Annotated in this window: 51 protein-coding genes and 1 tRNA gene; 23 read left to right on the top strand and 29 right to left on the bottom strand. The window is 63.2% G+C overall.

Features of this window, described 5'->3' with window-relative positions:
• From infB to SOQ14_RS01980, 4 genes are all read left to right on the top strand, one after another.
• On the top strand, window positions 1–2,369 hold a 2,369-nt coding region (gene infB / locus SOQ14_RS01995; RefSeq protein ID WP_322896355.1), incomplete at its 5' end, for a translation initiation factor IF-2.
• Window positions 2,366–2,809, top strand: coding sequence for a PaaI family thioesterase (locus SOQ14_RS01990; protein WP_322896353.1), 444 nt, complete (start codon window positions 2,366–2,368; stop codon window positions 2,807–2,809). The genes infB and SOQ14_RS01990, both read left to right, overlap by 4 nt.
• Complete coding sequence (gene rbfA / locus SOQ14_RS01985) at window positions 2,809–3,216, top strand: 30S ribosome-binding factor RbfA (protein WP_322896351.1); 408 nt, start codon at window positions 2,809–2,811, stop codon at window positions 3,214–3,216. The genes SOQ14_RS01990 and rbfA overlap by 1 nt, the downstream gene beginning before the upstream one ends.
• A 79-nt stretch (window positions 3,217–3,295) precedes the next feature.
• Complete coding sequence (locus tag SOQ14_RS01980; RefSeq protein ID WP_322896349.1) at window positions 3,296–3,883, top strand: aspartyl protease family protein; 588 nt, start codon at window positions 3,296–3,298, stop codon at window positions 3,881–3,883.
• On the opposite strand, the gene SOQ14_RS01975 is transcribed toward SOQ14_RS01980, so the two are convergent.
• On the bottom strand, window positions 3,880–4,473 hold the full coding sequence (locus tag SOQ14_RS01975; protein ID WP_322896347.1) for a YceI family protein: 594 nt from the start codon (window positions 4,471–4,473) through the stop codon (window positions 3,880–3,882). The two genes, SOQ14_RS01980 and SOQ14_RS01975, sit on opposite strands and share 4 nt — an antisense overlap.
• Before the next feature lie 82 nt (window positions 4,474–4,555).
• Here SOQ14_RS01975 and SOQ14_RS01970 point away from each other — a divergent pair, with 82 nt between their 5' ends.
• The 6 genes from SOQ14_RS01970 to SOQ14_RS01945 all read left to right on the top strand — a co-directional run bounded on the left by SOQ14_RS01970 (window position 4,556) and on the right by SOQ14_RS01945 (window position 10,435).
• The gene (locus SOQ14_RS01970) at window positions 4,556–5,131 is read left to right on the top strand and encodes a thymidine kinase (protein WP_322896345.1); all 576 of its coding nucleotides are present in this window, start codon (window positions 4,556–4,558) and stop codon (window positions 5,129–5,131) included.
• A 76-nt stretch (window positions 5,132–5,207) separates the two neighbouring features.
• The gene (locus SOQ14_RS01965) at window positions 5,208–5,933 is read left to right on the top strand and encodes a site-2 protease family protein (protein ID WP_322896343.1); all 726 of its coding nucleotides are present in this window, start codon (window positions 5,208–5,210) and stop codon (window positions 5,931–5,933) included.
• Window positions 5,934–5,941: 8 nt separating this feature from the next.
• Window positions 5,942–6,934, top strand: coding sequence for a tRNA pseudouridine(55) synthase TruB (gene truB / locus SOQ14_RS01960; protein ID WP_322896341.1), 993 nt, complete (start codon window positions 5,942–5,944; stop codon window positions 6,932–6,934).
• A 12-nt stretch (window positions 6,935–6,946) separates the two neighbouring features.
• On the top strand, window positions 6,947–7,216 hold the full coding sequence (rpsO, locus tag SOQ14_RS01955; protein WP_067403000.1) for a 30S ribosomal protein S15: 270 nt from the start codon (window positions 6,947–6,949) through the stop codon (window positions 7,214–7,216).
• Window positions 7,217–7,393: 177 nt separating this feature from the next.
• Window positions 7,394–9,682: a polyribonucleotide nucleotidyltransferase gene (pnp, locus tag SOQ14_RS01950; RefSeq protein WP_322896338.1), complete on the top strand. Its 2,289-nt coding sequence runs from the start codon at window positions 7,394–7,396 to the stop codon at window positions 9,680–9,682.
• 72 nt (window positions 9,683–9,754) lie between these two features.
• The gene (locus tag SOQ14_RS01945) at window positions 9,755–10,435 is read left to right on the top strand and encodes a polyamine aminopropyltransferase (protein WP_322896336.1); all 681 of its coding nucleotides are present in this window, start codon (window positions 9,755–9,757) and stop codon (window positions 10,433–10,435) included.
• Between the two features lies 1 nt (window position 10,436).
• On the opposite strand, the gene SOQ14_RS01940 is transcribed toward SOQ14_RS01945, so the two are convergent.
• Together SOQ14_RS01940 and SOQ14_RS01935 are read right to left on the bottom strand one after the other, a co-directional pair.
• Complete coding sequence (locus SOQ14_RS01940; protein WP_322896334.1) at window positions 10,437–11,423, bottom strand: DUF481 domain-containing protein; 987 nt, start codon at window positions 11,421–11,423, stop codon at window positions 10,437–10,439.
• Window positions 11,424–11,456: 33 nt separating this feature from the next.
• On the bottom strand, window positions 11,457–12,161 hold the full coding sequence (locus SOQ14_RS01935) for a GcrA family cell cycle regulator (protein WP_322896332.1): 705 nt from the start codon (window positions 12,159–12,161) through the stop codon (window positions 11,457–11,459).
• Between the two features lie 104 nt (window positions 12,162–12,265).
• On the opposite strand from SOQ14_RS01935, the gene SOQ14_RS01930 reads away from it, so the two are divergent.
• Window positions 12,266–13,168 (top strand): ABC transporter permease, encoded by a 903-nt coding sequence (locus SOQ14_RS01930; RefSeq protein ID WP_322896330.1) that lies wholly within the window; start codon window positions 12,266–12,268, stop codon window positions 13,166–13,168.
• 145 nt (window positions 13,169–13,313) lie between these two features.
• On the opposite strand, the gene hspQ is transcribed toward SOQ14_RS01930, so the two are convergent.
• Window positions 13,314–13,694 (bottom strand): heat shock protein HspQ, encoded by a 381-nt coding sequence (gene hspQ, locus SOQ14_RS01925; RefSeq protein WP_322896328.1) that lies wholly within the window; start codon window positions 13,692–13,694, stop codon window positions 13,314–13,316.
• A 179-nt stretch (window positions 13,695–13,873) separates the two neighbouring features.
• Here hspQ and SOQ14_RS01920 point away from each other — a divergent pair.
• A tRNA-Ser gene (locus tag SOQ14_RS01920) sits at window positions 13,874–13,963 on the top strand.
• 547 nt (window positions 13,964–14,510) lie between these two features.
• On the opposite strand, the gene SOQ14_RS01915 is transcribed toward SOQ14_RS01920, so the two are convergent.
• Window positions 14,511–14,918 (bottom strand): hypothetical protein, encoded by a 408-nt coding sequence (locus SOQ14_RS01915; protein WP_322896326.1) that lies wholly within the window; start codon window positions 14,916–14,918, stop codon window positions 14,511–14,513.
• A gap of 48 nt (window positions 14,919–14,966) precedes the next feature.
• On the opposite strand from SOQ14_RS01915, the gene SOQ14_RS14445 reads away from it, so the two are divergent.
• On the top strand, window positions 14,967–15,176 hold the full coding sequence (locus SOQ14_RS14445; RefSeq protein WP_416232714.1) for a hypothetical protein: 210 nt from the start codon (window positions 14,967–14,969) through the stop codon (window positions 15,174–15,176).
• Complete coding sequence (locus tag SOQ14_RS01910; protein ID WP_322896324.1) at window positions 15,106–15,693, top strand: hypothetical protein; 588 nt, start codon at window positions 15,106–15,108, stop codon at window positions 15,691–15,693. Before SOQ14_RS14445 ends, SOQ14_RS01910 begins: the two co-directional genes overlap by 71 nt.
• A gap of 23 nt (window positions 15,694–15,716) precedes the next feature.
• On the opposite strand, the gene SOQ14_RS01905 is transcribed toward SOQ14_RS01910, so the two are convergent.
• Window positions 15,717–16,823 (bottom strand): conjugal transfer protein TraA, encoded by a 1,107-nt coding sequence (locus SOQ14_RS01905; protein WP_322896322.1) that lies wholly within the window; start codon window positions 16,821–16,823, stop codon window positions 15,717–15,719.
• A 132-nt stretch (window positions 16,824–16,955) separates the two neighbouring features.
• Entirely contained in the window at window positions 16,956–18,140 is a 1,185-nt protein-coding gene (locus SOQ14_RS01900) for a citrate synthase (RefSeq protein WP_322896320.1), read from the bottom strand.
• 29 nt (window positions 18,141–18,169) lie between these two features.
• Between SOQ14_RS01900 and SOQ14_RS01895 the strand changes: the two genes are divergently transcribed.
• Window positions 18,170–19,546 carry a CoA transferase gene (locus SOQ14_RS01895; RefSeq protein ID WP_322896318.1) on the top strand — a complete coding sequence of 459 codons (1,377 nt, stop codon included), beginning with the start codon at window positions 18,170–18,172 and terminating at the stop codon, window positions 19,544–19,546.
• 87 nt (window positions 19,547–19,633) lie between these two features.
• Here the strand turns inward: SOQ14_RS01895 and SOQ14_RS01890 are convergent, their stop codons facing one another.
• The 10 genes from SOQ14_RS01890 to SOQ14_RS01845 form a co-directional block, all read right to left on the bottom strand.
• A complete protein-coding gene (locus SOQ14_RS01890) occupies window positions 19,634–20,065 on the bottom strand; it encodes a VOC family protein (RefSeq protein WP_322896316.1) in 432 nt (143 codons plus the stop codon).
• 191 nt (window positions 20,066–20,256) lie between these two features.
• Window positions 20,257–21,342 carry a DUF5694 domain-containing protein gene (locus SOQ14_RS01885; protein WP_322896314.1) on the bottom strand — a complete coding sequence of 362 codons (1,086 nt, stop codon included), beginning with the start codon at window positions 21,340–21,342 and terminating at the stop codon, window positions 20,257–20,259.
• A 91-nt stretch (window positions 21,343–21,433) separates the two neighbouring features.
• The gene (locus SOQ14_RS01880) at window positions 21,434–22,696 is read right to left on the bottom strand and encodes a S41 family peptidase (protein WP_322896312.1); all 1,263 of its coding nucleotides are present in this window, start codon (window positions 22,694–22,696) and stop codon (window positions 21,434–21,436) included.
• 3 nt (window positions 22,697–22,699) lie between these two features.
• Window positions 22,700–23,455, bottom strand: coding sequence for a DUF4336 domain-containing protein (locus SOQ14_RS01875; RefSeq protein ID WP_322896309.1), 756 nt, complete (start codon window positions 23,453–23,455; stop codon window positions 22,700–22,702).
• A gap of 3 nt (window positions 23,456–23,458) precedes the next feature.
• Entirely contained in the window at window positions 23,459–24,697 is a 1,239-nt protein-coding gene (locus SOQ14_RS01870; protein WP_322896307.1) for an MFS transporter, read from the bottom strand.
• Between the two features lie 190 nt (window positions 24,698–24,887).
• Window positions 24,888–25,898: an alpha/beta hydrolase gene (locus tag SOQ14_RS01865; protein ID WP_322896305.1), complete on the bottom strand. Its 1,011-nt coding sequence runs from the start codon at window positions 25,896–25,898 to the stop codon at window positions 24,888–24,890.
• 83 nt (window positions 25,899–25,981) lie between these two features.
• Complete coding sequence (locus SOQ14_RS01860; protein WP_322896302.1) at window positions 25,982–26,881, bottom strand: alpha/beta hydrolase-fold protein; 900 nt, start codon at window positions 26,879–26,881, stop codon at window positions 25,982–25,984.
• Window positions 26,872–28,008, bottom strand: coding sequence for a hypothetical protein (locus tag SOQ14_RS01855; RefSeq protein WP_322896300.1), 1,137 nt, complete (start codon window positions 28,006–28,008; stop codon window positions 26,872–26,874). The genes SOQ14_RS01860 and SOQ14_RS01855 overlap by 10 nt, the downstream gene beginning before the upstream one ends.
• Window positions 28,005–28,316 (bottom strand): PadR family transcriptional regulator, encoded by a 312-nt coding sequence (locus tag SOQ14_RS01850; RefSeq protein WP_322896298.1) that lies wholly within the window; start codon window positions 28,314–28,316, stop codon window positions 28,005–28,007. Before SOQ14_RS01850 ends, SOQ14_RS01855 begins: the two co-directional genes overlap by 4 nt.
• Before the next feature lie 86 nt (window positions 28,317–28,402).
• Window positions 28,403–29,128 (bottom strand): helix-turn-helix transcriptional regulator, encoded by a 726-nt coding sequence (locus tag SOQ14_RS01845; protein ID WP_322896296.1) that lies wholly within the window; start codon window positions 29,126–29,128, stop codon window positions 28,403–28,405.
• Window positions 29,129–29,235: 107 nt separating this feature from the next.
• Here SOQ14_RS01845 and SOQ14_RS01840 point away from each other — a divergent pair, with 107 nt between their 5' ends.
• The 3 genes from SOQ14_RS01840 to SOQ14_RS01830 all read left to right on the top strand — a co-directional run bounded on the left by SOQ14_RS01840 (window position 29,236) and on the right by SOQ14_RS01830 (window position 30,614).
• Complete coding sequence (locus SOQ14_RS01840; protein ID WP_322896294.1) at window positions 29,236–29,688, top strand: VOC family protein; 453 nt, start codon at window positions 29,236–29,238, stop codon at window positions 29,686–29,688.
• 533 nt (window positions 29,689–30,221) lie between these two features.
• Window positions 30,222–30,356, top strand: a complete 135-nt coding sequence (locus SOQ14_RS01835; RefSeq protein ID WP_322896359.1) for a DUF2779 domain-containing protein — start codon at window positions 30,222–30,224, stop codon at window positions 30,354–30,356.
• A 39-nt stretch (window positions 30,357–30,395) separates the two neighbouring features.
• Complete coding sequence (locus SOQ14_RS01830; RefSeq protein ID WP_322896292.1) at window positions 30,396–30,614, top strand: hypothetical protein; 219 nt, start codon at window positions 30,396–30,398, stop codon at window positions 30,612–30,614.
• A 156-nt stretch (window positions 30,615–30,770) separates the two neighbouring features.
• On the opposite strand, the gene SOQ14_RS01825 is transcribed toward SOQ14_RS01830, so the two are convergent.
• From SOQ14_RS01825 to SOQ14_RS01815, 3 genes are all read right to left on the bottom strand, one after another.
• A complete protein-coding gene (locus SOQ14_RS01825) occupies window positions 30,771–31,205 on the bottom strand; it encodes a hypothetical protein (RefSeq protein ID WP_322896290.1) in 435 nt (144 codons plus the stop codon).
• On the bottom strand, window positions 31,202–33,166 hold the full coding sequence (locus SOQ14_RS01820) for a serine hydrolase domain-containing protein (protein WP_322896288.1): 1,965 nt from the start codon (window positions 33,164–33,166) through the stop codon (window positions 31,202–31,204). The genes SOQ14_RS01825 and SOQ14_RS01820 overlap by 4 nt, the downstream gene beginning before the upstream one ends.
• Before the next feature lie 83 nt (window positions 33,167–33,249).
• Window positions 33,250–34,440: an acyltransferase family protein gene (locus tag SOQ14_RS01815; protein WP_322896287.1), complete on the bottom strand. Its 1,191-nt coding sequence runs from the start codon at window positions 34,438–34,440 to the stop codon at window positions 33,250–33,252.
• A 115-nt stretch (window positions 34,441–34,555) separates the two neighbouring features.
• Here SOQ14_RS01815 and SOQ14_RS01810 point away from each other — a divergent pair, with 115 nt between their 5' ends.
• The 3 genes from SOQ14_RS01810 to SOQ14_RS01800 all read left to right on the top strand — a co-directional run bounded on the left by SOQ14_RS01810 (window position 34,556) and on the right by SOQ14_RS01800 (window position 36,741).
• Window positions 34,556–35,389 carry a LytTR family DNA-binding domain-containing protein gene (locus SOQ14_RS01810; RefSeq protein ID WP_322896284.1) on the top strand — a complete coding sequence of 278 codons (834 nt, stop codon included), beginning with the start codon at window positions 34,556–34,558 and terminating at the stop codon, window positions 35,387–35,389.
• Window positions 35,390–35,420: 31 nt separating this feature from the next.
• On the top strand, window positions 35,421–35,912 hold the full coding sequence (locus tag SOQ14_RS01805) for a GNAT family N-acetyltransferase (RefSeq protein ID WP_322896282.1): 492 nt from the start codon (window positions 35,421–35,423) through the stop codon (window positions 35,910–35,912).
• Window positions 35,913–36,174: 262 nt separating this feature from the next.
• Window positions 36,175–36,741 (top strand): GNAT family N-acetyltransferase, encoded by a 567-nt coding sequence (locus SOQ14_RS01800; protein WP_322896280.1) that lies wholly within the window; start codon window positions 36,175–36,177, stop codon window positions 36,739–36,741.
• A 395-nt stretch (window positions 36,742–37,136) separates the two neighbouring features.
• Here SOQ14_RS01800 and SOQ14_RS01795 read toward each other — a convergent pair whose 3' ends face one another.
• A complete protein-coding gene (locus tag SOQ14_RS01795; RefSeq protein WP_322896278.1) occupies window positions 37,137–39,524 on the bottom strand; it encodes a penicillin acylase family protein in 2,388 nt (795 codons plus the stop codon).
• Between the two features lie 437 nt (window positions 39,525–39,961).
• Here SOQ14_RS01795 and SOQ14_RS01790 point away from each other — a divergent pair, with 437 nt between their 5' ends.
• Window positions 39,962–40,966, top strand: a complete 1,005-nt coding sequence (locus SOQ14_RS01790; RefSeq protein ID WP_322896357.1) for an IS110 family RNA-guided transposase — start codon at window positions 39,962–39,964, stop codon at window positions 40,964–40,966.
• 452 nt (window positions 40,967–41,418) lie between these two features.
• Here the strand turns inward: SOQ14_RS01790 and SOQ14_RS01785 are convergent, their stop codons facing one another.
• The 7 genes from SOQ14_RS01785 to SOQ14_RS01755 form a co-directional block, all read right to left on the bottom strand.
• Window positions 41,419–42,315 carry a CPBP family intramembrane glutamic endopeptidase gene (locus SOQ14_RS01785; protein WP_322896276.1) on the bottom strand — a complete coding sequence of 299 codons (897 nt, stop codon included), beginning with the start codon at window positions 42,313–42,315 and terminating at the stop codon, window positions 41,419–41,421.
• Window positions 42,316–42,362: 47 nt separating this feature from the next.
• Entirely contained in the window at window positions 42,363–44,411 is a 2,049-nt protein-coding gene (locus SOQ14_RS01780) for a M13 family metallopeptidase (protein WP_322896274.1), read from the bottom strand.
• 212 nt (window positions 44,412–44,623) lie between these two features.
• Window positions 44,624–45,421, bottom strand: a complete 798-nt coding sequence (locus tag SOQ14_RS01775; RefSeq protein ID WP_322896272.1) for a hypothetical protein — start codon at window positions 45,419–45,421, stop codon at window positions 44,624–44,626.
• Window positions 45,422–45,551: 130 nt separating this feature from the next.
• Window positions 45,552–45,971 carry a hypothetical protein gene (locus SOQ14_RS01770; protein WP_322896269.1) on the bottom strand — a complete coding sequence of 140 codons (420 nt, stop codon included), beginning with the start codon at window positions 45,969–45,971 and terminating at the stop codon, window positions 45,552–45,554.
• A complete protein-coding gene (locus SOQ14_RS01765; protein WP_322896267.1) occupies window positions 45,971–46,777 on the bottom strand; it encodes a CPBP family intramembrane glutamic endopeptidase in 807 nt (268 codons plus the stop codon). Before SOQ14_RS01765 ends, SOQ14_RS01770 begins: the two co-directional genes overlap by 1 nt.
• The gene (locus tag SOQ14_RS01760) at window positions 46,777–47,454 is read right to left on the bottom strand and encodes a hypothetical protein (protein ID WP_322896265.1); all 678 of its coding nucleotides are present in this window, start codon (window positions 47,452–47,454) and stop codon (window positions 46,777–46,779) included. Before SOQ14_RS01760 ends, SOQ14_RS01765 begins: the two co-directional genes overlap by 1 nt.
• A gap of 40 nt (window positions 47,455–47,494) precedes the next feature.
• Complete coding sequence (locus SOQ14_RS01755) at window positions 47,495–48,331, bottom strand: hypothetical protein (RefSeq protein ID WP_322896263.1); 837 nt, start codon at window positions 48,329–48,331, stop codon at window positions 47,495–47,497.
• A gap of 186 nt (window positions 48,332–48,517) precedes the next feature.
• On the opposite strand from SOQ14_RS01755, the gene SOQ14_RS01750 reads away from it, so the two are divergent.
• On the top strand, window positions 48,518–49,630 hold the full coding sequence (locus tag SOQ14_RS01750; RefSeq protein ID WP_322896261.1) for a helix-turn-helix transcriptional regulator: 1,113 nt from the start codon (window positions 48,518–48,520) through the stop codon (window positions 49,628–49,630).
• Here SOQ14_RS01750 and SOQ14_RS01745 read toward each other — a convergent pair.
• On the bottom strand, window positions 49,568–50,074 hold a 507-nt coding region (locus SOQ14_RS01745; protein ID WP_322896260.1), incomplete at its 5' end, for a hypothetical protein. The two genes, SOQ14_RS01750 and SOQ14_RS01745, sit on opposite strands and share 63 nt — an antisense overlap.

Genomic DNA, 50,074 nt, shown 5'->3' with positions numbered 1-50,074 from the left:
CTCCGCCGCCGCCCGCGCCTCCGCCGCCCGCGCCGACGCGTCCGGCGACCCCTGCGCCGCGCCCTGCGCCCGCGGGTGAAACCCCGCAGGAGCGAGTCAAGCGACTCCAGCTCGAGGCCGAGGAAGAGCGGCTGCGGCTGGCTGAGGAGGCGCGCAAGCGTGAGGAAGCCGAAGCGCGCGAGCGCGAGGAAGAAGAGCGTCGCCGCGCCGAGGAAAAGCGCGCCGAGGAAGAGGCCACCCGCGAGCGTGAGGCAGCAGCCCCTGCGGCGAGCGCGCCTGCCGATGCCGTGACCGAACAAGCTGCCAGCGATGACAGCGCCGACGCCGCGCCTGCCGCACCTGCGACGGCAAAGGGCGATACCGCCCCGTCACCGCGGCGTTTCACGCCGGTGGAACGGCCCGAGCCCAAGAAGCCCGAGGTCAAGAAAAAGAAGGAAGAAAAGCGCGCTGCCCCGGTCGATCTCGACAAGGACAAGCGCCGCTCGGGGAAGCTCACGGTTACCCGTGCGCTCAACGAAGATGAAGGGCGCCGTGCCCGCAGTCTTGCCGCGCTCAAGCGTGCGCGGGAAAAGGAACGCCGCATTCAGGGTGGCGGTTCGTCCAAGCCGCGCGAAAAGCAGGTCCGCGATGTCGTGGTGCCCGAAGCGATCACGGTCGGCGAACTGGCTAACCGCATGGCCGAAAAGGGCGCCGATCTGGTGAAGGCCCTGTTCAACATGGGCATGATGGTCACCGTCAACCAGACGATTGATCAGGACACCGCGGAATTGCTGGTCGAGGAGTTTGGCCACAACATCACGCGCGTTTCGGCGAGCGATGTCGATATTGATACGAGCACCGATGAAGATCCCATCGAGACGCAGAAGCCGCGTCCGCCGGTGGTGACGATCATGGGCCATGTCGATCACGGCAAGACCAGCCTGCTCGATGCCCTGCGCGGCACCGATGTGGTGAAGGGTGAGGCCGGGGGTATAACCCAGCATATCGGCGCCTATCAGATCACCACCAAGGACAAGCAGAAGATCACCTTCCTCGATACGCCCGGCCACGCCGCCTTCACCGAAATGCGGATGCGCGGGGCCAATGTCACCGATATCGTGATCCTTGTGGTCGCGGGCGATGACGGGCTGATGCCGCAGACGATCGAGGCGATCAATCACACCAAGGCTGCCGGGGTTCCGATGATCGTGGCGATCACCAAATCGGACAAGCCCGAGTTCAACCCGCAGAAGATCCGCGAGCGCTTGCTCGAGCACGAGATCGTCGTCGAGGCGATGTCGGGCGAAGTGCAGGATGTCGAGGTTTCGGCCAAGACCGGCGCAGGGCTCGACCAGTTGATCGAAGCGATCGGGCTTCAGGCCGAACTGCTCGATCTCAAGGCGCGGCCTGATCGCGATGCCGAAGCCACGGTGATCGAAGCCCAGCTTGACAAGGGCCGCGGCCCGGTCGCGACGGTGCTGGTGACGCGCGGCACGCTGAAGCGCGGCGATACCTTTGTGGTTGGCACGCAAAGCGGCAAGGTGCGCGCGATTGTTGACGACAAGGGGCAGCAACTCAAGGAAGCGGGCCCGTCGATGCCGGTCGAAGTGCTTGGCCTTGGCGGGGTGCCCTCGGCTGGCGATCAGCTCACCGTGGTCGAAAACGAACAGCGCGCCCGCGAGGTCGCCAAGTATCGTCAGGAAAAGGCCAACGAGAAGCGCACGACGCTCGCGCCGACCAATTTCGATACGATGTTCAACAACCTCGCCTCCAACGTCATCGAATATCCGGTGGTGGTGAAGGCCGATGTGCAGGGCTCGGTCGAGGCGATCGTCAACGCGCTCCATGCGCTTTCGAACGACGAGATCAAGGTGCGCGTGCTCAATGCCGGGGTCGGTGCGATCACCGAAAGCGATGTGCTGCTGGCGGCGGGATCAAAGGCGCCGATTATCGGCTTCAACGTCCGTCCCAATGCCAAGGCGCGCGATCTGGTGAAGCGCGATAACGTGCGGATGATGTATTACGACGTCATCTACCACCTGACCGATGCGGTCGCCAAGGAAATGGCGGGCGAGCTCGGGCCGGAACGGATCGAAACCGTGGTCGGCCGTGCCGAAGTCAAGCAGGTGTTCCCGGCGGGCAAGAAGGACAAGGCAGCCGGTCTGCTTGTGCTCGAAGGCGCGATCCGCAAGGGCCTGTTTGCGCGTCTCACCCGTCAGGATGTCATCGTCTCCGCGACCAAGATCGCCTCGCTGCGGCGCTTCAAGGACGATGTGGACGAAGTCCGCGCCGGTCTCGAATGCGGTGTGGTGCTGGAAGACACCAACGACATCAAGCCGGGCGACAACCTCGAAGTCTTCTCGGTCGAGGAGCGTGAGCGGACGCTGTGAGCCTCTCCGATCCCCACTACCCCGACGATGCCGGGCAGTCGCCGCATACGGCGCTGCTCGGCTCCGAGTTCGTGAGCTGGGACGCGGCGGCCCAGACCGCCACCATGCGCTTTACCGTAAAGCGCGAAATGACCACCTGGCGCGGCGGCGTGCAGGGGGGATTGGTGGCGGGCTATCTCGACGACGTGATGGGCTATGCCTATGTCGCCTCCACCGGGGGCGAAGCGGCACCGCTCAATCTCGAATTGTCGATGAGCCTGATCCGGCTGATCCCCGATGGTGCAACCATCATCGGCAAGGGCCGGGTGGTGAAGGCCGGACGGCGGGTGATTTTCCTCGAGGGCGAATTGCTCGCCGAGGATGGCACGCTGCATGCCCGCGCCACTTCGACCGCGATCCCGACCCCGCGCCCGACGCCCACCAACACCGGGATGGGATGATGGCAAAGCGCGATCCCTTCACCGCCGAGCAGCAATCGGTGCGCGTCCTCAAGGTGGGCGAGCGGGTGCGGCACATCCTGTCGGAACTGCTCGCGCGCGGCGAAGTGCATGATGATGTCGTCAGCGCCGCCAATATCTCGGTCACTGAGGTGCGCATGACCCCCGATCTGCGCAATGCCACCGCCTATGTAAAGCCGCTGATGGGCGCAGGCGAGGATGATGTGGTGCATGCGCTGCGCCAGAACACCGCCTTCCTCCAGCGCGAAGTCGCCCAGCGGCTCGGCCTCAAATTCGCGCCAAAGCTCAAGTTCCGCAAGGATGAAAGCTTTGCCGAGGCTGACCGGATCGAAGCGCTGCTGCGCGATCCCAAGGTGGCGCGCGATCTCGACGATAGCGAAAGCAACTGATCCCAAGCGTCGTCTGTCGATCCCCGTTGAAGCTTTGTCGACCGCAGATTAGCAATCCTGGAATAAGTAAATGATAATATTGGGTAAATACCTCAAGAGGTCGTGCCCTATGCGTGGTTTTGCAGTTGCTTTCCTTGCCGCAAATCTTGCGGTCTTCACCCTCGGCGCTTCCGATGCGCGGGCAAATGCCGATCAGGAGGCGTTCCTGTTGCAGCCTGTGCTGGTCGAACAGGGCTATTCTGTCATCAAACTCGGCAAGCTTTCGACCGGACATGAAGTGGCGCAGGTCTCGATCAACGGGATCGAGGGCCGGTTCGTGCTTGATTCCGGCGCGAGTGTGACCATTCTGGACAGTCGGTGGCTGGAAACTTTCGCAGTGGCGCCCCCTGAAGAAAGTTCAGCATCTTCGGGTGCGGGCGCTGGCGGCACATTTTCAGTCGGATCGGTCAAGGTGAGCAGTTTTGCCATTGCTGGTGTCACCATCCCGACCGGATCGATTTTTACCGCCGATGTGCAAAGCGCGCTTGGCGCGTTGGAACGAATCACAGGGCAGCCGGTACACGGGATCATCGGTCAGGACCTCCTGACCCGTCACCGTGGGATCATTGACGTTGGGCAGCAGACGCTTTTCCTTGATCTGCGTCCGACAGCAGCACCGGTTTCCTAACGCGGCACCATCCGCGCCTTGAGCGTGATATCGACCTTGTTACCGACAATCAGCTGATAGGATTTCATCCCGTATTGTCGGCGGTCAATCGTGGTGGTGCCGGTAAAGCTGATCGGCTTGCCGGGGCTGGCCACCGGATCTTCGGCGAAGGTCACATCCAGAACTTGCGGGCGGCTCACCCCGCGAGCGGTGAGTTCACCAGCAAGCGTGCCGCGCGTCGGGCTTGAAAGCTTGAGCGAGCGGCCGACGAAACGCACTTCGGGGTATTTCTCCACCCAGAAGAACTTTTCGCCGCGCAGCCTTTCCAGCGTCACTGTGTCGGGCGCCTCGATGGCGGTGGCATCGAACGTCACATCTATCACCGCACGTTCGGGCGCGCCTGGCACGATGCTGACCATGCCGACCATTTTCGGAAACCGCGCGGTTTTGCTGGCGAGGCCGAAGAAGGGAACCTTGGCCGCAACCTCGCTCACCTTCGCATCAAGCGTGTAGCGCAGCGGCGCGCTCGCCGTGTTGCCCAGCATCAGCAACGCGAGCAGCGGCAGCCATAGCAGCCGGGCAAGCAGGGCAGGGGTGGGCAGGGTGCGCATGACCTTATGTATACGTATCAACCGGGCAAAAGGTTCACCGGCCACCTCGCTCCGCCCTGCGGGAAGCGCTAATCATCGCATTATGGCCAAGCTCTATTTCTACTACGCCAGCATGAACGCGGGCAAATCCTCGAGCCTGTTGCAGGCTGATTTCAACTATCGTGAGCGCGGCATGCGCACGATGGTGTGGACGGCCTCGCTCGATACCCGTTCTGCAGGCTTGGTGCAAAGCCGCATCGGGCTTGAGGCCGAAGCGCACCGCTACACAGACACGACGGATCTGTGGCACGCTATTGTGGCCGCGCACGGCGAAGCACCGCTTGATTGCGTGCTGGTCGATGAAGCGCAATTCCTCACCGGCGCGCAGGTGTGGCAATTGGCACGGCTGGCTGACGAAGCGGGCATTCCGGTTTTGTGCTATGGCCTGCGCACTGATTTCCGCGGCGAGCTGTTCCCCGGCTCGGCCGTGCTGCTGGGGATTGCTGACGCGCTGGTCGAGTTGAAGGCCGTCTGCCATTGCGGGCGCAAGGCAACAATGAACCTCAGGGTCGATGAATCTGGCGCGCCGGTCAAGGAAGGCCAGCAGACCGAGATCGGCGGCAATGATCGCTATCTCGCGCTGTGCCGCAAGCATTTCAGCGCTGCGCTGGCTTCGTGACGTAACACCGCGCGCAACACCACGTGCGACACCACGTGCACTGGCCAAGCCTGCTGCGAGTGCCTATCTCCTGCTCATGTCCGAAACCCTCACCCTTGCTCTTGTGCTGATCCCAGCGCTGGTCTTCGCCATCGTGTTCCATGAAGTTGCGCATGGCTATGCGGCCAAGCTGCTGGGCGATCCCACCGCATCCGAGCGCGGGCGGCTGACTCTCAATCCCTTTGCCCATGTCGATCCGGTCGGCACGCTGCTGGTGCCGGGCGGGCTGGCGCTGCTCGGCGCGCCGGTGTTCGGCTGGGCCAAGCCGGTGCCGGTCAACAAATGGCGGCTTGATAATCCGCGGTTTGGCATGATGGCCGTTGCGGCAGCGGGACCGGGCAGCAATTTCGTGCTGGCCACCATCGGCGCGCTGGTGCTCGGGCTCACCATGCCGGCGGGCCTCGCCTTCGGGGACGGGATGGGCGTGGGGGCCTCTTTCCTTGTCGATGGCAGCGGCGAAGTCGCATGGCTTGCTACCGGGTTGTTCTATTTCCTGCTGGTCAACATCTTCCTTGGCCTGTTCAATCTCTTGCCGATCCCGCCCTTTGACGGCTCGCACATCGTGGGCGGCCTGCTGCCCGACAGCCTGCGCGCGGGGTGGGAGCGGTTGCAAGGCATTGGCATGGTGCTGCTGCTGGTGCTGATCGCCAGCAGTTGGGTGTTCGGGACAAGCTGGCTCAGCGCGATCCTTGGCCCGCCGGTTGAGTTTGCGATGCAGTTCTTCCTCGGGCTTGCCGACGCGGTCCGCGCGCTGATTGCCTGAGCGCAGCCATGAGCGAGACAAACCGCGTGCCGTTGTCCGGCTGGCTGATTCTCGACAAGCCGCGCGGCATGGGGAGCACGCAGGGCGTAAGCGCGGTCAAGCGCGTGCTGCGGCAGAACGGCTATGCGAAAACGAAGGTGGGGCACGGCGGGACGCTCGATCCGCTGGCGGAGGGCGTGCTGCCGATCGCGCTGGGCGAAGCGACCAAGCTCGCCGGGCGGATGCTCGATAGCGACAAGATCTATGCATTCACCATCCGCTTCGGGGAGGAAACCGACACGCTCGATACCGAGGGGGTGGGTGTAGCCACGAGCGATGTGCGCCCGACGCTGTCGGAGGTGGAGGCGGTGCTGCCGCGTTTCACCGGGCCGATCGAGCAGGTGCCGCCCGCCTATTCCGCGCTCAAAATCGACGGCCAGCGCGCCTATGATCTGGCGCGCAGCGGGCAGGCGGTAGAGTTGAAGTCTCGGGCGGTGGTGATCCATTCGCTCACAATCCGTCATCCCGGCGAAGGCCGGGACCCAGAGCTGCAAGCGCCATGCTCAGACGCTCTGGGCCCCGGCCTTCGCCGGGGTGACGAAGTTGATCAGGTCACCCTCGTCGCCCATGTCTCCAAGGGCACCTATATCCGCAGCCTCGCGCGGGATATCGCGCAGGCCCTTGGCACCTGCGGCCACGTTACCTATCTCCGCCGCACCAAGGCCGGCCCGTTTACCCAAGCTCAGGCGATTTCGCTGGACAAACTGGAGGAAGCCGCTAAGGGCGCAGGCCTTGAACACCTCCTCCTGCCGCTGGAGGCGGGGCTGGACGACATCCCGGCCCTATGCCTCGACCAGACAAGCGCGCAGGCGGTCCGACAGGGCCGGGTGCTGTCTGGCATGCCCCAATCATCCGGGCTCTATCTGGCGAAGCTGGGCGCTGTCCCGGTCGCGCTGATGGAAATCACGGATGGGACGGCCACGGTCGTCAGGGGTTTCAACCTTCCCGATGTCGCTGAGTAAGAGAGAACCAATATGTCGGTGACCGCCGAAAAGAAGCAGGAAATCATTTCCTCGAACGCCCGTGATCCCAAGGACACTGGCAGCCCTGAAGTCCAGGTCGCGATCCTCACCGAGCGGATCCGCAACCTGACCGAGCACTTCAAGGATCACCACAAGGACAACCACTCGCGTCGCGGCCTTCTGATGATGGTCAACAAGCGTCGCACGCTGCTCGCCTACCTCAAGAAGAAGGATGTCGAGCGCTACAACGCCCTGATCCAGAAGCTGGGTCTGCGTAAGTAAGAGTTTAGCGGGAAGGGCGGCTCAAGAGGCCGCCTTTCTTGCATTTGGGGCTGGCAGACATCCGGTCTGCTGTTCCTTGGGGCCAAACCAGTGCCCCGCACCGGACCGGGACGGTTTTTTCCCCGGCACATGAGGCCCCGCCCGGCAATATGGCCGCGCGGGTCAGAAGGAAAATCAATGTTCGACACGAAAACCGTATCGCTGGAGTGGGGCGGAAAGACCCTCACTCTGGAAACCGGGCGCATTGCCCGTCAGGCCGATGGCGCAGTCCTCGCGACCTATGGCGAAACCGTGGTGCTGTGCGCTGTCACCGCCGCCAAGTCGGTAAAGGAAGGGCAGGACTTCTTCCCGCTCACCGTCCACTACCAGGAAAAGTTCTCGGCTGCCGGGCGCATCCCCGGCGGCTTCTTCAAGCGTGAACGCGGCGCGACCGAAAAGGAAACGCTCACCAGCCGGTTGATTGACCGTCCGATCCGTCCGCTCTTCCCCGAAGGCTTCTACAACGAGATCAACGTGATCGCGCAGGTCCTGTCGTTCGACGGCGAGACCGAAGCCGATATCGTCGCTATGATCGCGGCTTCGGCTGCACTCACCATCTCGGGCGTGCCCTTCATGGGCCCGATCGGCGCCGCGCGCGTCGGTTACGTCGATGGCGAATACACGCTCAACCCGAAGCAGGACAAGGCACTCTCCGAAGGCCGTCTCGACCTCGTGGTCGCCGCGACCCAGAACGCAGTGATGATGGTCGAATCCGAAGCCAAGGAACTGACCGAGGACGAAATGCTCGGCGCGGTGATGTTCGCGCATGACGAGATCCGCAAGGTGATCGGCGCGATCGTCGACCTCGCCGAAAAGGCCGCCAAGGATCCGTGGGACGTCGACACCAGCGACAACACCGCCGACATGAAGGCCAAGCTCAAGGAGCTCATCGGCGCCGACATCGCAGCGGCTTACAAGGTCACCGACAAGTCGCAGCGTTCGAACCTGCTCAACGAAGCCCGGGCCAAGGCCAAGGCGGCGTTCGCGGACGAAGGTGGCCAGACCCAGATGGTCGCTGGCAAGCTGATGAAGAAGCTTGAAGCCGAAATCGTGCGCACCGCGATCCTCAAGGATGGCCAGCGCATCGATGGCCGCAAGCTCGATCAGGTTCGCCCGATCGAAGCCATCGTCGGCTTCCTGCCGCGCACCCATGGTTCGTCGCTGTTCACCCGCGGTGAGACCCAGGCGATCTGCACCACCACCTTGGGCACCAAGGATTCCGAGCAGATGATCGACGGTCTGGAAGGCCTCAGCTATTCCAGCTTCATGCTGCACTACAACTTCCCGCCCTATTCGGTTGGTGAAGTGGGCCGCTTCGGCGCCCCGGGTCGCCGCGAAGTCGGTCACGGCAAGCTCGCCTGGCGCGCGCTCAACCCCGTGCTGCCGAGCAAGGAAGACTTCCCCTACACCATCCGCGTTCTGTCGGACATCACCGAGTCGAACGGCTCGTCCTCGATGGCGACGGTCTGCGGCGGGTGTCTGTCGATGATGGACGCGGGCGTGCCGATCAAGGCGCCGGTCTCGGGCATCGCCATGGGCCTGATCCTCGAAGGTGACGAATTCGCCGTCCTCTCGGACATCTTGGGCGATGAAGACCACCTCGGCGACATGGACTTCAAGGTCGCCGGGACCGCCGAAGGCATCACCACGATGCAGATGGACATCAAGGTCGCCGGCATCACGCAGGAAATCATGGCCAAGGCTCTTGAGCAGGCGAAGGCTGGCCGTCAGCACATCCTGGGCGAGATGGCCAAGGCCCTGACCGGTGCCCGCAGCGAAGTGTCGAAGCACGCCCCGCGCATCGAGACGATCCAGATCGACAAGTCGAAGATCCGTGACGTCATCGGTACCGGCGGCAAGGTGATCCGCGAGATCGTCGCCGAAACCGGCGCCAAGGTCGACATCGACGATGAAGGCGTGATCAAGATCTCGTCCTCGAACCTCGACGAGATCGAAGCGGCGAAGAAGTGGATCCTCGGCATCGTCGAGGAAGCCGAAGTCGGCAAGATCTACACCGGCAAGGTCGTCAACATCGTCGATTTCGGCGCCTTCGTGAACTTCATGGGCGGCAAGGACGGCCTCGTCCACGTCTCGGAAATGCGCAACGAGCGGGTTGAGAAGCCCACCGATGTCGTGTCCGAAGGCATGGAAGTGAAGGTCAAGGTCCTCGAGATCGACCAGCGCGGCAAGGTCCGCCTGTCGATGCGCGTCGTCGACCAGGAAACCGGCGAAGAGCTGGAGGACACCCGTCCGCCCCGCGAACCGCGCGAAGGTGGCCGTGAAGGCCGCGGCGGTGATCGTCGCGGGCCGAAGGGCGACCGTGGTGGTCGCGGCGGCGATCGCGGCGGCCGTGGCGGCGATCGTGACCGTGGCGGGCGTGAGCGCGACAGCGGTCCGGCTGGCCTGCCCGACTTCCTCAAGGACTAAACGCCTCGTTCGAGGTATGGACACGGGCCGCTCGGAGCAATCCGGGCGGCCTTGTTTTTGGATGCGATACCCATGCTCAAGCGCGAATTGATTGATACTGCCGAAATCGCCGATGGCGAAACGCTCGAACTCTACAGCCACGGGCGCGATTTCATGATCGTCCTCGGGCGCAATGAGTTGATGAGCACCCGGATGCGCTTTTCGGAGGAGCAGCTTGCCGAATTGACGCTCGCCCGGCTCGGCAAGGATCATCCGCGCATCCTGATCGGCGGCTATGGCATGGGCTTCACCTATCGCGCGGCACGAGCCAAAACCGGGGATCGGGCGCAGATCGTGGTTGCCGAGATCGCCGACAAGATCATCGCGTGGGCAGAAGGCCCGATGGCCGCGCTCACGGGCGATTGCCTTGCTGATCCACGCCTTGATCTCAAAATCTGCGATGTCGCCGCGCTGATTGATGATGCCAATGATGGCACCTGCGCCAAGTTCGATGCGATCCTGCTCGATGTCGACAATGGCCCCGATGGGCTGGTGCGCTGGGAAAACAACCGGCTCTATTCGCGCACGGGCCTTGCCAAGGCGCGCGATGCATTGAAGCCCGGAGGCATTCTGGCCGTGTGGTCAGCTGCGCCCGACCCGGCCTTTCGCAAGCGGCTCTATGATACAGGGCTCAAGGTGACGGAGTGGAAGACGCGGTCGCGCCCCAACAACAAGGGCGCGCATCACGTGATCTGGTTCGCCCAGAAAGCCTAGGTCAGAAGTTGTAGATCAACGTCATGCGGCTCAGCGTATCGGTCTGCACCGCGCCCGGGGCCGGATTGCTGTCATACTCGACGGCGTAGGAAAACCGCGCGGAAAGCTTCTTGCTGATCGCGGCATTCAGCCCGGTGTTGAGATCAAGCGTGGTGTTGCGTGCATCGATGATCGCCACCGCAGAGCCACCCGTTTCCGCAACGGCATTGGTATCCTGCGTCAATGTCAGGCGATCGGTGATGCGCCAGTCGAAATCCATGCCGATGAGCCCGGCGATGCGGCTTTCGCTGCGGCCGTCGATGAATTCGGTGACCCGGTAAGCCGGACCGATTTTCACGGCGAGTTGGATATCGTCCTTTTTCAGCGCCTGATAACCAATCCCTCCCGAAATCGCGCTGCGGCCCGAATAGCCCTGAAACCGATCGCTTTCGTGTTGGGCGAGCGCATAGGCGTAGAAACGCTCGGATACCTTTACATTGGGCTCGTAGCGGGCGAGATATTGCTCGCGCGTCGTGAGCCCATTGGCGCGCTGGTAATCGACCCGGCCCGTCAGCTGGTGGCGCCAGTTGATCCCCTCGCGCGTGACATCAAGGCTGGCGGTAAGACCGGTGTTGCTGGTGTTGCCCGTCGCGCGGAATGCGCCGAATTCGCCTTTGCCCGACCAATTGTCGAACAGTCCGGCGGAGCGCAGGGCCGCTTCACGTGCTGCGGCCTCGGCCTGCTTCACTTCGGCCAGATGACCTTCAAACCCGGCCATCATGGAGTCGATCTCGGCGGCGCTGTCAGGATTGGTGGTGCGCACCAGCGCAATCACCGTGCGCACCTTGGTTTCATCGCCTGTCGCGATGGCGGCTTCGATGATCGCCCGGACCGGTTCGGGCAGGGGAGCGGGTTGGGCCGTCTGCGGTTCACCAGCTGCGGTTTCGGGTTCGCCCGCAGCTGCCGGGGAGAGCATGGCGGCACTGGCCGCAATCACGAGATCAAGCATCAGCCTTCAACCCATCAGCCCCCTCGCACCGGGTTACCGCACGCGGGGGCCGCCGAAGGGCAGGGGCGGCGGCGGACGGCGCACACCGCGCGGCAATTGCGCCTGATAGGCGCGGCCGCAATGTTCGACGCAATAGGGGAAGCCGGGGTTCACCGGCTCGCCGCAGAAGTGGAAATCGGGCTCGCCCGGGTGGCCCATCGGCCAGCGGCAGACCTTGTCCGACAGATCGAGCAGCGTGGTCTTGCCAGCGATCTCGGGGCTCGGCTTGGCCGGGACCAGACGGCGCGGCGGGGCAGGCGGGATCGGCGCCTGCTGATCGCCGGGGCCTTGGCGCAGAAAGCCGCCCGGGCCGACCGAGACGATCTTGGGCAAGTCGGCGGACGGGCCGGGAATGGGCTGCGACGGCGTATCAGACGCGGTCCCGGCTGTGTTCGCTGCCGGTGCGGGCGCTGCGGCCGCAGGCTTGGCCGGTTGCTCGGCAGCAGGCTTGGGCGCCGTCTTCGTTTCTGCCGGGGCACGGGGCGCGGCCGGCTTCTTGGGGGCTGCCGGAGCCGGGTTCGCCGCCTTCTTCTCGTTCGCCTTGACCGGCGAGGGGCGGGACTTCAGGCCAAGCCGGTGCGCCTTGCCGATCACCGCATTGCGGCTGACCCCGCCCAGTTCCTCGGCGATCTGGCTGGCGGTTGCGCCGCCTTCCCACATTTTCTTGAGCGTAGCGATCCGCTCGTCTGTCCAGCTCATAGCTTCTACCTGTTCTGATCGGCGCCCCGCTCACCCGGATGCCGGAGAGCCGCGCGCGTCGTCTGACTTGTCAGCGAGCCGGCCAGGGCCTAGGCGAGCGCCTCATGGCCAAACAAGCTTCCTCGCCCGAAAATTCCGTTCCTTTGCCCGTGGCGCAAAAGCGCGGGGATGACAAGCCCACAGCAGCGCCAAGGTTTGCCCCGCGCGGTGTGCCGGTGATCACGGGCATCAATAGGGTGGGGTTGACTGCGCTTTATATGAAGGAGGTGCGGCGGTTTCTCAAGGTGCAGACCCAGACAATCTGGGCACCGGCGGTGACAACGCTGCTGTTTCTGGTGATCTTTACCGTGGCGCTCGGGCGCGAAGGCCGGATGGTGCTGGGTGTGCCCTTCGCCAGCTTTGTGGCGCCCGGCCTGATCATGATGGGCATGATGCAGAATGCCTTTGCCAATTCGTCCTTCTCGCTGCTGTCGGGCAAGATGCAGGGGACGATCATCGATCTGCTGATGCCGCCGCTGTCCTCGGGCGAGCTGATGGCCGGGATCATCATGGCGGCCGTGACGCGGGCGATCGGGGTGGGGCTGGCGGTTGCGCTCGCCATGCTGCTGTGGCCGGGCGTATCGTTGCACATTGTCGAGCCGTGGGCCGTGCTGTGGTTTGGCCTGATGGGATCGGTGATGTTGGCGCTGGTCGGCCTTGCCACCTCGGTCTGGGCGGAAAAGTTCGATCACAACGCGGCGATCACCAATTTCGTGATCGCCCCGCTCTCGCTGTTATCGGGCACGTTCTATGTGATCGATAATCTTGCTTCGGCGTTTCAGGCCGTGAGCCGGGCCAACCCGTTCTTTTATGTGATTTCGGGCTTCCGGTATGGGTTTCTGGGCGAGAGCGACATTGGTGCAGGCACAGCCGTGCTGTGGGCAGCCGTGGGGATCGGGCTGTTCAACGTGGTGCTGGGAATTGCGGTCTATGCGCTGCTGCGTTCGGGCTGGAAGCTGAAGAACTGAGCCGACGCCGAGGTTCGGCCCGAGCCTTAGCGAAAGTAGCGCCAGCGGATGCTTGGGATGATGGCCTCGGTCCGCAGGGCCGCAAGGGCTACCGCCCGCCCGAGCCTTTGCGAGGGACACGCAAACATATGCTTGCGCAAACACATCAGTGCGTCAGCGAGCGTCGCATCCGGTAGCGGCCATCCTTGAACTGTTCGAACAGCTCCGCCACGTTGGGGTGATGCACCGGGCCGCCAGCGGAGTCACTGACAAGATTGCCTTGGCTGACATAGGCGACATAGGTCGATTCGTCATTTTCGGCGAGGAGATGGTAGAAGGGCTGATCGCGCCGCGGGCGGATATCCTCGGGGATGGACTGGTACCATTCCTCGGAATTGGCGAAGACCGGATCAATATCGAAGACCACGCCGCGAAAGGCAAACAGGCGGTGGCGCACCACATCACCGATGCTGAAGCGGGCACGGGTCTGGCGCGGCGCAATGATGGTGCGGCCAGCCTGTGCGGAGAAGAACTCTGCGCGATCCATGTCTCTTATTATGGGCCTTCGCAGGTGCAAAACAAGCATTCTTGGCTACAGGAGCCGGGATATGCCCGCATTTTCTGGGCCGATTGGTCTTGGCAAGCGGTGAGGCCTGCGCTAACGGGCGCGCTCGTTTCGTGCAGGCAGCCAGATCGACCGGGCTGACAGGATGCCGAAGCGCCTGCGGAGAGGTGGCAGAGTGGTCGAATGCGCCGCACTCGAAATGCGGTTTACCGGCAACGGTAACGTGGGTTCGAATCCCACCCTCTCCGCCAGTATCTCGAATATGTATCGGATTTTTCGATTTCACTCTCGATGCCATGATTCTGGTCCCACTATCGGTCCCATTTGTTGATGGCGCATGATTGACATGATCGAGCCGGGTGCCGTGGTCATGTGCGCGTGCGCCCGATCCCTCCTCCGCTACCATTCAAGTCATTTATCACTCTGATTTCAAAGGTGAAATTGACTTTCGCATGAAGCTGAAACCACATTTGGTCCCACGCTTCTTGCAGGATGTAGTGGTTTGCGGTTGGCGCTCATGCGACGAGCAAGCGATTGCGTAGTCGGGTGTTCCTATCTCGATCGAGACTTTGCAGGCCGAGGGGTAAGTGGAAATTGTCGCTAATTGGGCCCCATTTCGAGAGCTTTCATGGTGGCGTTCCAGAGGGGCTCGTATTGGTCCCTTGGCGGATTCTAGACACTTAACGTAGGAGCGTTGATGTTCTGTGCGTCATTCAGCGGTTTTCGCTCCTGACATCCGCCTCCAATCGGCGAAGCAGCAGCGATTAGCTGGCAAGCCGGCCGACGGCTGACGTTGGCTCAACTACGCGCAAGCCCCCGAAACATTGACCTAATCTCGTCGTCGGACGCATCGATGTCCCTGTTCCAAGTCGAGCCACGCTGGTACGAACGCTCGGGCTCCATACGACCCTCGTCCGCCAAGCGGTCCCGTCGGCTATCTAGATCCCACTGGATTGACAATGACAGGTAGTTTCGCTGGGCAAGATAGCTCTTCAGTTCCCTCTCGAACTCATCGAGTTCCTCCACTGAGCCAATCTGGTCTATTTCTGACGCGACGCAGCGTTCGATCGCCTTCTCAGCTACCCGTGATGCCTCATTGAGAATGTCCTCTCCCACTCCATACTCGTGGATCGCGGAGTCGAGGCTCTGAAGATCCTCCAAGCCGAGCTCGTCGCCATGTTGAGCTAGAAGCGTCGCCGCGAACAAGAGGAGGAAGCGGGAAAGATCCTCGCGTTCTTAATTGACGAGGCAGAATTGCATTTACATCCGTCCGCCCAGCGCAAGCTTAAGGACGCCTTGCTTGCAATCGCAAGGGCTGGGGACCAAGTTTTTATCAATAACCATTCTTCCGTGTTGGTGGCCGATGAGAACGAACTACAGCTGCTTTTCCGCGTTGAAAAAAATCGATCGACAAACAACTGTTGTGCCCATTGGATCAGCGGGCAAGCCATCAGTTATTTATGATCTTCTTGGCGGCAGTCCTCCCGATCTTTTGCTGCCCAGAAACTTTATTATCGTCGAGGGAGCGTCCGAGGTTGAATTCTTGAACAGGGTCATCGAGCGCCACTATGGGCCTCGACCCCGGTTGCACGTAATCCCGGCGAACCGCGATATGACTGCCGCTCGCCGCTCATTCGCACTCGTCGATCGCGCATACCGCCATTTCCACGAGAGCATCTACACTAATCGGCTGATGATTCTCATTGATCATCAACAACAGCGTGAGGCAGTTGACAACTTCACGGCTGCTTATCCGAAGCTCATCGAAAGCGGGCAGTTTCGCGAACTTGCCAAAGGTAGCATGGAAGAAAGCTATCCCGCGCCATGGCAGAGAGCTGCACAGCAAGTGCAGGGAATGAGTGGGCAGCAAAAGATCGTACTCGCTCGCCAGGTCGGCGAAGGGATATCTCAGCAACAATTTGAGGAGGAAATGCCAGAGTTCTTCGCGACGCTTGTAAGAGCATGGGAACTCGCATTCTAGTTGCGTTTGGTACTTAGCAAGATTCAGATCCCGATCCCCTGTCCCCTGCCAAGGTCGATGCCGTGGGTGAACGCGAGCTCTGCGCCGAGCTTGCGGCCTGTGTCGTAGGCGATCCCGAGCTCACGCTTTCGGCTGGCGAGGACCGACTCCAGCTGCGGGTCGCGTTCGAGGCTTTTCGCCATGTCTCCCATGGCTGAGCGGGTGGCCCGGTAGCCGGACATGTCGCCCGCCTGATAATGGCGCTGGCTGGTCTGCCCGAGCTCCTGCCAGCGCGCCACGAAGCGGTCGGCACGGCGCTGCGGATCGGTGCGGAGCTCGGTTTCAAGCTGTAGTGCCTGGACGGCGCGGCGGACCTGACCGCTGCCTGCTTCGCGTGCCAGTGCCGGGTGTTTGATGTAAGCGGCCTCGGCATCGGCCGGACCGTAGGGGCGCACTTCCTCAAACGCTTTGCGGGCATCACGAAGCTCCCGCAGCTGTTCCGGGCTTGCTTTGCTACCTGCATCGTGGGCGGCGAAGATGTCGTCGACCGCGCGCGCATGGCGAATGAGCGCTTTGGTGCGTTCGCGGCGCAGTTCTGCCTCGGGATCCTTGACCAACTTGCGTTCCGGCGCTGCCGGTTCCGGAACATCGGCTCTGGCGCTCGGCAGGCGGAGCCCGTCGAAGATGCCACGCACTTTGTCGGGCACCTTGCGAATGATCTCGGCCACGCGTTCGCGGAAGGTAACCCCGCGCCGTTCTGCAAAGGCCTGCTCCGGATCAACACGCGCGTAGTCGCTGGCCATATCCTTCCCGCGGTCGCGGCTGAGCGTGCGAACCAGCTTGCCCTGATCGGCGAAGTCGTCCTGACCGTAATGTAGGGCAACGGCGTTCCGGTGCCGCGACAACGCTACATAGGCCCCATGGCTGTCCATGCCGGGCGTCGCCAGCACATGGGCGCGGTCCACGGTCATGCCCTGCGCCTTGTGAATCGTCGTCGCATAGCCATGATCGACATGCGCATAGTCCTTGAGGTCGAAGGCAAGACTGCGCCCGTCATCGACCCGCACACTGATCCGCTGCGGGGTCACCTCTTCGACCGTTCCAAGCGTCCCATTCTTCACGCCAAGCTCACGCTCGTTGCGCAGGAACACAATGCGGTCGCCGCTGGCAAACTGACGCGCCCCACGCTCCGCGCTGATCGTAACGTTCTCCGCGAGCTCGCCCGCATCGCGTAATCGCTCATCCTGATTGTCGCGCGACAGTGAAACGCCATCACGGTCCGGTCATGGATGTGTGATCGCATATTCGCTGTCACTGTAGCGCCCGCGGGGTCTGATCAGCTTGCCGTCGTCCTTCTGTTCCATCACGTGAGCACACCAGCCTACGACGCGGCCAAGCAGGAATATGCGAAAGGGCGCATCCTCCGGGAGACTGTCGGCCGCAGCCATCGCTGCAAGCGCATAGTCGCAGTTGGGCAGCAGGCCCGAGCAATCGAACACAGCGCTCGCCAGATCTTTCATGGCATTGCCGACTGCGAGATTTGCCAGCATCGCCGCAGCGCGGGGATCTCCCTCGGGATAGAGGTTGTGCCCGAATCCGGGCAACATACGATCCCGCAACAACCATTGCTGCACCGCCGCGCTCGCTCCCATGTGGCGCGCATCGCGAAGGAGGTGCTGGAGAGCCTCCCCTGCGCCTCCATGCCGGGGCCCGGACAGGGTACACAGGCCGCTCAGAACCGCAGCGGGCAGCGATGCACCGGTCGATGCGGCGACGCGCGCCGCAAAGGTCGAGGCGTTCAGATCGTGATCGGCCATCAGCACCAAGGCCTGACGCAGCCGCTCGGCAAGCGCCTCGCCTCCGCGCCAGCCTTTCGCGAGCCGCTGGTGCAGTGGTTTCGATCCCTTCTCGGCACCGCAGACGAGCCCGAGGTCGCCAATGATCGCTGCCGCATCTCGCACGAGATGTTGGTGATCCTGGCCGAGGATCGGCTCGCTGTTGATGACGCGGTCTGCCAGCAAGGAAAACGGATTCTGGTCCATGCGGGCAGCGCGCCCGGCAAATTCGGGCGTGTCGCCGCATCGCCACAGAAGCTGCGCGGCTTCCTCCAGCGTCGCAGCCGAAGCAAACGCGATTGCGTCCTTGCCGCGATAGCGAAGGTGGCCATTCTCTATGCTCGAAATGGCTGTCTCGATCGCAGGTTCGCCCCAGTCCATCGAGCTCGCAGCGATGCGGCCTGGGCTCCGCCCCCGCACCTTTCGCAAACTTATGCTGGCGATGTCGGCGGCATTGTAGAGGCTGCGCCGGCTGTCTGCGGGATCGGGCTGCACCCGGATGCGACCACGGCTCACATAGGCATAAAGCGTTTGCGCCTTGACGCGCAATCGCGACAGCGCCGCCGAACGATCAATCCAAGCTGACATGTTGATTGAACCTATCAAGATTGATCGGCAGAGCAATTGGAACAAGCATCCTCTCTGATTACGGGAGGTGAACGATGTCCGATAAAGTCGCTTATGCTTTGCTTGCGGACATGGCAGCCGCTCTCGATCTCCCGCATGAGGCGCGGCGGCGGGTGGCATTTACGCAAGAACAGCGGCTTCCTTCGTGCTGGCCCGTATCGGATCTTGCAGCCGCCTCGATTGCCGCGGCGGCCATCGCCGTCTCGCAGCTGGTGGGCTTGCGCGCGGGCTCTCCAACCCTATCGGTGTCCTACAGGTCCGCGTCCTTGTGGTTTGGCTGGTCGATCAAGCCTGTGGGCTGGCAGCTGCCCGATCCCTGGGATGCGATCGCGGGCGATTACAAGGCACGCGATGGCTGGATAAAGATCCATACCAACGCGCCGCATCACCGACAGGCGGCACTGATCGTCCTGCGCTGCGATGCCACTCGGGAAGCCGTGAGCAATGCGATTGCTCAAAGGGGCGCAGAGGATTGGGAAGCCGACATCGTCTCGGCAGGTGGGTGCGCCGCGCGGCTGCAATCGGCCGAGCAATGGGACGCTCATCCGCAAGGCCGCGCCGTCGCCAGCGAGCCGCTGATCATCTGGGGGCAGGGTGCCAGTGCCCGCGGGGCTGCCTGGCATGCGTCGCCCACACGCCCACTTGCCGGCCTCAAAGTTCTCGACCTTACACGCATCATTGCAGGGCCTGTCGCAACTCGCTTTCTGGCGGGGTACGGCGCTGAAGTCCTGCGGATCGACCCGCCCGACTGGGAGGAGGAGGCGGTCGCGCCTGAAGTCACGCTCGGCAAACGCTGCGCGCGCCTCGATCTCAGGACAAAGGAAGGTCGGCAATTGTTTCGGCGGTTGCTGGGCCGCGCCGACATTCTGGTGCATGGCTACCGCAAGGATGCACTGGCCGGGATCGGCTTCGATGCTGCCGCGCGGCAAGCTATCCGCCCCGGCCTGATCGACATTTCGCTCAATGCCTATGGGCACCGCGGCCCATGGGAAGCGCGGCGCGGGTTCGACAGCCTGGTGCAATTCTCGACCGGGATTGCCGCAGCCGGAATGGCCTGGCGCCAGTCAGTAGCGCCTGTCTCGCTTCCGGTACAGGCGCTCGATCATGCCACCGGTTATCTTCTCGCCGCCGCAGCAATCCGGGCGCTCATAGCCAGAGAGACAGGAGAACAGCGCCTCACCGCACAGCTTTCGCTTGCGCGGACGGCCAAACTGCTGATGGATCATCGCACCAGCCCTACCGAGCTAGAATTCGAACCGGCTGGCGCGCGCGACTATGCGGCCAAGCGCGAAGAGTCGGCGTGGGGTCCGGCCCACCGCCTCGTGCCTCCGGTCACGATCGAAGGCGCACCGATGTGGTGGGAGCGTCCGGCGAGCAAACTGGGCTCAGCTTCTGCGGCCTGGCTTGAATGACCACGTCTTCATAGTGCTCGCATCAAGCATACGCGTCCGCGGATAGAAGGCCGACCTTCCAACGCGGAAAGCGGAACACCTGCACGATCATTCGTCGAAAACCTGGACGCCCTTCGAAGGATCGCTTCGGTAGTGAGCCAGTCTCGTTTCGATATTGCCGACGTGAACCTCCAGCTTGTGCCCATCCGGATCGAGGACATAGATGGAAGCCCCTTCGCTGCTATTGTCTTTCCAGACTTTGCAGGCTGCTCGCAGTCTTGCGCTGATCTCGGCGAAGTCGCCTTCAGGGACGCTGAATGCGAAGTGCGTGTAGTCTGGATGCGGCGACGTTCTTACAAGATCGTCACGCGACAGGCATAGCCAGAGTGGGCCAGCCTCCAGATAGGCACCATCATTCCACAATGCTCGGAGTGAACAACCCAGGACGTCTCGGTAAAACGTGACGGACCGCTCTACGTTGGCCACGGCCAGCGTGATGTGGTTCAGTCCGCACACGCCTGCACTTTTGCGCTCGCTCATTGGGAAGCCCCGGCTTGAAGAAACGAAATGTCGGCGTGTTCGAAGTTATTCAGTGCTATCGCTTTTGGCCCCACCGGGCAAGAACAGCTCCCCGCCGGGGCACGGTCGGTCAGCACCGGTCGTGGCGGGGAAGGTGATAGGCAAGCCACCAAAGTACCGCGCGGCGAGATAAGCGATCATATAGGCGCGATCTACTTCAGGACCGTGTCGGTAGACACGATTTCGATGTCGCTCATCATGCCGAGATAAGCTTCGAGCCAGATCTTGTGCGTGGCTCCAACGATGACGAGGACACGTCCACCAGGCGCGCGCGCGCTGGCCTCGCGGATGTTGGCGGCCATCCTGAGGTTGCGGGATTCCCAGGCAGCAACCCGCTTGCGTCCCACGTCTCCTTCGGTTTGCTCTTTCATCGCTCCCAGCCATTCGATCTCGGAGAGACGGCGCTCGATCCGGTCGTCGTTCAGCTTCCGATAGGCGGCAAGGGCGGAATCGGGCGTGGTCATATCCTCGATCTTGCCGCGCTCCTTGGCAGCAGGGTCGGCGTTGTAGCGTTCTCCCACGAGCGGGAAGACCTTCTGTGCAAACACGTCGGACTCTTCCGGAGTGAGGACATCCTCCTCCTGTGAATCGATCTGGTAAAGGCGCTCCAGCCCGAGCCGCACGGCGAGGCGGGCAGCAAGCAATACCCCCTCACCGCGTTCCCCGCCCAGATCCTCCAGCAGCGCTGCCAACCGGCGCGATACACCATCGCCGGGAACCCGCTCGGACGAGGGTAGGCGCAACCATTGCACCAGGGCCGAATAAGGGTCGCCCGAGGCGGCGAACAGCGCGGCCGACCGGCGCCTTGCGGCGGGAGTCGGATTATCGCCGACCTTGCCAATGTGCCGCCGCAGCTCAGCTTCGGCCTGCGGCATGTCCATGTCGAGCGAGAGCCCGGCTACCGTCGCCATCAACAATGCACGCCCGGCGAAGGTAGCCGCTGCCTCGGGATAGATACTGCGATAGGACCAGAGCTTGCTGGCTGTTGGGCCTCGCTGGTTTTCGATGGCGATGACATCAGGCTTGAAGGATGCAAGCCGATCCAACAGAAGGTCCAGGACCTTGGGATCCCAGTCTTCCGCCGCATTGCTCAGATGCGCGGTTCCCAGAACCATCACCTGCGTCGGATTCTCGATGTCGCGTTGATATTCGCGGGGACTGAACTCCTGCGCGCTGGCGCCCGCTGCTCCGAAAACAGATGAAAAGCCTAAAAGCGCCAGCGAAACGAAACCCTTCATGTCTGAACCCTTTGTGACAAGCTTGATGACTGCGGCTTAGGTGGGACCGCAAGTTGACGAGACTTAGGTGAAAGCGCGCTTTTGGCAGCGCTCATCGTGCCTCATCCTCACACCCGTGAGCCTCCGAAAACCCGAGGCGCTTCAGTTCAAATCTGGCTGCATCATCAGCCAAGGCTTTGGGGACGAACGCTTCGCGCGGCGATCCGGCCACGGAAAAAAGCCGTTCGGTTGGCAGCTTCACGAAGAGATCCGTCCGTCCGACCTGGAGATCCTCCACCGAACCTAGCAGCCCCGCCATCCGTGTCCCTTCGACCCTCGCGCCGAGCGCTGCAAGGCCGATTGCCATTCCCTCGCCCATGCTTCCGGTCCACCGCCCCACGAGCACGGTCGGCAGGTAAGGACGGTAACGGCCACTGCGCGGCAGAACCTGCTCGATCCACTGGCGGGGAATTCCCGTCTCGCGCTCCTCGGCAGGTCGGTTGTGGATCTGGTAGCCTCTTGGTTCGCTGACAAACCATCCCATGATCGCGCGGGCCACAGTGGTATTGCCGCCCGACGGCGTGTCGCGAAGGTCGAGAACAAGCCTGTCGCTAGCCGGAACGGCAGCCATTGCATCATCAAAGGCGGCGATTGTCGCGCTGTCGCCAAGACTGTTGTTAAAGCGGATGATCGTGAGCCCGTCGCGAGTGCACGAATTCACCGGCGGGCGCGCTTCCTGCTCTTGTTCATACAGCGAAGGAAGCACGAGTTCGCGAACCTCCTCGGAACGGGATTGGACGGTGATGGCACGCGCGCGATCACGCCGGCCCGCGACCAGCACTCGGGCGGCATATTCCGCGCGCGCCTGGGTAACCTCCATCCCGAGACGCTCCCAGAACATCGACACTGCCTGTCCGGCGGGCATACCATCGATGCGGGTGATCGTGTCGCCCGCCGCAACACCGTGCTGTTCTGCCGGGCTGCCATTGCGCACCGCATCCACGACCAAGCGACCTCCTTGCTGCCCTACCCATATATCGGCGTAGGTCGGCACCACCGCCCAGCTGTCGCGGAAGGAACTCCCGGTGATGGCGTGATGATCCGCCAGCGAGATCAAGCGCTTTTCCGCATAGGCCAGAAGCGTGCGTTCATCGTGAACTGCTTCGCGTTCAGCGGTCAGAACCTCCGAATGCGGCACCTGACCGCCTGGCAGCTTATCCAGATAGGCGTAGTAGCTCGTAATCTTTGAATCGAGATCGCGGGCAGCAAGGAGATACTCGCTCTCCGTGGTCGCAGAGCAGAGCATCGCTGCTGCTGCAATCAGGAAAACCCTCGTGGCGATCCCCGAAGAAATCAGAGGTTTAATGCTTGTCACCTGCTAGGCCTCCGTTTCAGAGCCTGCCCGGCCGAATGCCTTGGCGATCTCAGTTGTTGCGTCCTTGCGATAGCAGGCACCGTGCGACAGGATGATGCCGGACGGCTCCCACGCCAGCATCTGCTCCACGCCCTCGCGCAGGGCGTTGCGGTGGGCGAGGGCGACAAGCCTGATCTCGATGGAAGGCCGCCCGTTGGGCCCGGTGGCGCCGCCGAGTTGCAAGACGGTTCTGACCAGCGGGTTGCGGATCCGCCCGGCTTCGAAGTTCTGCATCAGGTCGGTTACGATCAGCGTGCGCGAGGCGCGGTGGAGAAAAACGACTTCGGCAAAGTCGCCGAGCGCCACCACATGGCTTTCGATCAACCCAGCCCAGTGCGCCGTCGTTGGCTGATCCAGCGCGGTGAAGGCGATGCCTGGCACCTTGGCGGCAAGACCCGGCAGACCAAAGACCCTCGCCTGCGGAAAGGCGCGCGCCCAATCGGCGAGGTGGGTGTAGTGGAACACGTTGGGGGCGATGATCGCGGCAATGGGCCCCAGCGCCTCGACCGCCGCGACCAGATCGGGCACGCAGGCGACCGGGGAATGCAGCCACAGCGCCCCATCGGGCAGCCGAATGATTGTCATCCGGGTGGGGCAGGGCAGGGTCAGGCCCCATAGCCGGTAGGCGACCTCCGGGCCGTTGACCGTCCAGATGTCTTGCGCCCATGGGACAGGCTGCAATTGCGGCTCGTAAGGGAGATAGCCGGGTGCGGACGTCATCGCTCAGTCCGGCATCATCGCAGGCCGCACAGCTAGCCCGAGCCCGCGCGTCGTGCGCCACAGCAGCCTGATCGCCACCAGAAGCAGCGCCAGCGAGACAAGGTAGGGCGCGCCCGGAAAGAACAGGCCTTTGTCATCAGCAAAATGGCCGAAGATCTGGGTCATCATCACCGGGCCGATGATCGAGGTGAGGCTTACCGTGCTGGCAATCGCGCCCTGCAATTCGCCTTGGGCATCCTCGCTCACGCGGACCGTCATCAGGCTTTGCATCGCGGGGAAGGTCATGCCGGTCAGCGCGCCGACCACGATCGCGGCGATCACCATCGGGGTGCCGGTGGCAAAGGCCAGCAGCAGATAGGACGGAATGCCCAGCATCAGGCTGTAGCGCGCGGTGTTGGCCGCGCCGAAACGCGCGATGCTCTTCCCAGTCAGCACTGCCTGCGCCGTCCCGATCAGCACGCCGTAGAACGAGACCGTCAGGCCGCTGACGGTCGGGCTCCAGCCAAACTCAAGCTCGCCCCAATAGGCCCAGATTGACATCTGCGCTTGCGCCGCGAGCTGCATGAAGAAAGCGACCCCAAGGCATGACAGCACGAAGGGCGTGCGCGCCATCTGGATCAGCGAACCGAGCGGATTGGCGCGCGTGACGTCGAACGCGCGGCGGCGCTCTGGCGGCAGGGTTTCGCGCAGGAACACCAGCCCGCCGATCACGCCGAGCGCGGCGAGGCTGGCGGCAATAATGAAGGGCGCGCGGGTGCCGATCTCGCCCGCGATGCCGCCCAGCGCCGGGCCGAGCACAAATCCGGCCGCGCCCGCGCCGCCCAGCATCCCGAAGGCCGCCCCGCGCCGCTCTGCCGGGATGCAATCGGCGATGCAGGAATTGGCCGCCGCCCAGCTTGCCCCCATGATCCCCGACAGCATCCGCCCCGCCACCAGCCACGCCAGCGTCGGCGCCCAGGCCATCACGGCATAGTCGAGCGCCAGAAGGAACAGCGTCGTCAGCAGCACCGGCCGCCGCCCGAACCGGTCGCTCAGCCCGCCGATGAAGGGCGCACACAGGAACTGCATCCCGGCATAGGCGAAGGTCAGCAACCCGCCGATCTCGGCAGAGCGATCAAGGCTGGTCTGCGCGATTTCGCCGATCAGGCGCGGCATGACGGGCAGGATCAGCCCGATGCCCAGCATGTCGACAAAGACGATAAACGCGACAGCCGCGAGAACGGACGAGCTTTTCTCTCTCATATTCAGAACATTGCACGTATTGCGGCGGGCGTCTCGCGCTGTGTTGTCGTGGAGATGGCTGCCTTGTCTGAACCAGATCGTCGTGAAGGTGCGTTCGCAGGTTGTAACCCGCGTTTTGGGCAAGGTGCCGCATTGCAAACCGCGCACCTAAGCCCCAGATCACGGCCCACCTCACGCCTCCTCCGATTACTCACAACACCTTCATATCGCGCAGCCACTCTTCCAGATGCTGCGGCCAGCGGCGGGTGATCGGATCCGCAGTCGGCCGCAAGCCGAAAGCATGGCCGCCCTTTGCATAAAGCCGCATGTCGACCGGCACGCCCGCGTCATTGAGGGCAAGGGCGTAGGCCATCGGCTCGCGCACATCGTCGACGGAATCGTTCATCGCATGGATGATGAGCGTGGGCGGCGCTTTCGGGCTGATCTCGACCCAGGGCTGGAGTTCGAGACTATTCCTGCCCTTGCTGTTGTCCAGCACGCGCGCGTTATAGGCAACGACGGCGAAGTCGGGCCGCGGCGATTGCTGATCCGCAGCGTCGGTCAAGGGATAGGTTCGCTCGAGAGTGTTGCTCATGTTGATGACGAGGTATGCGCCTGCCGAAAACCCGATCGCTCCGATCCTGTGCGGATCGATCCCATAGGTTGCGGCCCTTTCTCGCAGCAGACTGATGGCGCGCTGCGCGTCTTCGAGGCCGAGCAGGATCTTTGGCCGCTGCTGTTTTCCATCGACGCGCGGCCAGACCTGCGGCGTGCGGTATTTGAGCATGGCGCAGGTCATGCCTTGGCGGGTGACCCAGTCGCACACTTCGGTGCCTTCGAGATCGGTTGCCACAGCGTAGAACCCGCCCCCGGGTATCACGAGCATGGCAGCGCCGGTATTGCGACCCTTCGGGCGATAGATCGTCATGGTTGGCCGGGTGATGTAGGTCGCCCAGTGCCATTTGCGCCCGCCCACCAGCGGCGAGCCGTTGCCGGTATATTCGGGATGCGCGCCGCTGTCCGGCTCTGCCAACGGGACGTTCGCGGGCCAGAGCGGGATCTGCGTCCCTCCTTCGTCCGGTTCCCAGACCCCTTCCTTTTCCACCTTGGGAACGTCGATCCTTTCGGACGGCGTCTCGTTCTCGTTTGCTTGGCCGCAGGCGGATCCAGCAACGCCCAGACACAAGAGGAGGGAGGTCGCCAAATTGAAATGTCGCAGCACGTTTCAAGCCCTTGTTGTTAATCAGCAATGTTTTGCGATGCGGGCTTCCCGAGCCTCATCATCGTGCTTCCCTTGTGTGGCCGTCACGCGACCAGAAACGCGGCAACCGAGGGCGCGTCCAATGCGCAGTGCCCCCCGTAAAGCGGATGCCACTCGGTCTGGACGGCGCGGGCGCGGGCCCGCTCGGCCAGTGCCTGTGTTCCCTCGAAATTGCCGAAGGCGTCATACAGTCCGTTCGACAGATAGAGCGCCGGGGACTGGGGCCCTGCCTGCTCGATCAAGGTCAGCGGTGAGGTGGCGCGCCACTCGCGGTCATTGCTGTAGTGACGGCGCGCCAGCATCCAGATGCCGAAGGCGACCTTCGGATCAGCGCCAGTGCGGGCGAGGCCTGCCCTGATTTCACTGATCGGCGCAAAGGGAGAGACCTTGTAGACGCCGGGACATAGCGCGGCGATGCGGGCAAAGCGATCAGGATAGGCCAGTCCCGCGATCAGCACATTGAGCCCGCCCATCGATTCCCCCAACAGGATACGCCGCCGCGGCGTGCCCAGCTTTTTCTCGATGGCAGGGATCCGCGCGATCATGTCCTCCAGCAAACCGCTGTCGGGGGCAGCGCCCTTGGGGGACAGCAGCCAGCTTCCGCCATAGGAAAGCGTCACCACCGTCGGCGGGCGAACGCCCTTTGCCTGCCACTGCGCCTGAAGCAGGCCCGTGTAATAGGTCGCGTCGTTCCAGATGCGCTCGTCGAGATTGCGGCCATGCAGGTGATAGACAATATCGCCATTGGTCCCCCCGCGCGCGCGGTAGACGCAGTACTTCATGGGCCCGTCGCTGGCGCATTCCTCCGACGCGGGGGTGAAGGCTACGGTCTGCGCGCCCTGCGGTGTCGTCAGCGTGCGCCAGCCCCAATAGCCGCAAGCCAACAGGACGGCTACCACACCCAGGGTGATCGCACGGCGGGGATGGCGCAGGGTCAGGCGCATGACGTTCTCCTCGGGAACAGGCGGGCCAAGTTGTCGGGTTGCGCGCGTGCGGACGGCTTGCCGGCGGAATCAAGCCCTTGGCGGGCCAGCGGCGTTGGCGGAAGCATGCAGGCGCTGAGCAGGTATCCGATGATCGCGCTGCCGCCGTATCCCACCAGCGGCGTCGGATAATGGCCGATCACGGCAGCCAGAATGATCGCGAGCCAGGTTGCGCCGAATACCGCGCATTGCCGCGCGCAGTTCCTGTCCCGGGTGCCGAAGGCTGCTGCGGGCAGCAGCAGCAGCGCCCCTGCGCTCGCAACAGCAAAGCCGAGCAGCGGGTGCACCTGCCAGGTCTGGGTGAACACGCCCTCGGTAAAGCGCACCGGGGGAAGGTTGTCGGCCTGCACCATCGTGGCCACAAAGCCCAGCGCGCTTGCCGCGAGCGCAATTTTCACCTGCCAGTTGCGGTGCAGCAGCCAGAGCATGGCGATCCCTGCGACCATCGCGCCTGCCATCGCCCGGTCGGGTTGCATCGCCATGGCCACCGCACCAACCACCAGCGCCACCGCGCCCGCAGCCGTGGTCTTGCGCGCGAACATCATCAGCAGGGCAGGCAGGAGGATCAGGCTCGATTGCACAAGCAGCGGCCCGGCCGCGACCCATCGCACAACGCCATCGGACGAAACCCCGAACAGGCTCGTCAGCACCAGCAATCCGGCCATTATCATCGCAGCGATGCTGCGGGCGCTTTCGGGAAGGCCCCGCCAGACTGCCGCGCCCGCCAGCAGCGCCAGACCGACGCCAAGCGAGGCGATGTTCACAAGGATCAGCGATGACGCCGCGTCGGCAACATGGAGATGGACAACGCCGATCATCACCGCCGCAATGGCAGCCAGAGCGGCAAGACGGCGCGGCCCGGTGCGGCCGCTCGCAAGGCCAAGAGCATCATTCAACCGCACCTTGATGAAGGTGAGCGCCAGACCGGAACCTGCCCCGGCGGCAAAGCGCAGCGCCTCGCCATCGTCGGCAATCGCCGCTGCCTCGGAGCGCACAGCCTCAGCCCAGTCCCGCAGGTGAGCGGGGGCCAGCCCGACCAACTGGACAAGCAACCTGTCAGACAGTTTGCGCACTGTCCGGCGGATCATGTGCGCACCTCCCGCAGCGAGGAGCGATCCGCGCCCGAAGGCTCGATCGGGTTCGCGCGCGCCACCTCGATCCCCGCTGCCGTCAGCTTGTAGATATGGCGGGGCGGACGACCGGGTTCGGCGGGCGGCTGCCATTCGGTTTCGAGCAGGCCTCTTTCTTCCAGGCGGATCAGCAAGGGGTAGAGTGTGCCCGATTTTATCCCGGTGATCTTGGCCAGATCATAGCCATAGGACCAGGATCCGGCTTTATCGAGCAGGGCGGCGAGCACCAGCCTGGCAGCGGGCGAGAAGGAGCGTGAGCGAGTCATGTGATAATAACTCTACCTATGTAGAGTTCGCGTCAAGTTGTTTGTCGATCAGACCTTACGACGATGGGCGGCATGGTCAGGTGGGGCTACGCGGTGTTCGATGAGGGGGCCTCGGCACGGGCATATCTTGCCCGCTCCTTGTCCATCGCCTCGCGCCATCTGGTGCGCAGCACCTGAGCGCGCTCGGGAATGGCCTCATCGAGAACATCCATGGCGAGCATCCGGTCGGTGCGGAAAAACCGGAAGTCGCCGCGCAGTTCGCACCAGGCGGCCAGAATTCTCCCGGCGTCGCGGTAGCCCAGCATGACGGGCCAGATGGTCCGCGCGCTGCTCCGCTCTGACGAATCGCGGTAGACGATATGCACCTTGCGCCGCTCGCGGATCGCGCGCCGCAAGGCCGCACTGCTGATCACGTCGGCAGATGGCGGGACGGGGGCCACCGAGGTGGTCGGCACCGCGATCTGACCGCGCAGCTCCTGCGGCACAACTGCCTCCAGCTTGGCCATGAGGTTTCGCGCCGCCAGCGCCATCTCCGGTTCGCCGCGCGTCAGCACCCAGTGCGCGCCGAGAATGGCGGCATCGAGTTCGTCAGGGGTCAGCATCAGCGGCGGAAGATCGAACCCCCGCTCAAGCACATATCCAACGCCTGCCTCGCCTCTGATCGGCACCCGCAACGCCAGCAGGGCAGCGATGTCGCGATAAACGGATCTTTTCGACACCTCCAACTCACCGGCGATGGCCTCGGCCGTGACGGGCGCACGCACCCGTCGCAGGATCTGCAGGATCTCAAACAATCGCTCCGCACGCCGCACCGAGCACTCCTCTATCGGCTTTCATGCATAGGCGTAGCATGCTGACAGCATGTTGGCAGCAGCGCCGTGGCACATGGTCTGACACTTCAAGAAGGAGGGATGAAATCATGAAACTGCAACAAGCCCTGATTGCGACCCTGGTTGCTGGAGCGTCGATCGCGCAGTCCACCCCAGTGATGGCGCAGTCGATCGAGGTGGAGCGGTTTGGCCTCTACGTCCTTGCGGACGATGTCGAACGCTCCGCGCGCTTCTATGAGATACTCCTGAAATCAGCGCCCGAAGTGCGCACGCCTGCCTTGATCGGTTTCAACATGGCAGGCGGCCTGTTCGGCATCGTCTCGCGCGAGGCCTATGCTGCGCATGAGCCGCGAGCGGGAAGCGTGCGGCCCTACATCAAGGTCGCCGATATCGCGCAGGCCTTCGCGCATGCATCATCGGTTGCGCCCGGCAGTATCGAGGCGCCCGGGATCGTGAGCGAGGGGCCTTTCAGGTTCTTCCGCATGACGGATTCTGACGGCAACGTCCTCGAGTTTTTCGAGTTCAAGCCCAGCGTTGACTGAGCATGTTCGGCGCGATCTCCCGGTAGCTTACTGGGCGATAGGATGGCGACCAGAGCTTCAGCTCTGGTCGTCCCTCACTCCACAAAACTGGGCCGGTGTGTGTCTCCGGCCCTCTTTTGCAAGCAGCGGGCCACGACTTCGGGAAGTACCCGACCGCCGGCTCGATAAGCCTTTGTTCTGGTCCATTCGCACCCTGTCTCAAGCAACCCGGGAAGAATGCATCATTCACGCGCCAAGCCTCCCGCATCGTGATGCTGGGCATTCTTCGGGAAGACGAAATCCTGTATCTCGACGCCGTCTGCCCTCAAGGATTGGAGGAAACGCGCGCAGTCCAGCAGCGTCTCGGGCCAAACCGGCCCGGGAGGGGAATTTCACCGCTCCACAGCAACAACTAGCTCTCAGCATGCAAAACCCTCCATCTTCGAGGGGATGTGATTAAGTTGACGCACCATGAATTCCTGAGTTGCGACGGAAGTGACCCCCGCAGGGCCTGCGCCGAGGCACTGGTGGAGCATATCCCCTAGGGTGCGACGATCATCGCCTATAACGCCGCTTTTGAGCGCAGCGCGCTGCGCGATCTGGCCAAGGCTTTCCCTGATCTCGCGCTGCGTCTGGAAGAAATGGCTGAGGCGACGGTCGATCTTCTGCCGGTTGCCCGCAACCACTAGTATCACCGCGACCAGCGCGGCAGCTGGTCGATCAAAGCGGTGCTGCCGACCATCGCTGCAGAGCTCGACTACGGCGCGCTCGAAGTGAAGCATGGCGGCGATGCGCAGGCGGCATGGTTCGAGGCCGCCGATCCCGCCTGCGATCTCTTACGGCGTCAGGCATTGGAGGAGGCGCTCAAAGCCTATTGCGCGCGCGACACCTGGGCGATGGTCGCGGTCGCAAGGGCGCTAGCTGGCAATTATTCGGTTATTGGCTGAACGTTATCGGCGTTATCGCTTCAATGACCAATTCTGTCGTATCGCTACCATAGGTCTACGAGCGAAAGGGCGAAGCATGAGCTTGCAGGACGAACAGACACTCCTTTCGCAGATCGGTCTGGAGCTTTTTCTCGATTGTGCCTTGGTGCAGGCAGCTTAGCCATCAGGAAAGGTTGGGGCGCTGATGACACGCAACGCAAAGCTCGACAGGCTGCTGACACTGGTTAAGGCGCTAGGGGAAAGCGCCGAAGGTCTGACGCTCGACGAGATGGCTGTCCCTTCCGCCCGCTGCATGATGACCAGTGGCAATTCCGTGCAAGCCGTCACGACTGCCTGGCAGCCTGAGCGGTAATCCGGCCGCCACGCGAGAAGCTTGCGCACCTCGCATTCCAGGAGATGCGGAATGTCGTTCCAGCCATGGTGATAACGGCTTTTGATCGAGTGATAATCGATGCTGTAGAGCAGAATGCGTGCAGAGTGATGTTCACCAAGCCGCAGCTTGGCGTGTTCGTTAAGCTTGCGATAAGCCAGCATCGTCGAGGGCCAGCTAGTGCCGCCGAGCACGCCGATCAGTCTGGTCGCTCCGGTCATTTGCGGACCAACTCGTAGCGGGCCGCCCCTTCACCAAGAACCAACGCAGGGGCGCGAGAAGCCGTGGTCGCGGGCTTGAGGGGGAAGCCCATCAGAGGTCCGTCCCAGATGATCCACGTATCGGGACGAGCAGGATCAAGGCGCACCTCGCCCTGGGCTTCGCCAGCATCGAGGATCAAGCGTTCGCCCTCGATCCGCAGCTCAACATCTCCCAGCACCGGTGAGAAGTAATTGCCCACAACCGGGCGTGCCGCCTCGGCTGGAACAGGCGCTGCCGCAGCCATTGCCTCGGCCCGCTTCACCCTTTCTGCGCGGGCGATGCGCGCGCGTGCATCATGGTCATGCGGCAAGGCGAACAGCGTTTCGAGAAGGCGCGCCCGCACAGCACCGGTGAAATCATTGGCGCGGCCCGCATTGGTCAGCACCACAATGCCGGTGCGCGCGGCGGGCAGAAAGGCGAGATCGCTGGTGAAGCCGATCGTGTTGCCGCCGTGGTGCACGAGATTGAGGCCCCGCCAATCGTCGACAAACCATCCGAGCCCGTAGGACATTGTGGCGCTGACCGGAACCTGCGGCGTCCACAGCCTCGCCAGCGATGCTTTCTCGATCAACCGCTCACCTTCGGACGTGACGCCATCGGCGAGCAAGGTTTGCAGATAGCGCACCATGTCACGCCCGGTCGACCAATGCGCGCCAGCTGGTGCGACAGGCTGCAGAACATTCTCGATGGCCAGTTGCATCGGGCGCCGCACACCGCTGCCGTGCGTAGGGTGCGGGATGGCGTGATCGCCGTCGCGGTCAACTTCGACCGTTTGCAGCGTGGTGCGGTCCATCCCCAGCGGGGCGAACAGGCGCCGGCGGATCAACCGTTCATAACCTTCGTCAAGTTGTCCCCAGGCTGCCCCCTCGGCGCTTGCGGCGACCCAGCCGCCGGTCGCCACCAGCTGGTTGGAATACTGGAAGGCCTCGCCAAAGCCGGTGAAGAAGGAAAAGTCGGCGAGCGAGCCGATCACCTCTTCGGCATCGAGCTGATCCGCATTGAACAGGAATTCGAGATCGCGCCGCGGCACGCCCGAACAGGCGCAGACGAGGTTCTCGACCGTAATCGTTTTCGATAGCACGAGGTCCGAGACGCGGAACTGCGGCAGGATATCCTGCACCCGTTGCTCCCAGCGCAGGAGCCCTTCCTCGACCAGATCCGCCATCAGCATCGTGGTCATCGTCTTGCCGATCGAACCGATCATCATCCGCGTGTCTGGGGTGATGGGGGCATCCGAGCCGCGATCCCGCACGCCGAAGCCTCGGAGCATCACGATGCGGCCATCCTGCACGATGCCGACGACCGCCCCTGGGATGTCGAATTGAGGCATGATGTCGCCGATATAGGCCGCAAGCGCCGCGGTCTCGGCCTCGCCAAGCCGCACCGTCGGCGCCTCGGCAAGGCTGTCGTTGCCGAGATCGCTGGGCTTGAAGCTGGTGACCGCGATGTTGACCTGCGCTCCGCGTCGATCAAGCGCGGCCCGCTCGCCCTTGATCAGCACAATGTAAACTCGGCCGTCACGCGCCTCGGCGAGTGCTTGACGCATCGTCTCGCCCTCGGGGGTGTAGTTGAACAGACGGGCTTCGCTGAAACCGGGGCGCGCAGGGGCGGGGGTGGCCCGTTCGGGTGCCGCAACAACTTGGCCTGTCGCAATCCATGCCGCTGCCACCGCCGCATCGAAATCGCTGCCATTTATCACATCGAAGGTCAGGCTGATGGTTCCTTCGGGACTGGTGAGCACGGTCTGTGTGGTAGTGCTTTGCCTGCTCCACCGTTTCGGCACGATCAGTTCGTAGGGCACTGGAGGCGAGATCGTGGCGGACGGTGCGTCGGGATCAGATGTCGGCGCAGCGGCGGCAAGGCTTGCGCCCGCGATGAGCGCAAGGCTGGAGATGGTTGAAGCAAGGCGCAGGAGAATCATGGGTGTCCTTTCTTGATGTGGCACGGGACGAGTAGGGGAAAGGCTGACGGGTGCCGAAGCCCGGTCCTGGCCGGGCCGGCAGATCAGGCTTGGGGTTGTTTTCCCCTGGCAAGCCAACCGGTGTCGGTCTGCTGCGCAGCGAGCTGCTTCAGGCCAAGGAAAGGTCGCAGCCAGTTTACCCGACGCGCGAGTTCATAGGTGGCAGCGCACCCGAGCACAGTGGTCAGCAGGATGATGAAGAACGACAGCCCATTGTCGGCACCTGCCTGCTTGAGCCAGAAACCGGCCGCAATGATGATGGTCTGATGGGCGATGTAATAGGGAAAGATCGCCTCGGTCAAATAGCGGCGCATAGGGCTGTCGTGGTTGAGCCGGGTCTGGGCAAAGCCGAGCAGGCCGAGGATCGCGCTCCAGGCCAGCACCGCGCGGCCGATGAGCCGGACGATTTCCCAAGCGGGTGCGGCCTCGCGCACGCTGTCGGCTATGAACATGGCAGCGCAACCCAGCACGGCAAGGCCGAGCATGCTCCGCCAGTGCCCAAGGATCGTGGCCCATGTCGTCTGCGAGCGCGCGAGTGCTACACCAAAGAAGAAGGCAAATGCGTAGAGCGCATGGGCATAGGGATCATCCACCAGCGCATGAGTCTCGCCGAACACAGGGTGCAGCACCAGCCGCGCGAAGGCGAGCCATGCGATCGGCAGCACCACCAGGCGCCAGCCGGAAAACAGCGCGTCGAACGCCGCTTGCAGCTTTGCCCGCAGCGCGATGGGCAATGCGGCCAGTCCCGCCAGGACCAGCGAATAGGCCCAAAGATAGGCGACGAACCACAGGTGGTTCCAGGTTGGCAGCACGAGACCGAGGCTTGCGCCGAATTCGAAATAGTCGTGAAGCCAGAAATGGGCGAAGCTGGCATCATAAGCCCTGCGGTCGTGCAGTTCGAACCATGGTTGGGGTGCCACGAACAACGCCATCCCGGCTAGCAGCGGCACGGCAAGTCGGGCTGAACGGCTGATGGCAAAGCCCCTCGTGCCAGCAAGTTTTCCCAAGAGCGCACGCGACACCACGCCCGAGATTACGAACAGCAGAATGAGCCGCCATGGATTGATGGCCATCATCGGCCATACCGCCCATGCGACCGGCTCGGTGGCCTTCACGTGCCAGCCCCACGGCACAAAGAACATGCCGATATGGTAGAGGATCAGCAGCGCGAAGGCACCGATCCTGAGCCAGTCGAGGCCATATTGCCGGCCAGTCATCGGTGAGGTAGCTTGCATGTCGCATCTCCATCGCATTTAAGGTCTCACCAAGACTTGCCGCTGAGGCCCTGCACTGTCGCGGCGCAGGTGACGGACGGCGGAACCAGTGGGACAGGATGCGGGGCGGGTTTTGATGAGCGGTGGGGAACGAGGGACGAGCGGCGAGCAGCGCTATTCGCGTCTGCTGCGCGATGCGCGTGCCCTTGTCGCGATCGCCTATGCCGGCTTTGGCTTGCTTTACATGGCGGTCAACGCTGTCAGTCTGATCGACCAGCGCCGCGCGCTCGGCCAACCGATTCCGCCGTGGCAGGCGTGGACGCTTGAGGGCACCAGTTTTGTGGCATGGCTGGCCCTGTTGCCGATCATCCTGCTGGTAGCAATTCGCTTGTCACCGCGCCCGGTATGGCAAGCAGCAATCGGCCATGCCTTAGCCTGTCTCACGGTGTCGCTGGCTCATACAGTGCTGATGGCGTTGCTGCGAAGTGCGACCTTTGCCATTGGCGGGCAAGACTATCTGCCGGATATGCCCCTGTCCGAACGGGTGCTCTTTGAAGCGCGCAAGGATGTAATTACCTATGCTTCGATCCTTGCCGTGTTTCTGCTCGCGCGGCGGCTTACAACTACGCCCTCGGCATCCTTGTCGCCTCATGTCGAGCCGGCCCTCATCGAGGTGCGCGACGGCAGCCGTGTGGTGATGCTGCACCCGGAGGAGATCGACTGGGTCAACGCGGCGGGCAATTACGTTGAACTGCATGGCAGCTTCGGCAGCGAACTGGCGCGTCGCACCATGGCAGATGTCGAGGCAGAGCTTGCAGCCCACGGCTTTGTTCGCATTCATCGATCACGGCTCGTGCGGCGCACGGCGATTGCGTCAGCACAGACGCGTCAGAGCGGCGACTTTGACATCACCTTGCGGTCAGGGAAAGTGATAGGCGGTAGCCGACGGTTCCGGCAGAACCTCGGCTGATGCCGGGTCCGCTTGCAATACATGTCGCGTCGTGTTCACGCACACCGCCATGCTGTTGATCCGAAGAGCGAAAGTCGACGACCGGGCCGAGATGCTGCGCATCTGGCTGGCCGCGTCGCACGTTGGCCACGCCTTTCTCGGGGAGGAGGTGCTCGAAGCACAGAGGGAAAAGGTCCGCGACGTCTATTTCGACCTCGCCGATCACTGGCTCGCATGGGATGAGGGGCAGCAGGGGTTCATTGCGCTGCTCGACAACCATATCGGCGGCCTGTTTGTTGACCCGCTGGTTCATCGCAGTGGTATTGGCCGGCAGCTTATCGAACACGCGGCCAAGCGCCTCGGCAGATTGACCGTCGACGTCTATGAGCAGAACAGGTCCGCTGTTGCCTTCTATACGCATTGTGGCTTCGATCTGGTCAGCCGAAAAGCGCGGGACGAGGAGGGGCGCGATTTCGCTCTTCTGACGCTCAGGCTTGGCATCCCCGCAAGTCGGCGATGTGAGCCAGCGCAGAATGGTAGATGAGACGGTTGCGATTGCAGGTTCGAGATCGAAACGTCATAATATGATATACTATTACGGTTGCGATCATGAAAAATCGATGGCCGGTGTCTTCTCAAGACCTGCTGGCAGTTCCCGACCCATGCCTGGCCATTCCCGAGCATCAACGGCAATGTCTGATTCCGCCGGAAGCCGTCATGCCACCCTCCGGGTCGAGCCTCGGCCCGGCTTATGACTTCGACTGGGGGAAGCAGAACGGCGGCTCCCCGTTAGCTCGCCGATCGGAATGGACAGCGAAGCGGTCCGATGGCAATGCGGCGTCTTGAAAACACAGCGCCTCATTGTCGAACCACTGCTTGCGGATCATGCAGATGAACTGGTCGACTTGCTCGACGAACGCGTGAATCGATTCTTCTCCCCGAAGGACATGCCTTCATCGCAAGCGGCCCTGCGCGAGCAATTCGCAGAAATGGAAAGGGCAGCTAACAGCCGCGACGTTGGCTCCCGCTTTCATCCCTTCGTAGTCAGGACGGCGGAGCTCCAGACTTGTATCGGCAGGCTAGAAGTCCTCGTGCAAGATAAGGATGCGGAGATCGCATTCGTGTTCGTGCCGAGCGTTTGGGGCAAAGGCTATGCAAGAGAGGCTGCCGAGGCGATGATCGATCACTTCAGGCAAGTAGGGGTGAAGCGCTTCTGGGCTTGTGTCACCCGAGACAACACGCCGTCTCTGGCTCTTTGCAAGCGCCTAGGGTTCGCACTTGCCGAAGTCCCACAGGATCTTGAGCTTTGGGCCTATGACGACGGTGATGTCGTTCTAAGACGTGAGATCGCGGTCGATCCCTTTCAACGATAATAAGCACTGATCAGCTTCAGGTCCGAAAGGGGCTCGTTTCATAAACAACAGCAATTGCCAAATGCTGCCGTCCGCGGCCCGCGTTGTCCCTTTTTTGGGTTGCCAACCCAGACTTCGCGTTTTCGATCAGAGCAACAAACCTCTGCTTCCGACCAGACACGGTCATTTCAGAACGCCGAGCAGAATATCCGGTTGCTCCAAAAGCAGCCGTTCAGTCGCTTCAAAGCTCACGATCGCTCACCCATCACTTGGTGAATCTTAGCGTCCGCTTTGCACGAGATTGTGAAAAAATTCTAAAAGGCGACAGCCTTCGGCACCGGTTGATTGTATTTCACAAAGAGGAATTCGCCCACATCAGCGCAAGTGATGGGACCCTAAAAGAAAAAAACTCAATCTTAATCAGGCGCAAGCGTTTGCCTAGCCTTGCTGTTGGCCTCGATCTTTGCAGGCGCAAGCCACCAGTCGAGCAGCTTGCCATCGCTCCAGGCGGGCAGCTGATCTTTCTGGTGCGGGTGGAACTGGCGGTCGACCGCGCCGCCCGACAGCACCGATTGCACCTTCTCGTCATCGCCCAGATCCGCGACAAAGCGCATCGAGGCGAAGAATTCCACCGGCTCGCCCATGAAGGCGGTGCGCGCGCGCATCAGGGTTTCGCCCGAGCCATCCATCGCCCTTTCGGGAAAGCCGAAAGCATCGCGTTGAGGCCCCGACGGGCGCAGCAGGCTGAAGAAAGCGATGCGGTGCTCGCTCCCCCAGGTCCAGCCTGCCGGATCAGCGCTGTGGCGCGCGGCAAGCTTGGGGCGCACGGTGGCTGCGGCGCGGCGGATGAGATCGGGCAGGGTCTCACGCTCGGGCGTGCGGGTGTCGTCGAACCATGGCGCATCGGGGGTCGCCACCAGCCGATCGAACCTCTCCTGCCAGACATACCACTGCTTGAGATAATCCATCGCCAGCGGCTCGCCCATCTCGTCGACAAACGTTTCGAAGGCGATCTGCTGGTAGAGCCGGTGATAGATCAGCGGAGCCGCCGCATCGGCCTTGTCGCGCCCGTCCCAGGCCGCCAGAATGCGGGCGAGATCAGCCTGTTCGGGCACGCTTTCGAGCGCGGCGATCATCGCGGGCAGCAGGCGCGGGGCTTGCAGGTTCTGCGTATCGAGCATCAGCGCCAGTTGATCACCGGTGGTCATCTTGCTCGCCTTGTCGAGAACCTGCTTCATGCGGCTGTAGCGATAATCGGGCGAGGCGTAGCTGGTGTAATATTGCCCGAGACTGTCAGGCCGGGTGTCGTGATTGGCAGTGCCGACCCAGCCGCGTGCGGGCGAAATCTGGCCCGGCATCATTGCAGGCGGCAGAGTGCCGATCCAGTTGTCCTGCGCCGAGGCCGCCGTCGGCCAGGCGCCGTGCCCGGTGGCGCGCAGCGGGATGCGCCCGCTGGCGCGGTGGCCGATCCCGCCCTGCTTGTCGCCGAACACATAGTTGAAATAGAATACGTCCATCGCCTGCACGGCGTTGTCGACTTCGCCGACATTGCGTGCGGTGAGCAATTGATCGATGCCGAGCCCGCCGCCCGGCGCGATTTCGGCGGCTGCTGTGCGCAGGCTCAAAAGCTTGCCGCCCGCCAGCCCTTCGGCAACGATCGGCCCGCGGTTGGTGGTGCGGATGGTGAGCGTTTCGGTGCGAAAGCCGCCCGGCGCATCCTTGTCGCGCACCCGGATCGTTTCCGTGAGTGTGCCGAACGGGATCGCCGCGCCATCTTCCAGATAATGCCCCGGCTGGCCGGGCGCTTCGGTTTCGATGAAGAGATCCTGACTGTCGCCATAGGCATTGGTGACGCCGAAAGCGACATGGCCGGTGCGTCCGATGACAAGGCCGGGAACGCCGGGGAGCGCGACGCCGATGGCCGAGATGCCGGGGGCGTGAAGGCCCACGGGATGCCACGATCCGGGCAGGGCGCGGGCATCAAGATGCGGATCGTTGACGACAACGCTTGCCCCGCTTGCGCTCCGCGAGGGCGCGACTGCCCAATTGTTGCTGCCCACCGCCAGCCACTCGCTGGCGGCATCGGGATCAAGCAGCATGCGCCCCTCGGCCAGCGCCAATTGGCTCGCCGCGCCTTCGGGGGCGCGCACTGCGTTTTCCTTGCGATCGGGATTGACGAGGATCGGCAGCAGGTTGCCGCGCACATAATCAAGGCCGAACCGATCGATCAGCTTTTGCGTGAGCAATTCGGCCTTGTAATTGGCCGCCTGCGACCAGTTGGCAAAGTGGAGGATGGTGACGACATCCTCGATTGTCCAGGGATCGGGCGTGAGCCCCAGCAGTTTAAGCTCACCTGGAAAATCGCCTTGCTGGCCCGCGATATAGGCATTGAGCCCTTCGACATACCAGCCGATGAACTGGCGGGCCTCGGGCGAAAGCGCCGCCGCATGGCGCAGCGCGTTGCGGCGCAGGCCAATGAGCCGCATCTCGCGATCATTGGCAAGCCCGGCCTCGCCCACCACTTCCGCCAGCCGCCCGGTGATGCTGCGGCGATAGAATTCGAGCTGGAACAGGCGGTTCTGCGCCGTCACGAAACCTTGCGCGCGAATGAGATCGGGGGTGTTCTTGGCAAAGATATAGGGGATACCGTGCGCGTCGCGGTGCACCGTGACCGCCTCGCTGAGCTGCGGCAGGCGCAACTGCCCTGCCACCTGCGGTCCGGCATCAAGCCGCGACTGGGCCGCCGCGCCAACAGGGGTGAGCGCGCTCAGCGCAGCGAGCAGAACGGTAAGGCGTAGGCGCATGGATCGTTCTCCCAGAAAACGGGTCACCTGATATTGAATCCGCGGTCAGCGCGCGGTGCTGCCCCGGACGCAGGCTATACTCTTTTAATCGTCCCCCGTCAGCACCAAGGGGCTGCGCAGATCAGGCAATTTCATGCAACACGGCTTCGCGGAACGAGGTGAGGCAGGAGCATTGAGCAACGATCGGTGCCGCCGCCTTTGCGCGATGCTGCTGCGAAGCCTTGCGAGTGTTTTCATGTCCTCGGTGAGTGACAGCAAATTCGTTCGTCGAGCAAATTCCGCTTGATGGTCGGACAATCAGACTTTGGCAGCGAGCGTCGCAAAGAAACACCGTGATCTATCCTCAACAAACTCCTTCGCTGTCGATTACATGTCATAGTATAACATATTGATCTTGAACCTGCCAATCCCCCCAACTTTGTAAGCCGGTTGTTGGGCTGGATCTGGCAAAGTCTGTTTTTCAGGTTCACGGTGTCAACGCGCAGGGCGAGGCAGTGCTGCGGCGCAGGCTTACGCGCGGTCAGCTGCTGAAGCTGTTCGAGAAGCTGCCGCCCTGCCTCGTCGGCATGGAAGCCTGCGCCTCAGCCCACCACTGGGCCCGTGAGCTGACCGCGCTCGGGCACGAGGTCAAGCTGATGCCGCCGCAATACGTGAAGCCCTATGTGAAGCGCGGCAAGAACGACGCTGCCGATGCCGAGGCGATCTGTGAAGCTGTGACCCGTCCGACGATGCGGTTCGTGGGTGCGAAGTCGCCGGACCAGCAGGCGACCATGATGCTGCACCGGGTGCGCAAGATCCTGACGCGGCAACGCACCCAGATCAGCAATGCCCTGCGCGCGCACATGGCCGAGTTCGGCATTACCGCAGCCATCGGACGCGGGGGACTGGAGAGGCTGATCGCGGTCATCGCCGATCAGGATGATGCGCGCTTGCCCGACGAGGCCCAGGCCTGCCTTGCGGTGCTGTGCACCCAGCTCGAGATGGTGAAGGAGCAGATCCTCGACAACGATCGGCGCATTCTGGCCGATGCCCGCAGAACCGAAGCAGGCCGCAGGCTGATGAAGATACCCGGCATAGGCCCGCTGCTGGCCAGCGCGATCGTGGCCTGCGTGCCTGATCCTTCTACCTTTAGTGGCGGGCGAAGCCTCTCAGCATGGGTCGGCCTGACCCCTCGCCAGAACTCGAGCGGCGGCAAGGAGCGGCTTGGCAGCATCACCAAGGCTAGCAACACCTACCTGCGCGAGCTGCTCGTGGTCGGTGCCATGGCAGTGGTGCGGCGAGCGAAGCGGGGCAGCACCAAGCGCCCCTGGGTGACGCAGTTGCTGTCGCGCAAGAAGCCCAAGGTTGCTGCTGTCGCGCTGGCGAACAAGAACGTCCGGATCATCTGGGCGATGTTGGCAACGGGCGAGGCTTACCGCGAAGCGGAGATGGCAGCCGACTGAGAGATCGCGCCCCAAGGCGCTACACCAGTTGGAGAGGGCAGACTGAACTGACGCAACAAGCCGGTTGAAACCGCCGGAGCAGGAGAACCCGTCCGACCCCAGCACTTCGAGTGCGTGCAATCGGGAGGGACCTGAACCGCGCGAATGACATCAGGGCCAGCGGCCATGCAAAGCCGCGCATACAGGCCGGACACATGGGCGCCACGACCAGCCAGCGCAGTGCAAAAAGACCCTCGCCAACGGAGAGCCGTCCACACAGGGGTCGCTTACTGAACGGCAGCAATTTTCCGAAAGCGTGGCAAAGCCGCCATTTGCGGCCCGAGATGAGCAGTGACGGCTCCCGATCCAGACGAGGTCGCTCGGACAAGCCTTATCTAAGTATGCTTTTGACATAAGTTGCACCCGCCAACTGCGGGCCGGTCAGCCCGCTTCGTGCCGCCCAGTACGAGACGTTAGGCATTGGCAAGGGCGATCTTTGGCGAGTCGTTGGGCTGGCTCCAGAACGGTAGCACCACGTTGCCGCGCTGCACGGCCTTGTAAGCGAGGAACGCGCCGGTCGTGGTCGCGATGAGGCAGGGGATGAGACTCGCTTCGAGCCCGAAGCCGCCGCCGGTCACCAGATCGGGGCCGGTGAACACCGTCTTGAACAGCCCCGGCTGCGCGATGCTGCCCGACACCACCCCGCCGAACACGGCCGACTGGGTGTAGTTCCAGGCGATGTGGAAGCCGATGCCCAGCCACAGCCGCCGGGTGAGCATATAGGCCGCCGCCAGCAGCAGGCCGGCTTCGATGCTGATGAAGATCGCGCCGGTCAGCGTCGCGTCGGGGTTGGTGAGGTGGACCGCGCCGAACACCACCGAGGACACGATCACCGAAATCCAGCTGCCTAGCCATTCCTCGACGATCCGGTAGAGCGCCCCGCGGAACAGCAGTTCCTCCAGAAAGCCCGCGCTGCACGCCTGATAGAGTGCGGGGATCATGACCACGACCGGATTCATGCCCTCGATCCGCCCGTATCCGAGCAGGATCAGCACCAGCACGCCGAGGGTATAGAGCCCCGAGCCGACCACCATCCCGATGCCCAGCTCCCTAAGGCCGGGATTGAACGCCAGATCGCTGATCTCGCGGCGCTCGATGAGCCGGCCGAAGCCGACATAGATCCACATCGCCAGCGCCACCATCCCGGCCACGGCGAAGGCCGATGGCAGGTGGAGGCCTTTGGTCAGGTCCTGAAAGGCATTGCTGTACCCGATGCAATAGAACAGCGGGTAGCCGAGCAGGAACAGCTTGATCGGCGGAAATTGCAGGATGCGCAGCCACAGCGGCGTCGGTTCGGCGTGGTCGGTCATGGCATGATCCCCCTTGTCGTTGATTGAAACTGCCCCGCTTGCGGAGGTCACCAGATCCGCACCCGCTGTTCGGGGGGCAGGTAGAGCTTGTCGCCCGGCTTCACGCCGAAGGCCTCGTACCAGGCGTCGACATTGCGCACGACGCCGTTGACCCGGAACTCGACCGGCGAATGGACGTCGGACAGCACCTTGCGGCGGATTTCGGCTTCCCCGGTGATGTTGCGCCACAGCTGGCCCCACGCGAGGAAGAAGCGCTGGTCGCCGGTGAAGCCGTCGATCACCGGTGCCTTGCCGCCCTGCTTGTCCGCCACGTAAGCGCGATAGGCAGCATAGGCGACCGACAGGCCGCCGAGATCGCCGATGTTCTCGCCGAGGTTCTGGCGGCCGTTGATATGGAGCCCGGGCAAGGCTTCGTAGCCGTTGAACTGCTCGACAAGGCCCGCAGTGCGTTTCTCGAACTCGGCGCGGCTCGCGTCGGTCCACCAGTTGCGCAACTTGCCGTCACCGTCCTGACGGCTGCCCTGATCGTCGAAGCCGTGGCCGATCTCGTGACCGATCACCGCCGCGATCGAGCCGAAATTGACCGCAATGTCGGCCTTGGGATCGAAGAACGGCGGTTGCAGGATCCCGGCGGGGAAGATGATCGTATTGGCCGACGGGCTGTAGCCGGCGTTGATCTCGTGCGGGGAATAGGGAAACTCCCAGGCCCGCGTGCCTTCTTCCAGCTTCTTCAGGCTGTCCTTGTGCGCCCACTGCTGCAACCGGGCACGGTTGCCGACCAGATCGTCGGGCGCGATCCTGACGCCCGAGCGATCATGCCATTGTTCGGGAAAACCGATCTTGGTGGTGATCCGGTCAAGCTTGCGCAGCGCCTCGGCCCGGGTCGGCGCGTCCATCCAGTCAAGCTGCGCGATCCGCGCGGCATAGGTGGTGCGCAGATAGCCGACCATCTCGGCGACCTTGGCCCGGTCGGACGCGCCGAAATAGTTGGCGACATAGAGCCGCCCGATCTCCTCGCCCAGCACGGCATTGACCGCGGCGATGCTCTCGAATTCGGCGGCGCGGCGCTGCGGGACCGATTGCAGGCGCTTGCTGTGAAAGTCGAAATGGGCCTGCACCCAGGGTTCCGACAGCGACGGCGCCCAGTGATCGAGCGTCTTGAACATCAGGAAGGATTGCAGGTCGCGCACCGGGGTGGCGGCGAACAGCTGCGCCATGTCCTTCACCGCGGTATCGGTCATCACCTTGATGCGCTGCTGGCCATCAAAGCCCTGCTCGGCGAGGAAGGCGTCCCATGCAAAGCCGGGCGCATAGGCCTTGAGCTCGGCGGGCGACATGACATTGTTCATCCGCACCACGTCGCGCGTCTGGGCGAGGGTCCAGTGCTTTTCGGCGATCGCGATCTCGAGCGCCAGCACGGCCGCGGCGTGGCCATCGGGATCATCGATCCCGGCGCGGCGGAAGCTGTCGGCGATGTAGTCACGCAGCGCCTGCCGGTGGCCGATATAGGGCTCTTGGTCGGTGAGGTAATAGTCGCGCGAGGGCATGGTCAGGCCGCTCGCGCCGATGGCTGCGATCTGGCGGGAAGGATCGTCGACATCGGCGACCACGCCCCCGCCGATGAAGCCGTCCATCCACGGATAGGCCATGATCCGGGCGAAGCTGGCGCGGTCCTCGGTACCGCCGATGATCGCCAGCGTGCTGGCAATCGGGGTGAGGCCGAGCGCATTGCGCCGCGCCACGTCGGCGTGCGAGCGGTGGAAGTCGCCGATCATCCGTTCGGGACTGCCGGGTTCGTCGGTGCTCTCGCGCGCCATCGCGATCAGTTCGGCGACGCGCTGCTCGGTGGCGAGATAGACCTCCACCGAGGCGTCGATATAGGGAACGCCCTCGGGCGGCTTGGCGGTCTTGAGCCAGCCTTCGTTGACATAGCGGTAGAAATCGTCGCCGGGACGGATCGTGGCCGACAGGGCAGCGGTGTCGACACCCCAGCCCGGCTCGCCCGGCGTGGCGGCCGGATCGGGCGAAGCGCGCACCACGGGCGGCATCAACAGGAGCCCGGCGGCGCTGACGAGAGCAAGCAGATGTCGTGTCATGAATACCCCTCCCGAAATAGCAGGCCGCACTGGGGCAGCGCCACAAGGCACGGGGCGATGCCCTGGCGGTCATCCTTGCAGTGAGGCAATTGCGGCTGACCGGGCCCGTGCCCCCTGGCCGGTCAGCCGCCTCGCCGTCGCCCCCAAGGGGCCGGACTTCGAGCCCGTTGGGTCGGCCAGCGCGCAAGCAGCGCTGGCCCGGCCATCAAACCTCAACCCCGACAGGTGCGGGGCGAGACAGCTTCGATCGAATAGATATTGCCGCCGCTCGAGTTGGTGACGATGCACTGGCGCGAAGCCTCGCGCCAGAAGGTCATGTAGCGGGTATCGCCCACCACCTTGTTGTCGAGCATTCTGAAGCCGCGGTTCTGCAATTGGCCGATGGCGGCCTGGCGGTTCGTCCCGTTCAAATCGTTGACATCGACATAGGAGCTGTAGCCGCCGCCATAATTGTAGCCGCCGCGATACCTCGTCTGCTCGGAGCGTTCGCGCACGCCGCTGTCATAGCCGCTCGAATAGGCGGTGTTGTTGTTGTAGTTGTGATAGGCCTGCCCATACAGTCCGTCGCGGTGGCCGCGTTCAAATTCGGCGGTGCCGCGCTCGTCATAGTCCTGGCCATTGCGGTGGTGCGACTTGCTGGCGAGCGCGACGATCCCGAGCAGGGCAGCAGCGCCCACGGCAACCGCCGCAGCCTTGTCGCCGCTGTTGCCCTTCTGGCCGCAATCGGCGGCCGTGGTCTTGTCGAGCGAGCGGAAATTGCCGTCATAGGTCACAGCCTTGATGCATTCCTTGGTGTTGCCATTCCACCAGTAATTGATCTTGCTGTCATATTCGGTGTGGCCCGAAATGCGGTGGAAGCCGCGATATTCAAGCTGTTCCTCGCCGCTCGATCCGCGCGCGCCCACCAGATCGCGCACCGATCCGGGCGTGTCGGCAAGCGCTGCCACCGGCGCTGCCACCATCGCCGCCGTTGCCAGCAGCGCGCACAATTTTCCTGCAGGTTTGATCATCTTAACCCCCTCTTTTCATCCCATCCGTCCAATAAGGAGCGTCTCATAGAAAAAGCCCCTGCGCATTGGACATTTCGTGCCAGCCGGTGGACGTTTTGCGCCAGTCTGGCCGTGGCAGGCACCCTTGCAATCAGCCGGTTGCGCCGATGGTGATCGTAAAGCTGGTCACCTCGCCGCGGCGCGCGGCATTGCGCATCATGAACAGATCGACGGTGTAATCACCCGATGAGGGGATCACCTCGGTCATGGTGTCGCCCGAGGTCGAGCCGATGAACATCGCTTGCTGTGCGCCCGGCGCGGTGACGTTGAAATAGGTCGAACCATTGCTGGCCGTCAGCTTGACTGTCATCGTCTGCCCGGCACGGACATTGACCACGAACTGGCGCGAGTGATCGCCTTTGAGCGTGCCCTTGATGGTCTTGGACGAGGCGCCCTTGGCGAACTGCACCCGTTCGGGCTTGGCGCTCTGGGCAAGCGCTGCGGGGGCGAGCGGCACGCTGGCCGCGGTCACCGCTATCAGCGCGGCGGCGAGGGGAAGGATAAAGCGCATTACGGTTCTCCTGCTGGATGGGCTGGATCCATGATCCCATCATCGCGCCAGCCCGCGCGCGATGCTTCGCTGCGCACCAGCCACAGTCCGTAAAGGAACAGCGGACCGGTCAGCATGAGGCCATAGGTGAGTTGCTCCTGCCAGGCGGCGGCCGGAGCTGCCGGATCGAGCGCTGCCCCGCTGCCGACGAGAAACACGGTGAAATCCCACAGGCCATGCACCGCCATTACCGGCAGCAGCGAGCGGGTGCGGATGCGCAGCGCAAGGAAGGCTGATCCGCTCATGAAAGCGTTGAGCGCCTGCACGCCAGCGGTGGCAAGCTCTCCGGTGAGGAGGGCATTGAGCACATGGACAAGGCCGAACGCTGCCGAGACCAGCACGAAGCCCGCCCAGAACGGCAGGGCGCGCCGGGCCGCCCCCCACAGCACGCCGCGAAACGCCAGCTCTTCGCTGAAGCCGACCATTGCCATGTTGGTGAGCATCATCACCACCACGGCTGCGGTGAACTTGCCCGTGGTGATGCCAAGCCCGCCCAGCACCGCAAGATAAAGCGCAGGCAGCCACATGAGCTTCCACCACCCGCGCGGGCCGGGCGCTTTCAGCCCCAGATCGCGCCAGCCCGCCAGCCACGCCGCCACCACCAGAAACGCCGCCGCGCCCGCCACCCCCCAGGCCAGATCGCGCGTCACCAGTTCTTGCAGCGTTGTCTTGCCCTGCGCCTGCCATTCGGGCACCAGAATGGTAATCGCCGCCCAGGTGATGACCACGATCAAAGCGATTGCGAGCCGGGCACGCGGCGTTGCCATCAGCGCGCCTGCATGGCGGTGACAAAGCCGATCGTCACCGCTGTGATGATGATGAGCAACACGGCAACCAGGCTCGCGCCGACGGCATTCAGGGCGGCAATGCCATAGCCACTTTTCAGCTTGGCGCGGAACCAGAGGGTTTGCTGAACCAGATACCAGAAAATGCCGCCCCAAAAGATGACTGTCGCGATCTGTGCAGGTGTGGTTCCGCCGATTTGCCACAAGCCGGTCGCCAGCCCGACCATCATGGCGATTGGCGCGGTGACGAAGCACTGGCTGTAGAACACAGGGCGCAGCGTTTCGCGATCGAGCGCAATGCCGAGCCGCGCCAGCAGCCGGAGCGCGAGCACCAGCGGCAGCAGGCTGAACATGAACACCCTGAACATCAACAGGTTTTGCGTGTCGTGCAGGAACGCCGGCAGGCTTGCCCGATCGGCGGCAGGAAGCGCCTGCTCGATCAAGTGATTCACCGCCAGACAGATCATCAGAAACAGCGGCGGGCTGAGCGTGTCGTTATATTGTTCGGACTGGACATCGCCGAGTTCGGTATCGGCATAATCCATCATCCGCTGGGGATGGCGGAGCACGAGGTAAAGCGTGCGCGGAAAGAACACGAGCATCACCATGACTTCATAAAGCAGCTCTTCGAGCGACTTGAGCAGCCTCATGAAATCCATGCCAGCCCCCTGCCAGCTTCCGCTTTGCGCCGTGCCGCTCTCAATCGCCGGTCACGAAGGCATCCGGGACTTCGTAGGTCTCACTGCCCAGCCTGGCGATGGTGGTGTCGCCCTTGCGCGTGGAACTGATCGTCATCGCGGCGGTGCCATCGGCCTCGGCGGTGCTGAAAGTGAGAAAACTGCCATCGGGATTGAAGAAGATCGCCCGCTTCACGCCGCCCGGCAGCATCACCTCGACTGTCGTGCCGTCGGTGCCGCTGCGGATCACCCCGGCATCGCACATCGCGGCAGCTGCACCCTTATGCCCGGCGCAGCGGATCTGCGCCGTGGCGTTGTAATTGGTGCCCGCAACCAGCGCATCGCCTTGCCCGTCGCCATCGCCGGGCGTTGCCGCGCGATCATTCGGCACCGAGATCAGCGTGACCCCGTCGATGGTGGCGAGCACCTTGCCCCCAAGCTTATCTGCCTCAGCAACGCTCGGGCAGCCGACCAGCGCCGCGCTGTCATCGAGAAAGTCGATCGTTGCGGTGCTTTCGCCGATCCGGCGGCACGGCGCGCCGGGGCCGGGATAGCCATCGCCGACAACCTTGAGGCTGGTCGGCCAAACAAATTCGCCCGGCGCTGCATCTGCCGGAGCCTCAGCCGGTGCGCTCTGACAAGCCGCCACCAGCGCCAGCACTGCCGCCGCCAATACCAAGCCCCCGGCACTCGCACGAATGTCCGCCATAAATTCCCCCATCCCTGCCGCGCTGCATGCACTTGCCACCAGCAAGCCGCCGCGCGCGGCGATCAAGTCCCTGTCCGGATGGGATAGTGCGCCAAGCTCGCCTGCAAGGCTATTGTCAATGCTCGCCAGATAATGGACAAATAGTGACATCTATCGGCGCGAGATGGTGCCTGCCTGTTTGCTCTGGCTGCACTTTGCGCTAGTCTTGCACCTGCGGCGGCGTGGGGAGAATTTATCGCGATGCATTCGGTCGACAAGAGATCGTTGCAAACATCGGCAGGGCAAGCCGCCGTCCCCGAGCGCTCCCCGCGCGAAGACGCACGGTTCGCGATCGCCATGATGGGAGCAAGAGCGGCAACCCGCATCCCGACCGCGACACTTCAGCATCTCGGAGAATGGCTGGACTGGCCCGGCTGGCTCTGCTCGGGCACTTCGTTGGCCGGTAGAATTGGCCCTTTGCCTGCCATGCTTTCGCGCGCCGACGACATTCTCATCATGGCCAACATCGTCGAAAATGCTGATATTTTTGTGCTCGTCGAAGCGATGCTTATCCGGCCGCGCCCGGCGCTCAGCCTCGCCGGTGAACTCGCGGTCTTGCATGGTCCCGATCTCGGCAGCTCGATCACCATGGTCGCGCGCGGGCTCGGGGCGCGCAACTCGTGGGTCGGGGTAGATACGCGCGAGCACGCGAGGCAGTTCGAGATCGCGCTGCGCCCCGCATGGCCGATGGGCGCACTGTTCGATTCCTTTGCGCTCTGCGCGCTCACGCTGCTGCAACGCTCGATCGTCGCCTATCGCGGCGAACAGTTGGCTGGCATGTGCATCATGACGCATCACCACGACATTCCGGAAGCGCAGGCCGCGCTGGCGGCCTTCCATTGCCGGATCGAGCCTGCAGGTGAAGCCAATGCGCTGCGTTTCCCGCGCAGTTGGCTCGATCAGGCCAATCCGTATTTCGATCCGCTGGTCTGGGACGTGGCCTGTGCCAAATTGGCGGCGCTCGAGAACGAGGTTCTGGCCACCGAGGCCTCTAACCCGCTGCGGGATTTCATCGTCGAGCAACTCGACCAGATGCGTCGCGTGCCGCGCCTCAAGCAGGCCGCCGCGCATCTCGGCATGTCCACCCGCACGATCGTGCGATCGCTGGCGCGGCAGGACACGAGCTTTCACAAGCTGGTCGAGGAAGAGCGCAAGGCGCGCGCCCTTGCACTGCTTGCGGACACCTCGCTATCGCTCAAGGATGTGGCGGATGCGCTTGGGTTCAGCGACATGTCGAGCTTCGGCCGCTCGTTCCGCAACTGGTTCGGCGATACCCCGGGCAACCTCAGGAAAGAGGCCGCGCAAACCCTTACCGCAGTGTCGCAGGATGCTCCCCGCCGTCGGTCTTTATGCCCGTCGCAAGGTTCCGTTGGCAGAGCTACTGCGCAGTTCCCTCATCCGGAAAGATGAATGGTCGCCAGAAGAATGTTCGCTGGCGTGAGGATTGATAATGCTGCGGCGCTCGCGAACCGCCGGTTTCGGCGGAATCAGTCGTTCAGGCACGCTGTGCCGGTTGGCAGCTTTGTCCCAGATCAGGCCGCGCAGTCCCTCCACTTTCAGCGCGGCCCTCACGGGTGTGATCCGTTTTTCCTGCTTCAATCTGAGCCTCGGCTTGCCAGTGCGCGAACGATGGCGAAGCGGGAGTAGTCGAACGGGGCGGGGGCGCAGATCGCTCGTTGCGACATCAATCTGCTTGACCATGAAGGCGCGATATTCCGCCAGCACTTGGGCCACACCATGCGTCTCGACCCGCTTGGAATAATGCAGGGCGTTGGTGCCCTTGCGGGCATGGCCCATAATGTCGGCGCGCATCAAATCGGGCACATCGGCCTGTGCGTAGAAGCTTGAGCCGAG

The sequence above is a fragment of the Erythrobacter epiphyticus genome (assembly GCF_034653295.1).
In the GTDB taxonomy this organism is placed as follows: domain Bacteria; phylum Pseudomonadota; class Alphaproteobacteria; order Sphingomonadales; family Sphingomonadaceae; genus Erythrobacter.
Note: the sequence above shows the minus strand (reverse complement) of the source record. Positions and strands in the feature narration are given on the sequence as shown.

Excerpts from the sequence above, each read along its gene's own strand:
- rbfA (WP_322896351.1), top strand. The coding sequence starts at position 2,809 with ATGGCAAAGCGCGATCCCTTCACCGCCGAGCAGCAATCGGTGCGCGTC.
- SOQ14_RS01975 (WP_322896347.1), bottom strand. The coding sequence starts at position 4,473 with ATGCGCACCCTGCCCACCCCTGCCCTGCTTGCCCGGCTGCTATGGCTG.
- SOQ14_RS01970 (WP_322896345.1), top strand. The coding sequence starts at position 4,556 with ATGGCCAAGCTCTATTTCTACTACGCCAGCATGAACGCGGGCAAATCC.
- SOQ14_RS01965 (WP_322896343.1), top strand. The coding sequence starts at position 5,208 with ATGTCCGAAACCCTCACCCTTGCTCTTGTGCTGATCCCAGCGCTGGTC.
- truB (WP_322896341.1), top strand. The coding sequence starts at position 5,942 with ATGAGCGAGACAAACCGCGTGCCGTTGTCCGGCTGGCTGATTCTCGAC.
- rpsO (WP_067403000.1), top strand. The coding sequence starts at position 6,947 with ATGTCGGTGACCGCCGAAAAGAAGCAGGAAATCATTTCCTCGAACGCC.
- pnp (WP_322896338.1), top strand. The coding sequence starts at position 7,394 with ATGTTCGACACGAAAACCGTATCGCTGGAGTGGGGCGGAAAGACCCTC.
- SOQ14_RS01945 (WP_322896336.1), top strand. The coding sequence starts at position 9,755 with ATGCTCAAGCGCGAATTGATTGATACTGCCGAAATCGCCGATGGCGAA.
- SOQ14_RS01940 (WP_322896334.1), bottom strand. The coding sequence starts at position 11,423 with ATGCTTGATCTCGTGATTGCGGCCAGTGCCGCCATGCTCTCCCCGGCA.
- SOQ14_RS01935 (WP_322896332.1), bottom strand. The coding sequence starts at position 12,161 with ATGAGCTGGACAGACGAGCGGATCGCTACGCTCAAGAAAATGTGGGAA.
- SOQ14_RS01930 (WP_322896330.1), top strand. The coding sequence starts at position 12,266 with ATGGCCAAACAAGCTTCCTCGCCCGAAAATTCCGTTCCTTTGCCCGTG.
- hspQ (WP_322896328.1), bottom strand. The coding sequence starts at position 13,694 with ATGGATCGCGCAGAGTTCTTCTCCGCACAGGCTGGCCGCACCATCATT.
- SOQ14_RS01895 (WP_322896318.1), top strand. The coding sequence starts at position 18,170 with ATGTCCGATAAAGTCGCTTATGCTTTGCTTGCGGACATGGCAGCCGCT.
- SOQ14_RS01890 (WP_322896316.1), bottom strand. The coding sequence starts at position 20,065 with ATGAGCGAGCGCAAAAGTGCAGGCGTGTGCGGACTGAACCACATCACG.
- SOQ14_RS01885 (WP_322896314.1), bottom strand. The coding sequence starts at position 21,342 with ATGAAGGGTTTCGTTTCGCTGGCGCTTTTAGGCTTTTCATCTGTTTTC.
- SOQ14_RS01875 (WP_322896309.1), bottom strand. The coding sequence starts at position 23,455 with ATGACGTCCGCACCCGGCTATCTCCCTTACGAGCCGCAATTGCAGCCT.
- SOQ14_RS01870 (WP_322896307.1), bottom strand. The coding sequence starts at position 24,697 with ATGAGAGAGAAAAGCTCGTCCGTTCTCGCGGCTGTCGCGTTTATCGTC.
- SOQ14_RS01860 (WP_322896302.1), bottom strand. The coding sequence starts at position 26,881 with ATGCGCCTGACCCTGCGCCATCCCCGCCGTGCGATCACCCTGGGTGTG.
- SOQ14_RS01855 (WP_322896300.1), bottom strand. The coding sequence starts at position 28,008 with ATGATCCGCCGGACAGTGCGCAAACTGTCTGACAGGTTGCTTGTCCAG.
- SOQ14_RS01850 (WP_322896298.1), bottom strand. The coding sequence starts at position 28,316 with ATGACTCGCTCACGCTCCTTCTCGCCCGCTGCCAGGCTGGTGCTCGCC.
- SOQ14_RS01840 (WP_322896294.1), top strand. The coding sequence starts at position 29,236 with ATGAAACTGCAACAAGCCCTGATTGCGACCCTGGTTGCTGGAGCGTCG.
- SOQ14_RS01825 (WP_322896290.1), bottom strand. The coding sequence starts at position 31,205 with ATGACCGGAGCGACCAGACTGATCGGCGTGCTCGGCGGCACTAGCTGG.
- SOQ14_RS01820 (WP_322896288.1), bottom strand. The coding sequence starts at position 33,166 with ATGATTCTCCTGCGCCTTGCTTCAACCATCTCCAGCCTTGCGCTCATC.
- SOQ14_RS01815 (WP_322896287.1), bottom strand. The coding sequence starts at position 34,440 with ATGCAAGCTACCTCACCGATGACTGGCCGGCAATATGGCCTCGACTGG.
- SOQ14_RS01810 (WP_322896284.1), top strand. The coding sequence starts at position 34,556 with ATGAGCGGTGGGGAACGAGGGACGAGCGGCGAGCAGCGCTATTCGCGT.
- SOQ14_RS01800 (WP_322896280.1), top strand. The coding sequence starts at position 36,175 with ATGGACAGCGAAGCGGTCCGATGGCAATGCGGCGTCTTGAAAACACAG.
- SOQ14_RS01795 (WP_322896278.1), bottom strand. The coding sequence starts at position 39,524 with ATGCGCCTACGCCTTACCGTTCTGCTCGCTGCGCTGAGCGCGCTCACC.
- SOQ14_RS01785 (WP_322896276.1), bottom strand. The coding sequence starts at position 42,315 with ATGACCGACCACGCCGAACCGACGCCGCTGTGGCTGCGCATCCTGCAA.
- SOQ14_RS01780 (WP_322896274.1), bottom strand. The coding sequence starts at position 44,411 with ATGACACGACATCTGCTTGCTCTCGTCAGCGCCGCCGGGCTCCTGTTG.
- SOQ14_RS01775 (WP_322896272.1), bottom strand. The coding sequence starts at position 45,421 with ATGATCAAACCTGCAGGAAAATTGTGCGCGCTGCTGGCAACGGCGGCG.
- SOQ14_RS01770 (WP_322896269.1), bottom strand. The coding sequence starts at position 45,971 with ATGCGCTTTATCCTTCCCCTCGCCGCCGCGCTGATAGCGGTGACCGCG.
- SOQ14_RS01765 (WP_322896267.1), bottom strand. The coding sequence starts at position 46,777 with ATGGCAACGCCGCGTGCCCGGCTCGCAATCGCTTTGATCGTGGTCATC.
- SOQ14_RS01760 (WP_322896265.1), bottom strand. The coding sequence starts at position 47,454 with ATGGATTTCATGAGGCTGCTCAAGTCGCTCGAAGAGCTGCTTTATGAA.
- SOQ14_RS01755 (WP_322896263.1), bottom strand. The coding sequence starts at position 48,331 with ATGTCACTATTTGTCCATTATCTGGCGAGCATTGACAATAGCCTTGCA.
- SOQ14_RS01750 (WP_322896261.1), top strand. The coding sequence starts at position 48,518 with ATGATGGGAGCAAGAGCGGCAACCCGCATCCCGACCGCGACACTTCAG.